General features: G+C 69.0%; 53 protein-coding genes (1 of these 53 cut by a window edge). 13 read left to right on the forward strand and 40 right to left on the reverse strand.

Going from position 1 to position 56,461, the window contains the following annotated elements:
* Positions 1-63: 63 nt before the first annotated feature.
* The 7 genes from H5T77_RS07550 to H5T77_RS07580 all read right to left on the reverse strand — a co-directional run bounded on the left by H5T77_RS07550 (position 64) and on the right by H5T77_RS07580 (position 10,531).
* On the reverse strand, positions 64-861 hold the full coding sequence (locus H5T77_RS07550) for a DUF1684 domain-containing protein (RefSeq protein ID WP_292647145.1): 798 nt from the start codon (positions 859-861) through the stop codon (positions 64-66).
* Between the two features lie 148 nt (positions 862-1,009).
* Entirely contained in the window at positions 1,010-2,509 is a 1,500-nt protein-coding gene (gene guaB / locus H5T77_RS07555) for an IMP dehydrogenase (RefSeq protein ID WP_292647147.1), read from the reverse strand.
* Positions 2,510-2,575: 66 nt separating this feature from the next.
* A complete protein-coding gene (locus tag H5T77_RS07560) occupies positions 2,576-3,487 on the reverse strand; it encodes a GNAT family N-acetyltransferase (RefSeq protein WP_292647150.1) in 912 nt (303 codons plus the stop codon).
* 72 nt (positions 3,488-3,559) lie between these two features.
* A complete protein-coding gene (locus H5T77_RS07565; protein WP_292647152.1) occupies positions 3,560-4,345 on the reverse strand; it encodes a DUF1684 domain-containing protein in 786 nt (261 codons plus the stop codon).
* Positions 4,346-4,411: 66 nt separating this feature from the next.
* Entirely contained in the window at positions 4,412-5,227 is an 816-nt protein-coding gene (locus H5T77_RS07570; protein WP_292647154.1) for an ABC transporter permease subunit, read from the reverse strand.
* A 96-nt stretch (positions 5,228-5,323) separates the two neighbouring features.
* Positions 5,324-8,878, reverse strand: coding sequence for an amino acid adenylation domain-containing protein (locus H5T77_RS07575; RefSeq protein WP_292647156.1), 3,555 nt, complete (start codon positions 8,876-8,878; stop codon positions 5,324-5,326).
* 153 nt (positions 8,879-9,031) lie between these two features.
* A complete protein-coding gene (locus H5T77_RS07580; protein WP_292647159.1) occupies positions 9,032-10,531 on the reverse strand; it encodes an LVIVD repeat-containing protein in 1,500 nt (499 codons plus the stop codon).
* A gap of 130 nt (positions 10,532-10,661) precedes the next feature.
* Between H5T77_RS07580 and H5T77_RS07585 the strand changes: the two genes are divergently transcribed.
* Together H5T77_RS07585 and H5T77_RS07590 are read left to right on the forward strand one after the other, a co-directional pair.
* Positions 10,662-11,315, forward strand: a complete 654-nt coding sequence (locus H5T77_RS07585) for a DUF305 domain-containing protein (RefSeq protein WP_292647161.1) — start codon at positions 10,662-10,664, stop codon at positions 11,313-11,315.
* Positions 11,312-12,058 carry a GH25 family lysozyme gene (locus H5T77_RS07590; protein ID WP_292647163.1) on the forward strand — a complete coding sequence of 249 codons (747 nt, stop codon included), beginning with the start codon at positions 11,312-11,314 and terminating at the stop codon, positions 12,056-12,058. Before H5T77_RS07585 ends, H5T77_RS07590 begins: the two co-directional genes overlap by 4 nt.
* 210 nt (positions 12,059-12,268) lie before the next feature.
* On the opposite strand, the gene groL is transcribed toward H5T77_RS07590, so the two are convergent.
* The 3 genes from groL to H5T77_RS07605 all read right to left on the reverse strand — a co-directional run bounded on the left by groL (position 12,269) and on the right by H5T77_RS07605 (position 15,247).
* A complete protein-coding gene (groL, locus tag H5T77_RS07595) occupies positions 12,269-13,888 on the reverse strand; it encodes a chaperonin GroEL (RefSeq protein ID WP_292647164.1) in 1,620 nt (539 codons plus the stop codon).
* Positions 13,889-13,966: 78 nt separating this feature from the next.
* The gene (groES, locus tag H5T77_RS07600) at positions 13,967-14,260 is read right to left on the reverse strand and encodes a co-chaperone GroES (RefSeq protein WP_008362423.1); all 294 of its coding nucleotides are present in this window, start codon (positions 14,258-14,260) and stop codon (positions 13,967-13,969) included.
* Between the two features lie 186 nt (positions 14,261-14,446).
* The gene (locus tag H5T77_RS07605) at positions 14,447-15,247 is read right to left on the reverse strand and encodes a hypothetical protein (protein ID WP_292647180.1); all 801 of its coding nucleotides are present in this window, start codon (positions 15,245-15,247) and stop codon (positions 14,447-14,449) included.
* 81 nt (positions 15,248-15,328) lie between these two features.
* Between H5T77_RS07605 and H5T77_RS07610 the strand changes: the two genes are divergently transcribed.
* Entirely contained in the window at positions 15,329-16,507 is a 1,179-nt protein-coding gene (locus H5T77_RS07610) for a class I SAM-dependent methyltransferase (protein ID WP_292647183.1), read from the forward strand.
* Between the two features lie 168 nt (positions 16,508-16,675).
* Here the strand turns inward: H5T77_RS07610 and tsaD are convergent, their stop codons facing one another.
* The 10 genes from tsaD to glmS all read right to left on the reverse strand — a co-directional run bounded on the left by tsaD (position 16,676) and on the right by glmS (position 27,031).
* Positions 16,676-17,737, reverse strand: a complete 1,062-nt coding sequence (gene tsaD, locus H5T77_RS07615) for a tRNA (adenosine(37)-N6)-threonylcarbamoyltransferase complex transferase subunit TsaD (RefSeq protein ID WP_292647185.1) — start codon at positions 17,735-17,737, stop codon at positions 16,676-16,678.
* A 382-nt stretch (positions 17,738-18,119) separates the two neighbouring features.
* On the reverse strand, positions 18,120-18,560 hold the full coding sequence (locus H5T77_RS07620) for a hypothetical protein (RefSeq protein WP_292647188.1): 441 nt from the start codon (positions 18,558-18,560) through the stop codon (positions 18,120-18,122).
* A 148-nt stretch (positions 18,561-18,708) separates the two neighbouring features.
* Entirely contained in the window at positions 18,709-19,176 is a 468-nt protein-coding gene (rimI, locus tag H5T77_RS07625) for a ribosomal protein S18-alanine N-acetyltransferase (RefSeq protein WP_292647191.1), read from the reverse strand.
* Positions 19,173-19,928, reverse strand: a complete 756-nt coding sequence (gene tsaB, locus H5T77_RS07630; RefSeq protein ID WP_292647194.1) for a tRNA (adenosine(37)-N6)-threonylcarbamoyltransferase complex dimerization subunit type 1 TsaB — start codon at positions 19,926-19,928, stop codon at positions 19,173-19,175. Before tsaB ends, rimI begins: the two co-directional genes overlap by 4 nt.
* A gap of 9 nt (positions 19,929-19,937) precedes the next feature.
* The gene (gene tsaE / locus H5T77_RS07635; protein ID WP_292647196.1) at positions 19,938-20,897 is read right to left on the reverse strand and encodes a tRNA (adenosine(37)-N6)-threonylcarbamoyltransferase complex ATPase subunit type 1 TsaE; all 960 of its coding nucleotides are present in this window, start codon (positions 20,895-20,897) and stop codon (positions 19,938-19,940) included.
* Positions 20,894-21,982, reverse strand: a complete 1,089-nt coding sequence (locus H5T77_RS07640) for an alpha/beta fold hydrolase (RefSeq protein WP_292647199.1) — start codon at positions 21,980-21,982, stop codon at positions 20,894-20,896. Before H5T77_RS07640 ends, tsaE begins: the two co-directional genes overlap by 4 nt.
* Positions 21,979-23,178, reverse strand: coding sequence for an alanine racemase (gene alr, locus H5T77_RS07645; protein WP_292647202.1), 1,200 nt, complete (start codon positions 23,176-23,178; stop codon positions 21,979-21,981). Before alr ends, H5T77_RS07640 begins: the two co-directional genes overlap by 4 nt.
* A 29-nt stretch (positions 23,179-23,207) precedes the next feature.
* Entirely contained in the window at positions 23,208-24,662 is a 1,455-nt protein-coding gene (locus H5T77_RS07650; protein ID WP_292647204.1) for a bifunctional ADP-dependent NAD(P)H-hydrate dehydratase/NAD(P)H-hydrate epimerase, read from the reverse strand.
* A gap of 157 nt (positions 24,663-24,819) precedes the next feature.
* Positions 24,820-25,173, reverse strand: coding sequence for a holo-ACP synthase (locus H5T77_RS07655; RefSeq protein ID WP_292647207.1), 354 nt, complete (start codon positions 25,171-25,173; stop codon positions 24,820-24,822).
* Positions 25,174-25,186: 13 nt separating this feature from the next.
* Complete coding sequence (gene glmS / locus H5T77_RS07660; protein ID WP_292647209.1) at positions 25,187-27,031, reverse strand: glutamine--fructose-6-phosphate transaminase (isomerizing); 1,845 nt, start codon at positions 27,029-27,031, stop codon at positions 25,187-25,189.
* A 70-nt stretch (positions 27,032-27,101) separates the two neighbouring features.
* On the opposite strand from glmS, the gene coaA reads away from it, so the two are divergent.
* On the forward strand, positions 27,102-28,067 hold the full coding sequence (gene coaA / locus H5T77_RS07665; protein WP_292647211.1) for a type I pantothenate kinase: 966 nt from the start codon (positions 27,102-27,104) through the stop codon (positions 28,065-28,067).
* A 144-nt stretch (positions 28,068-28,211) separates the two neighbouring features.
* On the opposite strand, the gene glmM is transcribed toward coaA, so the two are convergent.
* From glmM to rplM, 3 genes are all read right to left on the reverse strand, one after another.
* On the reverse strand, positions 28,212-29,567 hold the full coding sequence (gene glmM / locus H5T77_RS07670; protein WP_292647214.1) for a phosphoglucosamine mutase: 1,356 nt from the start codon (positions 29,565-29,567) through the stop codon (positions 28,212-28,214).
* 89 nt (positions 29,568-29,656) lie between these two features.
* Positions 29,657-30,157 carry a 30S ribosomal protein S9 gene (gene rpsI, locus H5T77_RS07675; protein ID WP_292647216.1) on the reverse strand — a complete coding sequence of 167 codons (501 nt, stop codon included), beginning with the start codon at positions 30,155-30,157 and terminating at the stop codon, positions 29,657-29,659.
* A 14-nt stretch (positions 30,158-30,171) separates the two neighbouring features.
* Complete coding sequence (gene rplM / locus H5T77_RS07680; RefSeq protein ID WP_292647219.1) at positions 30,172-30,615, reverse strand: 50S ribosomal protein L13; 444 nt, start codon at positions 30,613-30,615, stop codon at positions 30,172-30,174.
* Positions 30,616-31,005: 390 nt separating this feature from the next.
* Between rplM and rocD the strand changes: the two genes are divergently transcribed.
* Entirely contained in the window at positions 31,006-32,244 is a 1,239-nt protein-coding gene (gene rocD / locus H5T77_RS07685; RefSeq protein ID WP_292647222.1) for an ornithine--oxo-acid transaminase, read from the forward strand.
* 92 nt (positions 32,245-32,336) lie between these two features.
* On the opposite strand, the gene H5T77_RS07690 is transcribed toward rocD, so the two are convergent.
* The 5 genes from H5T77_RS07690 to H5T77_RS07710 form a co-directional block, all read right to left on the reverse strand.
* Complete coding sequence (locus tag H5T77_RS07690; RefSeq protein WP_292647225.1) at positions 32,337-33,011, reverse strand: hypothetical protein; 675 nt, start codon at positions 33,009-33,011, stop codon at positions 32,337-32,339.
* 66 nt (positions 33,012-33,077) lie between these two features.
* Entirely contained in the window at positions 33,078-33,884 is an 807-nt protein-coding gene (locus H5T77_RS07695; RefSeq protein WP_292647228.1) for a hypothetical protein, read from the reverse strand.
* A gap of 249 nt (positions 33,885-34,133) precedes the next feature.
* Positions 34,134-35,399 carry a hypothetical protein gene (locus H5T77_RS07700; protein WP_292647230.1) on the reverse strand — a complete coding sequence of 422 codons (1,266 nt, stop codon included), beginning with the start codon at positions 35,397-35,399 and terminating at the stop codon, positions 34,134-34,136.
* On the reverse strand, positions 35,399-35,995 hold the full coding sequence (locus H5T77_RS07705) for an RNA polymerase sigma factor (protein ID WP_292647233.1): 597 nt from the start codon (positions 35,993-35,995) through the stop codon (positions 35,399-35,401). The genes H5T77_RS07700 and H5T77_RS07705 overlap by 1 nt, the downstream gene beginning before the upstream one ends.
* Before the next feature lie 136 nt (positions 35,996-36,131).
* Complete coding sequence (locus H5T77_RS07710) at positions 36,132-36,716, reverse strand: TetR/AcrR family transcriptional regulator (RefSeq protein WP_292647236.1); 585 nt, start codon at positions 36,714-36,716, stop codon at positions 36,132-36,134.
* A gap of 48 nt (positions 36,717-36,764) precedes the next feature.
* Between H5T77_RS07710 and H5T77_RS07715 the strand changes: the two genes are divergently transcribed.
* Genes H5T77_RS07715 through H5T77_RS07725 form a run of 3 tightly spaced genes read left to right on the forward strand, consistent with a single transcriptional unit; the run spans position 36,765 to position 39,705 of the window.
* The gene (locus H5T77_RS07715) at positions 36,765-38,318 is read left to right on the forward strand and encodes a flavin-containing monooxygenase (RefSeq protein WP_292647238.1); all 1,554 of its coding nucleotides are present in this window, start codon (positions 36,765-36,767) and stop codon (positions 38,316-38,318) included.
* Positions 38,315-39,151, forward strand: coding sequence for an SDR family NAD(P)-dependent oxidoreductase (locus H5T77_RS07720; protein ID WP_292647241.1), 837 nt, complete (start codon positions 38,315-38,317; stop codon positions 39,149-39,151). The genes H5T77_RS07715 and H5T77_RS07720 overlap by 4 nt, the downstream gene beginning before the upstream one ends.
* A 29-nt stretch (positions 39,152-39,180) precedes the next feature.
* Positions 39,181-39,705, forward strand: coding sequence for a ribonuclease FAU-1 family protein (locus H5T77_RS07725; protein WP_292647244.1), 525 nt, complete (start codon positions 39,181-39,183; stop codon positions 39,703-39,705).
* 2 nt (positions 39,706-39,707) lie between these two features.
* Here the strand turns inward: H5T77_RS07725 and H5T77_RS07730 are convergent, their stop codons facing one another.
* Positions 39,708-41,030: a threonine/serine exporter family protein gene (locus H5T77_RS07730; protein ID WP_292647289.1), complete on the reverse strand. Its 1,323-nt coding sequence runs from the start codon at positions 41,028-41,030 to the stop codon at positions 39,708-39,710.
* A 102-nt stretch (positions 41,031-41,132) separates the two neighbouring features.
* On the opposite strand from H5T77_RS07730, the gene H5T77_RS07735 reads away from it, so the two are divergent.
* On the forward strand, positions 41,133-42,260 hold the full coding sequence (locus H5T77_RS07735; protein WP_292647245.1) for a glutamate--cysteine ligase: 1,128 nt from the start codon (positions 41,133-41,135) through the stop codon (positions 42,258-42,260).
* A gap of 9 nt (positions 42,261-42,269) precedes the next feature.
* Here H5T77_RS07735 and H5T77_RS07740 read toward each other — a convergent pair whose 3' ends face one another.
* The 4 genes from H5T77_RS07740 to H5T77_RS07755 form a co-directional block, all read right to left on the reverse strand.
* Positions 42,270-43,385: an FUSC family protein gene (locus H5T77_RS07740; protein ID WP_292647248.1), complete on the reverse strand. Its 1,116-nt coding sequence runs from the start codon at positions 43,383-43,385 to the stop codon at positions 42,270-42,272.
* Positions 43,386-43,504: 119 nt separating this feature from the next.
* Complete coding sequence (locus H5T77_RS07745; RefSeq protein ID WP_292647250.1) at positions 43,505-44,155, reverse strand: HNH endonuclease family protein; 651 nt, start codon at positions 44,153-44,155, stop codon at positions 43,505-43,507.
* A gap of 50 nt (positions 44,156-44,205) precedes the next feature.
* A complete protein-coding gene (locus H5T77_RS07750) occupies positions 44,206-45,453 on the reverse strand; it encodes a site-specific DNA-methyltransferase (RefSeq protein WP_292647252.1) in 1,248 nt (415 codons plus the stop codon).
* 10 nt (positions 45,454-45,463) lie between these two features.
* The gene (locus H5T77_RS07755; protein ID WP_292647255.1) at positions 45,464-46,006 is read right to left on the reverse strand and encodes a hypothetical protein; all 543 of its coding nucleotides are present in this window, start codon (positions 46,004-46,006) and stop codon (positions 45,464-45,466) included.
* Positions 46,007-46,110: 104 nt separating this feature from the next.
* Between H5T77_RS07755 and H5T77_RS07760 the strand changes: the two genes are divergently transcribed.
* On the forward strand, positions 46,111-46,686 hold the full coding sequence (locus H5T77_RS07760) for a mismatch-specific DNA-glycosylase (protein WP_292647257.1): 576 nt from the start codon (positions 46,111-46,113) through the stop codon (positions 46,684-46,686).
* A 146-nt stretch (positions 46,687-46,832) separates the two neighbouring features.
* Here the strand turns inward: H5T77_RS07760 and H5T77_RS07765 are convergent, their stop codons facing one another.
* Entirely contained in the window at positions 46,833-48,020 is a 1,188-nt protein-coding gene (locus H5T77_RS07765; protein WP_292647259.1) for a hypothetical protein, read from the reverse strand.
* A gap of 247 nt (positions 48,021-48,267) precedes the next feature.
* Between H5T77_RS07765 and H5T77_RS07770 the strand changes: the two genes are divergently transcribed.
* A complete protein-coding gene (locus H5T77_RS07770; protein WP_292647261.1) occupies positions 48,268-50,085 on the forward strand; it encodes a hypothetical protein in 1,818 nt (605 codons plus the stop codon).
* Between the two features lie 13 nt (positions 50,086-50,098).
* Here the strand turns inward: H5T77_RS07770 and H5T77_RS07775 are convergent, their stop codons facing one another.
* Complete coding sequence (locus H5T77_RS07775; protein WP_292647263.1) at positions 50,099-50,635, reverse strand: TOPRIM nucleotidyl transferase/hydrolase domain-containing protein; 537 nt, start codon at positions 50,633-50,635, stop codon at positions 50,099-50,101.
* 75 nt (positions 50,636-50,710) lie between these two features.
* Here H5T77_RS07775 and H5T77_RS07780 point away from each other — a divergent pair, with 75 nt between their 5' ends.
* Together H5T77_RS07780 and H5T77_RS07785 are read left to right on the forward strand one after the other, a co-directional pair.
* On the forward strand, positions 50,711-51,460 hold the full coding sequence (locus H5T77_RS07780) for a helix-turn-helix domain-containing protein (protein ID WP_292647264.1): 750 nt from the start codon (positions 50,711-50,713) through the stop codon (positions 51,458-51,460).
* Positions 51,454-52,239: a Fic family protein gene (locus H5T77_RS07785; protein ID WP_292647266.1), complete on the forward strand. Its 786-nt coding sequence runs from the start codon at positions 51,454-51,456 to the stop codon at positions 52,237-52,239. Before H5T77_RS07780 ends, H5T77_RS07785 begins: the two co-directional genes overlap by 7 nt.
* Positions 52,240-52,242: 3 nt before the next feature.
* On the opposite strand, the gene H5T77_RS07790 is transcribed toward H5T77_RS07785, so the two are convergent.
* The 5 genes from H5T77_RS07790 to H5T77_RS07810 all read right to left on the reverse strand — a co-directional run.
* The gene (locus H5T77_RS07790; protein WP_292647268.1) at positions 52,243-52,860 is read right to left on the reverse strand and encodes a nucleoside/nucleotide kinase family protein; all 618 of its coding nucleotides are present in this window, start codon (positions 52,858-52,860) and stop codon (positions 52,243-52,245) included.
* 143 nt (positions 52,861-53,003) lie between these two features.
* A complete protein-coding gene (arfA, locus tag H5T77_RS07795; RefSeq protein ID WP_292647270.1) occupies positions 53,004-54,539 on the reverse strand; it encodes an arabinosylfuranosidase ArfA in 1,536 nt (511 codons plus the stop codon).
* 35 nt (positions 54,540-54,574) lie between these two features.
* Positions 54,575-55,432: a carbohydrate ABC transporter permease gene (locus H5T77_RS07800; protein WP_292647272.1), complete on the reverse strand. Its 858-nt coding sequence runs from the start codon at positions 55,430-55,432 to the stop codon at positions 54,575-54,577.
* Entirely contained in the window at positions 55,429-56,370 is a 942-nt protein-coding gene (locus H5T77_RS07805; RefSeq protein ID WP_292647274.1) for a carbohydrate ABC transporter permease, read from the reverse strand. The genes H5T77_RS07800 and H5T77_RS07805 overlap by 4 nt, the downstream gene beginning before the upstream one ends.
* A protein-coding gene (locus H5T77_RS07810; protein WP_292647276.1) for an extracellular solute-binding protein crosses the window boundary here: on the reverse strand, positions 56,367-56,461 show its 3' portion. 1,258 nt of this gene lie beyond the right edge of the window; only the last 95 of its 1,353 coding nucleotides appear in the window; its start codon lies beyond the right edge, outside the window; it ends in the stop codon at positions 56,367-56,369. Before H5T77_RS07810 ends, H5T77_RS07805 begins: the two co-directional genes overlap by 4 nt.

The raw sequence follows: 56,461 nt of genomic DNA on the forward strand, positions 1-56,461 counted from the left end.
CTGAGAGTGGTCTATAGGCCACTCTCAGCTTCACAACCCTTCTTAGCTGCGACAGAGGATCCGTCAGGCGGGCTTCTTCTCCCCGGCCTCGACCGCGACCGAGAGGCGGTTGTGAGGCGGAGGGAGCGGGCAGGTGGCATGGTCGGTGTAGGCGCACGGCAGGTTGGTCGCGCGGTTGAAGTCGACCAGCACGTTGCCCTCCGCATCGGGTGCACCCACGGACAGCGAGCGGGTGGCGGCGTACGTCGTCCTGCCCGAGGTCTCGTCGCGGAACAGCACGTGCAGGGAGCCCGGGGCGGAGCCCGGGAAGGCGATCAGGCTGTGCCCGGTGCCGTCGACCTCGAACTCGATCTCGCCGACGGCCTCGTAGACGTGCTCCAGGCCGTCGACGACCGAACCCACGGTCGTGGGCACGGGCGGGTCGTAGGTGACGAAGCGTCCCTGGATCGCCCACCTCGGGTCGGGTGCGTAGGACTCGGTGCCGCGGTAGCCGGTCAGGACCGGGTTGTCGGGGTGGCGGGGGCGGATGACCGCGTTGCCGCCGCGGTTGGCGATCTCCACCGCCGCGTCGCCGAACAGTGCGGTGACCCCGCCGCGCTCGTCGATGACACCGAACGAGTGCCGACCGGTGATCTCGGCGCCGTCGACGACCAACGACTCACCCGGGGCCAGCGAGACCACGATGCCGTCGGGACCGCTCGACCAGGCGCCCGGCACGTCGTCGTACGTCTCCGGCTCCTCGGCGAGCCAGCGCATCGAGGTGATCGCGAGGAAACCGTGGGCCGATGCCCGCTTCCTCTCGTGCTCCTCGTGCCATGCCGCCCAGTCCTGGGCGAAGGTGTCGGTGTCGGTGATGGTCATGGGTCCTCCCGGAAGGATCGGATGCTGGCACCGGATTGAACTCCGACCGGTCCGGATTGGTGCCCGAATTCCTCACATCGTGATCATCTCGTCGCACGAAATGGGACGAGCCCCGGATCGGTTGATCCGGGGCTCGTGGTGGTGCGGGTCAGCCGTGGTAGTTCGGCGCCTCGGCGGTGACCTGGACGTCGTGGGGGTGCGACTCCTTGAGCGAGGCGGAGGTGATCCGCATGAAGCGGCCCTTCTCCTGCAGCTCGGGGATGGTGCGCGCGCCGACGTAGAACATCGTCTGGTGCAGGCCGCCGGTGAGCTGGTGGGCGACCGTCGCCAGCGCGCCCTTGTAGGCGACCTGGCCCTCGACACCCTCGGGGACGATCATGTCGTCGTCGGTGACCTCGGCCTGGAAGTAGCGGTCCTTGGAGAAGGACTTCTTGCCGCGCGAGGACATCGCGCCCATGGAGCCCATGCCGCGGTAGGCCTTGAACTGCTTGCCGTTCATCAGGACCAGGTCACCGGGGGTCTCCTCGGTGCCGGCGAGCATCGAGCCGAGCATCACGGTGTCGGCGCCGGCGACGATCGCCTTGCCGATCTCGCCGGAGTAGCGCAGACCGCCGTCGGCGATCACCGGGACACCGGCCGGCTTGCAGGCCAGCGAGGCCTCGTAGACCGCGGAGATCTGCGGCACGCCGACGCCGGTGACGACGCGGGTGGTGCAGATCGAGCCCGGGCCGACACCGACCTTGACCGCGTCGGCGCCTGCCTCGACGAAGCTCTGCGCGCCCTCCTTGGTCGCGACGTTGCCGCCGATGACCTGGACGTGCTTGGTGGCCGGGTCGGTCTTGAGGCGGTGGACCATGTCGATCAGCATGCGTACGTTGCCGTGGGCCGTGTCCGCGACGAGCACGTCGACTCCGGCGTCGATGAGCGTGGTGGCCCGCTCCCAGGCGTCGCCGAAGTAGCCGATCGCCGCGCCGACGAGCAGGCGGCCCTGCCCGTCCTTGGAGGCGTCGGGGAACTGCTCGGACTTCACGAAGTCCTTGACGGTGATCAGGCCGGTGATGCGGCCGTCGGCGTCGATCAGCGGGAGCCGCTCCAGCTTGTGCTGGCGCAGCAGCTTGGTGGCCTCCTCGCGGGAGATCTCCGACGGGCCGGTGATCAGGTCCCTGGAGGTCATCACCTCGTTGACCTTGGTGGTCGCCCACTCCGCGACGGGGGTGAACCGGAGGTCGCGGTTGGTGATGATGCCGATCAGCTTCTGGTCGACGTCGACCACGGGGAACCCGGAGATCCGGTATTCACCGGCGAGCTTGTCGAGCTGCTCCAGCGTCGCGTCGGGGCCGATGGTCACCGGGTTGGAGATGATCCCGGTCTGGGTGCGCTTGACCAGGTCGACCTGGTAGGCCTGATCCTCGATGCTCAGGTTGCGGTGGAGGACGCCGATGCCGCCCTGACGGGCCATCGCGATCGCCATCCGCGACTCGGTCACGGTGTCCATCGCCGCGGAGATGAGCGGGACCCGCAGGTTGATCTCGCGGGTCAGCCGGGAGGTCGTGTCAATGTCGGACGGCGCCAGATCCGAATATCCGGGCATCAGGAGTACGTCGTCGTAAGTGAGGCCGAGCGTCGCGAACTTCTCCGGGATCTCCATGGAGAAATGCTACGGCCGAGCCCCAGGGATCACCGAAACGGCGAGACTCCCCAGGTGTTTGCTGCACTACCGATCCAACGGCTTGAGATCCCGCACCGGCACCTTGACGGTCAGCAGATCACCGGCCATCCGGATCCGGCCGCGCATGCCGGCGGCGAGGACCATGGGCAGCACGGCCTGGTTGTCGGACCGGGTGGTGAGCAGGATCTCGTCGGCGCCGAGCATGTGCGCGAGCTTGGCGGTGTCGATCAGCAGCCGGGTGCCGATGCCTCGGCGCTGCCAGGCCGGGTCGACGCGCAGGTTGATCACGCGGACGTTCTCGTCGTCCTCGACCGGCGCCAGGACCTCGCCGATGCCGACCGCGACGCCGTCGACGAGGGCGGTGACGGCCTCGCCGGTGACGACGAGGTCAGGGGTGCTTCCGGTGCCGAGGCGGCGTACGGGCGGGGTGGTGCCGATGGCCGCCGACTCGCGACTGCGTTCGAGGACATCGTTGACCAGGTCGGCCATCGCGGAGCCACGGGCACGCTCGGTCGTGGTGAAGGGAGCGGTGCGGTGCAGCTGGACGTCGACGTCGGCGACCCGCAGCTCCATGGTGTCGTGCACGACCCCGGGCGGAGCCTCGGGCTCGGCGTCGAAGAGGTGGGCGACCACCTCCGGGAACGACATCGGCCGCTCCAGGACGTACCGGCAGGCCTGCACATAGCGGGTCGGCTGGTCGGCCAGGGCCGCCTCGTTGGCGGGCTGGACGACGGTGTCACCGCCACCGGCGGCGGAGAAGAGAGCGCAGATCTCGCTCTCGCCCCAACCCGCGGGCGTACGCAGCACGAACTCGTCGGTGACCTCCGCCAGCCCCGGGAAGATCTGCATCCCCAAGATGTTGACCCCGGCCTTGCCGCAGCGCTGCGCCAGCGCCGCGAGCGCCCCAGGTCGGTCAGGCAGCGTCGTACGCACTCTCCACAACATCGTCCCCGCCATGGGACCTAGTCTGCCTGTTTCGCTGTTTCCGGTCCGTTTCGCACGGTTAAACCTTCGAACCGGAACCAGGCGTCAGTCGGCGGGCGCCCGCGGCGGGGTCTGCTCGCCGGCTTCGACGAGCACGTCGATGTGGTTGCTGGCGGGCGGGAGCGGGCAGGTGGCGTGGATCGTGTAGGCACAGGGCATGTTGGCGGCGCGGTTGAAGTCGATGACGGCCTTACCGTCGGCAGGCGGCGCGACGGCGAGCTGACGGCAGGCGGCGTAGGTCGTGACGCCGCTGGTCTCGTCGGTGAACAGCAGCCACAGCTCGCCGTCACCGCCGTCGAAGGCGATCAGCCGCTGCGGGCGGCCACCCACCTCGAACGCCACCTCCCCCACGGCGTCGATGACGCTCGAACGACCCTCGACCACGGAGCCGACCGAGATCGGCCGGCTCGTCGCGTAGGGCGTGAAGGCCGCTTCCACCCGCCACGCCGGGTCCGGAGCGTACGTCGGGGTGCCGGTGTAGTCGCGCAGGAACGGGCCGTCGGGCTGCCGCGGCCGGAGGACCGGGGTGCCGAAGCGGTCGGCGACCTCGACCGTCCCGGCATCGAAGGTCGCGATCACTCCCACAGGATCGACTTCCCCGAAGACGTACCGACCGGCAAGGGTGGTGCCACCGAGCTCGAGCCACTCGCCCGGACCGAGCTCGACCACGGCACCCTCCGGCCCCTTCGACCAGACACCCGGGACCCCGGGGAACCGCTGCGGCTTGGCGCTCAGCCAGTGCAGCCCGGTGATCGCCAGGAAACCTTCCGGGCTTCTCAGCTCGGCCTCCCGCCCATCGCGCCACCGTTGCCAGGCCTGCTCGAAAGTCACGTGCCGCACTCTACAAAGATCTGCGTTGCCAGGTCTTGCAATAGTCGCCGACTTTTACCCTCGGCTTCACCCGTCGGCCGTGTGCGCCATGCTGCGCACCCTCCTGAGCAGGCGGATCGCGCCGCGCGCCGCGGTGACCAGGAGTAGATACCAGATCGCGGCCACCACCAGCAGCGGGATGATCAGGTGGTTGCGCTCGTCGAGCGCCTGGACCACTCCCAGCAGGTCGGTGATCGCGAGCACGGAGACCAGGCTGGTCGCCTGGATCGTCGTCACCAGGACGTCACCGAGCGCGGTGAGCCGGTCACCGCTCGAAAGAGCCCTCGCTGCGTACGCTCCCAGCGCCAGCGCCAACCCGACGATCGCCGCGTGGACCGGTGTGACCAGCCGGACCGCGTCGATGTGCACCCCCGGGATCCCGAAGGTGATGTCCGGGAAGACCAGCGCGATGTTGCTCCACAGCAACAGCTGGACGAGCACCGGGATGCCGCCGAAGACCCAGACGTACGCCGCCGCGATCTCGCGCAGCACCGGGTTGCCCGATCTCTCCATCCTGCCCACGGCGAGGCCGAGCGCCGACGCCAGTGCGAAGACCAGCACGGTGAGCCGGACGGTGAGCCAGACTCCGCCGAGGACATCGGGATGGAGCAGGTGGCCGGTGACCTCGCCCGGGAGCAGGTTCTCGTTTCTCATCAGGCTCCACAGGAACCTCAGAAGAAGGAGGGTGAGAAGGACAGCGATCGCCCATTCGACCGTGTTGGTCTCGACACGCCTCCGCCTAGCGGCTCCGGCGGCTCGACCAGCGCTCCCGTCGGTCGAGCCGCGAGCGCTAGCGAGCGTGTCGAGACCAACACAGTCGTCGTCGGCAGCGGTCTCGGTCATCGCGGTGAACGATCGCCTCGCTCGGTGACCAACAGGTTGCGACCAGCGAGCCGCAGGCGCAACTCACGCACTCAAAAGACCAACACCCTGGGCCGGTCAGGAAGCTTGGTTCTGACATTCCCTCATCGAGCTCTGCCAGTCGCTGAGCCGCCCGATGATCCAGACGAACGGCTGGGTGCGACCCCCGAGGACACACGTGCCCTTGATGACGCTCTCGAGCAGGCTCTCGACATCCCGCGAGCACAGTGCAGCCACCGCCTCGTCATCGAGCAGCCGAAGGGAACAAGCGGGGGTCTCGGCGGATACGGCGGCTCCTCGAGTGGCCCCCTGCTCGTCGATCCGGATCACGACGTCCTCCACCTCACCGGGCGATCCGACCGTGACCGCGAGGCTCGGCACCGCTGAGGGCAGATCGGCCAGGGCGGTGTTCAGGTAGGCCGTGAACGCGTCGGCCCAGTCCGTCGCGCTGTGTCTCGAGGCCTGCGGATCAGCCGCCGGGAGCCGCGGCTCGCCGTCGTTGGATGCGTCACGACGGGTGACCTCTGCCTCCGCCTCGATCAAGGCCTGCAGAGTCTTGTCGACGTCTTCGCGGGTGTGGGACGCCGAGCAGATGAATCTCAACCGGCCTCGGCTGCGCTCGACGATCGGGTAGGTCACCGCCGCGGTGTGGACGCCCCGCTTGAAGAGGCCCCGGGCGATGGCACGAAGGTCCTCCCCGTCGGAGAAGTGCGGGGTGATGATGAGCCCGTCTCCGGTGCCGAGCTCGTAGCCCGCGTCCGAGAAGCGTTCCCTCATGTAGTCCGCGGTGTCCCAGAGTCGTTCTCGCAGCGCGTCGCTCTCGCCCACCCTGCGTAGTGCAGCGAGCGCTGCCGCGATGTCGGCGGGAGAGATGTTCGCCTGGAAGATGTAGGCCCTCGCCGATGTCCTCAGCAGAGCGATGTGAGGCTCACGAGCGGCGACCACACCGCCGATGCTCCCGAGTGCCTTGCTCAAGGTCGTGAGAAGGAAGTCGACCTGCTCGGTGACTCCCTCCGCGGCGCACAGCCCGGCACCTCGCGCTCCGTACAGGCCGAAGGAGTGAGCCTCGTCGACGAGGACGAGCGCGCCGAACTCCTTCGCGGTGGGCACGATGTCCCGTAGCGGGGCTGCCCCCTCCCCCATGCTGTACACGCTCTCGAGGACGACCAGGGTCGTACGGTAGGGCGAGGACTCCGCCTCGAGCACGGCGCGCAGGTCGGAGGCATCGTTGTGTCTGAACGTCCGCACTCGCGCACCGCTCAGGCGAGCCCCGTCCACGAGCGACGCGTGGCAGAGCTGGTCCATCACCACGACGTCCCCCTCGCCGACCACCCCCGCGATGGCGCCGAGGCTCGCGGTGAAGCCGGTTGGGAAGAGGCAGGCGGACGGCTTGCCCACGATCTCGGCGAACTCCCGCTCGAACTCCAGGTGGAGGTCGGTCTGGCCTGAGCCCGCAGCGGATATCCCCATCCCCGTACCGAAGCGGCTGAGAGCGTTCCGTGCCTCCTCGATGATCTTCTCGTCCCGGTTGAATCCGAGGTAGAGGTTGGTGGTCCACATGATCGCCTCGCGCACCTCGCCGGTGTGCACGTCGACGACGGTGCCCCGCTCGGCGCTCCCGGTGCGCACGACCTTGCCGTAGGGATCCAGACCCGAGCGGGACAGGAGGCCTCTCATGTGCTGCACGAGCGCACCCTTGTCGGTCGCGGACCAGGCCGGAATCTTGGCGGCGAAGGCCGGTGGATGTCCCGACTGGACCTGTGCCTGGAAGGCGGCGAGCCGGGCCGCGGCCCCGACGCCGTTCGGGTGCTCATCCGTGTCTCGGCGACCGGACGTACGGCCGAGGACCGCCTGGAGTGCGTCGGCGGCGTCCTCGGGAGTCATCTGCTCGACCAGCGTGGACGACGGCAGGCTCGTCAGCAGCTCCTGCGACAGACGTACGGTGAGCTCGGCGATGTCCAACGAATCAAGGCCCAGCGATTCCAGCGACTCATCCGGCGGGACCGATTCGGCGTCGAGCGAACCGAGCAGCACGGCCGCCTCTCTCCTGACCGTGTCGAGCAGCGACGACCGCCGATCTTCCTTCGTCTTCACGCCAGGGGCCGCCTCGGCGCTCCCGTGCCGTGCGCGGGGAAGCCGGTGGCGGTCCACCTTGCCGTTGGGCAGTCGCGGCAGCTCGGTCAGCGGCATCACGACGTTCGGAATCATGTACTTCGGCAGGCGGTCCGCCAGGTGGGCACGCACGGCAGCGGCGGTCACGGACTCGCGCCGGGTCTCCACGTACGCCACCAGGAGGCTCTTGTCTTCTGCCGGGTCGACGACCACCGCCGCGTCGTCGACTCCGGGCATCGACTCCAGCACCACCTCGATCTCATCCAGCTCGATCCGGTGGCCGCGGATCTTGACCTGCCGGTCGACTCGGCCGAGGAACTCGAGCTCTCCTGCTTCGGTCCACCGGCACAGGTCTCCGGTCCGATAGAGCCGTCGCTCCGGGATCGGGCCGTCTTCCTTGAGCTCCGGAAACCGCTGTCGAGTCCGCTCGTCGTCGTGGAGATATCCCCTCGCCAGCTGGTCACCGGCCAGGAAGAGCTCACCCGCCACGCCGTCGGGAGCCGGCTGCAGGAGCTCGTCCAGCACGTAGGCCCGAGCGCCGGCGACCGGGCTGCCGATCGTGATCGACTCGGCCCCCGCATCGACGACGCCGGCGGTCGTGAACACGGTGGCCTCCGTCGGGCCGTAGACGTTCAGGACCCGCGGCGGACGTGGCGCAGCATGCAGATCCGCGACGAGGGAGGCAGTGAGCACCTCGCCCCCGAGCACCACGCATCGAACCCCGGCCGGCAGCGGTCCGGCCGCGAGCAATGCCTTCATCGCGGAGGGCACCATGATGGTCGTGCGCACCCGATGCGCTCCGGGCAGCTCACGCAACGCGAGCACGTTCTCCGACAGCACGACCGTCCCGCCGAGCATCAACGTCCCCAAGATCTCCATGACCGAAGGGTCGAAGCAGACCGAGGCACCCGCCAGAACTCCGGCCAGGTCCTCCTCGTCGAGCAACTGGCGCATGGCCTTCGTCATCGCGACGACGCTCCGGTGCTCGACCGACACACCCTTGGGGTTCCCTGTCGACCCCGAGGTGTAGATGACGTACGCAACGTCACCGGCCACAGGATCCGCGCTCGACGTCGGCCGGCGCTCCGGGATCGAGCGAAGGCGCAAGATGTCAGCTGCTGCCGAACACAGCTCGGCCGTTTCGTCGCCGTCGACGATCACCGCGACGACCCGGGAGTGCTCGACCATGTAGCGCACCCGTTCCGACGGATAGGTGGGGTCGAGGGGCACGTAACCGCAGCCGGCTCGCAGGACCCCCAGCAGAGTTGCGACCAGCTCCCACGTGCGGCCCAGACACACCCCCACGAGCGATCCCGGCGCCACACCCCGGGCGACCAGCTCATCGGCGACCACCTGCGCTCGGGCACGCAGCTGCTCATAGGTGATGTCGACCGCCCCGTCGACGACCGCCGTCTGACGCGACAGACGCGATGCCTGGGTGTCGAACAGCCCCCAGATGGTCTCCTCGGATTCGCCACCTACGCCCGGCACATCCATGTCGTCGTGTTCGTCGTGGCGCATTTTCTGCTCCCAAGTGATCGCGGTCACGCTCCGTGGTGGCGAAGATCCTAGTGGCGCGGCCGAGATGTTCCTTGAACGCTTGGAACACCGCTGGGCCCCAAAAGACCAACACCCGCCCGGGTGGGGCCGGGCGGGTGTTGGTGCTCTCTGGGCTCAGTAGGAGGGCTGAGCCTGCACGTTCAGCTCGTCGAACCTGACCTTCTTCGCCGAGGCGACCCTTGGGTCGCGCAGGTCGAAGACGTCGAAGCCACGCTGGATCTCGTTGGAGTAGATGTAGCCGTTGTAGTAGTAGGTCGACCACGGGCCGGCGATGGTCGTGGTGTCCTCGAAGGGACCGCGGTCGAACCAGGCGATCTCCTTCGGGTTGGCCGAGTCGGTGAAGTCGAAGACGGAGATGCCGCCCTGATACCAGGCCTGGACCATGATGTCCTTGCCCTTGACCGGGATCAGCGAGCCGTTGTGGGCGACGCAGTTCTCGGTGTTGGACTGGGTGCGCGGGATCTTGTAGTACGACTTGAAGACCAGGTCGGTGCCCTCGATGTCGTAGATGCCGTTGGCGCCCCTCTTGGGACCGACCTCCGGGTTGCAGGTCGCCGCGCCGCCACCGCCGAGCTCGTCGGTGAACACGACCTTGGTGCCGATGTTGTTGAAGGTGGCCGAGTGCCAGAAGGCGAAGTTCTCGGTGTCCCGGACCCGCTCGGTCACGACCGGGTTCTCGCGGTCGGAGATGTCCATCAGGATGCCGTCGCCCATGCACGCACCGGCCGCGATGTCCTTGCTCGGGTAGGTGGTGATGTCGTGACAGCCGGCGGTGTTGGTGTAGCCACCGTCGGGGAAGAGCACCGGCTCGTTGACCACCGCGGCGGTTGCCGGTGCCTTCGTCGGGATCTTCACGACGCTGATCTTGTCGTGGGGCGGCTGGCAGTCGGGGAACTCCGGGCGCGGCCCGTAGGAGGAGACGTACGCATAGACGGCCTTGCCGTCCTTGCTCGGCGCCAGCGAGTGGGTGTGGGAGCCGCACTTGGTCTCGACCGCCGCGACGTAGGCCGGCTGTGCCGGGTTGCTGATGTCGAAGACCCGGATGCCTTCCCAGGACTCCTTGATCGCCGCCGACTGCGCGACGTTGTCACAGGTGTTGTTGCTGCGGCTGGAGTCGACGGAGAGGACGAGCAGGTCGCCGTGGACCGAGATGTCGTTCTGCGCGCCCGGGCACACGACCTGGGTGACCAGCTTGGGCTTGCTGGGCTTCTTGATGTCGATCACGTTGAAGCCGTTGTAGTTGCCGGCGAATGCGTAGTGGCCCTGGAACGCCAGGTCGCTGTTGAGCGCGCTGGTCGGCGTGAACGCCCCCGACTTGGGGAGGTTCGCGACCAGGTGCAGGTTGGGGGTGCCTTCGGCCTCTCCGGCCTCCACGGCCGGGTTGTTGACGCCGAGCTTCGCGATGTCGTTGCCCGGAGCACAGGCCGAGGCGAAGTTGTCTCCGGCCGCGGCCAGGATCTTCTTCTCCGCCTCGGTGCAGCTGGGCTGGGGAGCGGCGCTCTGGGAGCCGTGCGAGTGGGACTCGTCGGCCGAGGACGGGGCGGCGACGGCCAGCCCTCCGGCGACGATCATGGCCGACGCGACTGCGGCCAGGATGTGGATAGGACGTCTCATGGGGGGTCGCCTTCCGAGTCGACTGCCGTGCGGATGAGCCACGGGCCTGTCGATTCTAGGGAAATCCCCTTCCTCCGACGGCGAGAATGAATAAGTTGACTACCCTGCGTACGCCTCGGAAGGCAGGTCCATGCGGAAACTCGGCGTCCCCACCGCTGTGCTAGCACTGCTGTTGCTCACCGGCTGTGCCGAGGAGCAGCACGCCCACTCCGGCCACGAGCCGAGTCCATCGGGATCGCCTCAGTCGGCGCCCGTCCTCCAGCCGGGCGCTCCCGGCGAGACTGCGGGCACGATCGCCCCTTCGGACGTGCCGGTCGACGCCGAGTGGAACCAGACCGACGCCACCTTCGTCACGATGATGATCCCGCACCACGCCCAGGCGCTGGAGATGACCGAGCTGGCCGTCACCCGCGCCGCCAGTGACGAGGTGAAGTCGCTGGCCAGGAGCATCACCGCGGCTCAGGGACCGGAGATCGTCGCGATGAGCGGATGGCTCCAGGCCCGCGGCCTCGAGGTGCCTGCTGCCGGTGATCTGCCGGACCACGCCGGCATGCCGGGCATGCTCACTCCCGAGCAGCTGAAGGAGCTCGGTGCGGCTCGGGGCGAGGAGTTCGACCGGCTCTTCCTGACCCGGATGATCGCTCACCACGAAGGCGCCCTTACGATGGCCGCCCCGGTGCTCAGCAAGGGCAGCGACATCCTCGCCATGGAGATGGCCCAAGACGTCGAGGCCTCTCAGAAGACCGAGATCGGAATCATGCAGAAGCTGCTGGAATCCCAGTGAGTCGAATCCCAGCGAGGCGCCGCCTCGCCGTCGCAGCCGGCGTCTTCGTCGCCGCCGCTCTCACCCTCGCGCTGCTGGTCTACACCGGCGTCATCATGCCCACCCGCCTGTTCGCCGCCAGATACGACGTACGCGGCATCGACGTCTCCCACCACAACGGGGTCGTCGACTGGTCGCGGGTCGCCGAGCAGGACATCGACTTCGCCTGGCTCAAGGCGACCGAGGGGTCCGCACACGTCGACTCGCGTTTCGCCGCCAACTGGTCCGGGTCACGTGCCGCCGGGATCGCCACCGGCGCCTACCACTTCATGAGCTTCGAGAGCCCGGGCGCAGGCCAGGCCCACAACATGATCGCCACGGTTCCGCGCGTAGCCGGCACGCTCGCCCCGGTCGTCGACCTGGAGCCGTACGGTTCGTTCAAGGGCAACCTGCCGCCGGCCACCGAGGTGCGAGCCGTCCTCGATCCCCTGCTGAGCACGCTCGAGGACTATTACGGGATCGCGCCGGTCATCTACACCACACCGTCGGCCTATCGGGCCTATCTGGTCGACCGCTACCCGGACAACCCGATCTGGTTCCGCTCCGTCGCCTGGCCCCCGCGGGTGCCGGACGGACGCGACTGGTCGATCCGGCAGTACTCCAGCCGCGACCGGCTCGACGGTGTGGGCAGCGATGACGAGGCGTACGTCGACATGAACGTGCTCTCCGACGACGTGGACCTCGACGACCTCACCACCCGCTGATCGAGCCAGCCGCCGACCGGACCATCCGCTGGTCGAGCCGCGAGGCCGCCTGCGGCCGAGCGTGTCGAGACCAACACGGACCCTTCGGCGCTCGAATCGGCTGTGTTGGTCTCGACACGCTCGCTGGCGCTCGCGGCTCGACCAGCGGCTGCGAAAACGAGAGTCGGCGCCCCGCGTGATGCGGGACGCCGACTCTCGTGATTCAGTCGATCAGTGACCGTGACCGTGGCCGTGACCGGCCGCGGGCGCGTCGTCCTCTTCCGGCTTGTCGACAACCAGCGTCTCGGTCGTGAGCAGCATGCTCGCGATCGAGGTGGCGTTGGTCAGCGCGGAGCGGGTGACCTTGACCGGGTCGATGACGCCCTGAGCGATCAGGTCGCCGTACTCACCCGTGGCGGCGTTGAAGCCCTGGCCGACGCCGAGCTCACGAACCTTGGTGGTGATGACGTAGCCGTTGTCGCCACCGTTCTCGGCGATCCAGCGCAGCGGCTCGTCGGCGGCCTTGCGGACGACACGAACGCCGACCGCCTCGTCGCCCTCGAGACCGAGGTCCTTCTCCAGCACCGAGACGGCGTGGATCAGGGCGGAGCCACCGCCGGGGACGATGCCCTCCTCGATGGCGGCGCGGGTCGCGGAGACAGCGTCCTCGATGCGGTGCTTCTTCTCCTTGAGCTCCACCTCGGTGTGAGCGCCGACCTTGATCACGCAGACGCCACCGGCGAGCTTGGCGAGGCGCTCCTGGAGCTTCTCGCGGTCCCAGTCGGAGTCGGTGCGCTCGATCTCGGCCTTGATCTCGTTGACACGAGCCTCGACGGTGGCAGCGTCGCCGCCACCCTCGACGATGGTCGTGTTGTCCTTGGAGACGGTCACGCGGCGAGCGGTGCCGAGCACCTCGAGGCCGACCTGGTCGAGCTTGAGGCCGACCTCCTCGGCGACGACCTGCGCGCCGGTCAGGATCGCGATGTCCTGCAGCATGGCCTTGCGGCGGTCACCGAACGCGGGCGCCTTGACGGCGGTCGCGTTGAAGGTGCCCTTGATCTTGTTCACGACCAGGGTCGAGAGGGCTTCGCCCTCGACGTCCTCGGCGATGATGAACAGCGGCTTGCCGGCGGCGATGACCTTCTCCAGCAGCGGCAGGAACTCCTGGACGGAGCTGATCTTGCCCTGGACGAGCAGGATCAGCGGCTCGTCGATGACGGCCTCCATCCGCTCCTGGTCGGTCACGAAGTACTGAGAGATGTAGCCCTTGTCGAACTGCATACCCTCGGTGAACTCGAGCGCGGTGCCAGTGGTGTTGGACTCCTCGACGGTGATCACACCGTCCTTGCCCACCTTGGCGAAGGCCTCGGCGAGGATCTCGCCGATCTTCGCGTCGCGGGAGGAGATGGTGGCGACCGACGCCATGTCGGACTCGTCGACGACCTCACGAGCGGCGGCGCGCAGCGCGTCGCCGACGGCGGTCGCAGCAGCGTCCATACCGCGCTTGAGGCTCATCGGGTTCGCGCCGGCGGCAACCGCGCGCAGACCCTCGTGGACCATCGCCTGGGCGAGGACGGTCGCGGTGGTCGTACCGTCACCAGCGATGTCGTTGGTCTTGGTCGCAACCTCCTTGGTGAGCTGAGCACCAAGGTTCTCGAACGGGTCGTCCAGCTCGATCTCACGGGCGACGGTGACACCGTCGTTGGTGATCGTCGGGGCGCCCCACTTCTTGTCGAGGACGACGTAGCGGCCCTTGGGCCCCAGCGTCACCTTGACGGCGTTGGCGAGGGCGTCGACGCCACGCTCGAGGGCGCGGCGGGCGTTCTCGTCGAACTCCAGGATCTTCGGCATTTCACATACTCCCTAGTACGCACGGACGCGGCCGGGCCGGCTGGCCCGGCCGCGTCAGATGTGCGAGACGGATGATCGTCAGGCGATGACCGCGAGGATGTCGCGGGCGGAGAGAATGAGGTACTCCTCGCCGGCGTACTTGACCTCGGTGCCGCCGTACTTGCTGTAGATGACCTTGTCGCCCACGGCGACGTCGAGCGGAACGCGGTTGCCCTTGTCGTCGATACGACCCGGGCCGAGCGCCAGGACCTCGCCCTCCTGGGGCTTCTCCTTGGCGGTGTCCGGGATGACCAGACCGGAGGCGGTGGTCTGCTCGGCCTCGACGGCCTTGACGACGATCCGGTCCTCAAGAGGCTTGATGTTGACCGACACTGTGTCGACCTCCCCATTTCTTTTCTACGGAATCAGACTGGGTGGGTGTTGCTACGTCTGTGCTTGCGATGTGCCACGTACGCCGTCGCGGGGGTCGCACCCGGCTCGCAAGCGTTGGCACACTCCAGGGGAGAGTGCCAATGCAGACGTTAGCACTCGACCGCAATGAGTGCCAGCGTGACCGCCCTATCGCTGCCCGGGGAGCCTCACCAGCAGCGCGACCATGCCGGCCAGGAGACCGATGATGATGATGCCGCCGGCGACCACGAGCGACCGCAGGCCCTCGTCGTCGTCCTCGTCGAGCGAGGTGATCCGAAGCTCTTCACCGTCGCTCAGCCGCGACATCTGCGACGAGCCCTCGTACTGCTCGGAGGCCTCGGCGGAGGCTTGGCGACTGGGCTCCGCCGCCGACGGGGTGGCGCTGGCCGAGGGCGTACGTTCGCGCCGTTCGTCTTTCTTCGTGGCAGGTGTCTTCTCGACCGCCGCCGGTGCGCTCTGCTGAGCCTCGGCTTCAGCCGTCTCGGCGGCCTTTTCTGGCTTCTCTGGCTTCTCTGGCTTCTCCGACTCGCGGGCCTCGTCCCGCTCGTCCCGCTCGTCTCCCGCGTCCTTGGGCTGCTCGTCGGTGTCCGTCTCCGGCCCGCCGGAGGCGCCACCCCGGGCGTACTCCACCGAGTAGCCCGCAAGCGACCGCCCGTCGCTGTGCCAGACGACCGTCGTACGTTGCGGCGTGGACAGCGTGCGCACCTCCGAGCTGCCCTTCCGGCCGCGGCTGTCCACGCAGTAGGACACGATCAGGTAGCCCTCGGGAGCACTGACCATCACTGAGGATCCACCGTCCAGCTCGCGGTATCCGTCTCCGTGCGCGCAGTAGCGCACCGGTGTGACGGTGTCGGCCGATGCGGGCGCGGCGAACAGCAGCGACAGCAGGGCGGTGATCGCCGCGAGCGCCCAGCGGCTCACCGGGACTCGACGCGGGGGTCTGCACACCCGGCGGATCCTAGAGCAGAAACACCCGGTGGGGTAATGGCCTTTTGTCCGGACCAGAAATAGGCCTGAGAGGATCGGCGCATGGATCTCGACGCCTTCTCCTGGTTGCTGACCGATGAAGGCCAGCAGCTGCTGGCGCGGGCCACCGAGATGACGGCGGCCTCAATCGAGGGAAAGGGTTCGGCCTTGGCTGTGCAGGCCGCACTGCGCAAGGACGAGACTGCCGAGCACGTGACCGCGGCCATGAATCAGGTGGACCTGCGCCGGAAGGCGGCCGCCAAGTTCGGTGACCTGGCGCCGAAGATGTACTTCACTCCCGACGGCCTCGAACAGGCCACCCGTCTCGCCGTCGCCCACCACCGGGCCGCGCGCCTGCGCGCTTTCGACGCAGCGAGCGTCATCGACCTGGGCTGTGGGATCGGCGGTGACCTGATCGCCTCCTCCCGCGCCGGCCTCACTGCTGCCGGGGTCGATCACGATCCGGAACGGGTCGCCATCGCCCAGGCCAACCTGGACGCCCTGGGGCTGCCCGGAGCCGTCACCGTCGCAGACGCGACGACCGTCGACCATTCACCGTTCGAAGTGGCGTACGCCGATCCGGCACGTCGCGGCGCCAAGGGCCGAGTCTTCTCCGCTGAGGGGTGGACGCCGCCGTGGTCGTGGGTCGAGACGCTCTTCGCGCGCGATGCGTGCGTGAAGGTCGCGCCTGGGATCCCGCACGATCTCGTGCCCGAGAAGGTCGAGGCCGAATGGGTCAGCGACCGCGGCGAGGTCAAGGAGGCCGCGCTGTGGTCGGGCTCGCTGGCCAGCACGCAGCGCCGGGCCACCGTGATCGGCGAGCGTGGTCTGGCGACGCTCACGTCCGAGGACGACCCGGGCGGTGAGGTCGGTCCCGTCGCCGAGTTCCTCTACGAGCCCGACGGAGCGGTCATCCGCGCCGGGCTGGTCACCGCAGTCGCTGCTGGGGTGCAGGGTCACCTGGTCGACGAGCACATCGCGTACGTCACTTCCTCGGCGTCCTTCGAGACGCCGTTCGCCCGCGGATATCAGGTTCTCGAGGAGCTCCCTTATCGGGAGAAGCAGCTCAAGGCGGCGCTGCGCGAGCGCGGGATCGGGAGGCTGACGATCAAGAAGCGCGGCGTGCAGGTCGTACCCGAGCAGCTCCGCAAGCGACTCGCGCTCTCCGGGTCCGGGGAGGCCACGATCGTGCTGACCCGGGTTGCGGGTGAAGGGACTTGTCTGTTGGTAAGGCCGTTCTGAGGGGGTCTCGACAAGCTCGACCACCGGAATGCGGCTCGACCACCGGAATGCGGCTCGACCACCGGAATGCGGCTCGACCACCGGAATGCGGCTCGACCACCGGAATGCGGCTCGACCAGCGGAGGGCGGCTCGACCAGCGGAGGGCGGCTCGACCAGCGGAGGGCGGGTCAGGCCAGGACGCTGGTGATGGGCTGGGAGGAGTCGGCGGGGAGGTCCAGGGCCGAGGGGGTGCGGCCCCTTGCGACCATCTCGGAGCCCAGGGCCGCGACCATCGCGCCGTTGTCCGTGCACAGGCCGGGGCGCGGGACCCGGACCCGGATGCCGAGCTTGGTGGCGCGTTCCTCGGCGAGGACCCGGAGTCGGCTGTTCGCCGCGACCCCGCCACCGATGATGATGTCCTCGATGCCTTCGGAGGAGGCTGCGTCGAGGGCCTTCCTGACCAGGACGTCGACCACGGCCTCCTGGAAGCTGGCGGCCACGTCGGCGACCGGCACCGGCTCGCCGCTGCGCTCCTTGGCCTCGATCCAGCGGGCGACCGCGGTCTTGAGGCCGGAGAAGGAGAAGTCGAAGCGGTGTCGCTCCAGGTCGCGGCGGGCGGTGAGCCCGCGCGGGAAGTCGATCGCGATCGAGCTGCCCGAGGTGGCGGTCCTGTCGATCATCGGGCCACCAGGGAAGCCGAGGCCGAGCAGACGGGCGACCTTGTCGAAAGCCTCGCCCGCGGCGTCGTCGATGGTCGCCCCCATCGGGTCGACGCCCACGGTGATGTCGGTGACCTTGAGCAGGCTGGAGTGGCCGCCAGAGACGAGCATGGCGACGCAGGGCTCGGGAAGCGGTCCGTGCTGCAGCTGGTCGACCGCGACGTGTGACGCCAGGTGGTTGACCCCGTAGATCGGCTTGTCGAGGCCGAGCGCGAGCGCTTTGGCCGCCGCCACCCCGACCAGCAGGGCACCGGCGAGCCCGGGCCCCGAGGTGACGGCGATCGCGTCCACGTCATGGAGCTTGATGCCCGACTCCTGACAGGCACGCTCGATCGTCGGCACCATCGCCTCCAGGTGCGCCCGGCTCGCCACCTCGGGCACGACCCCACCGAACCGGGCATGCTCCTCGACGCTGCTCGCCACCGCGTCGGCCAGCAGCGTGTGACCACGCACCACCCCGATCCCGGTCTCGTCGCACGACGTCTCGATCCCGAGGACCAAGGGCTCATCAACGAGGGCGCCAGAAGTCATGGGTCCATTCTGCCTCCCCGTCGATCTGGAGTTCGGTAGCAGTCTCGGTTCCATGCCGTTGGCCACGCCGGAACGGCACGTCGACAGGCGAACGAATTTTCGTTCGCCGAGGCTCGGGCGGGTCGAGCAACTTGCTACCGCGTGGGCCGAGCGAGCACGTCGGTTGCACGAACGAAAATTCGTTCGGCCGGTTTCGAGCCGCTGGCGCCGGCGCCAACGTCGACAAGCCCGTCGACAACAAGCCTTGAGATCCCGACCCCTCCCCTGGGCGAACGAATTTTCGTTCGCCCAGTCGAGACCGCCCGACGTTTCCACCTCCGCCGCGGCGGCGCGGCCAACCGGCGTCCCGGTCAAGCTGCATCCCGGTCAAGCTGCATCCCGGTCAAGCTGCAGCCTGGTTGCTGTCCGGGACGTCATGCAGGGCTGCGTAGGCGGCAGCCCAGAGGCTCTGCGCGAGCTCAGGCTGGATCGGATCTGCAGAGCAGAGGCTGTCCCACAACCCCCGGAGCAGGATCACCAGTCCGCCCGACTCGTAGTCGGTGAGTTCGCGGCCGATCGAGGAACGGAGCCAGAACCTGACGTCGTGCCACAGGTCCCGGACGGTCTCGCCGACCTCGTCGTTCGACCGAGCGAGCTCCTCGAGTCCCAACCAGGCCCGCAGGAAGAACACCTCGTCGTCGGTCGTGGGAAGGTAGCCGCCCCATCCCCGTGCCTTCACACGCTGGGCGACCTGCTCCCAGAAAATTCCCGCGAATCCCGCCGCCGCGTGGGGCAGCATGTTCTGCTGCCCGGCGAACCACTGGTGCAGCGTCGACACCCCCATGTTCGCTTCCTCGGCCACCATCTTGAGGGTGGGCGCGCGCAAGCCCTCACGACCGATCGTCCTCGCCAGAGCGAGGCCGGCCGTCTGAGATTCGAACCTGTTGCGATTGAAGGCCATGGCACTGATCGCACCACAGACCACCGACATTTCAGCCAGAGGTCGCTGTCGACCTCGGCAGCTCCATCGCCAGCACGAGCCCCGTCGCCCCGTCGCGGTAGTAGCGCTCGCGGCGGTCGATCTCGACGAACCCGGCCCGGCGGTAGAACTCGATGGCCGCGGCGTTGTTCTCGCGCACCTCGAGGAGAAGACGATCCGCACCCTCGCTCCGAGCGAGGTCGACCGAAGCGGCGAGGAGCGCCCCGCCGATCCCGCGGCGGCGCTGCTGCTCTGCGGTCGCGATCCGCTGGAGCTCGGCGATCTCGTAGACCACGCTCACCAGCGCATGACCAACGACCTTCCCCGTGCCGTCCTCGGCGACGAGGATCCGGACCGTCGGCATCTTCCCGTCGATCGCCACCTGCAGGTACTCCGGGGTCCAGGCGTCGTCAGGAAACGCCTCGAGCTCGAGGGCGGCGATCGCGTCGACGTCGTCCGGGCCGGCCGAGCGTACGGTCACCTGGAGATCACCGGCTTCTGGGTCTCCGGTGGTCGAGCCTGTCGAGACCCCTTCTTCTCGGACTCCGGTGGTCGAGCCTGTCGAGACCCCTTCTTCTGGCCCTTCTTCTGGGCAGCCTGATCCACCGCATCGGGCCGCCGCAGGTAGAGCGGCTCGGGATCCATCAGCTCGACCCGCTCCTCGGCCACCGCCCGTGCCAGCCAACCCGCGGACGGACGCACCGGACCGATCGGCGAGGGGAACACGTCCGGATAGAGAAGCGCTCCCTCTCCGACCACCGGCATCGAGGTGACGACCTCGGCCGGCCTGACTACGACAGGACCTTCGAGCCGGGCGCCGTCAGGGTCGTAGGAGGCCAGGTAGACCTCCTTGCGCCGCGCATCCGTCGCCACCAAGAACCCGCCCCCGCCGGTGGTCGAGCTTGTCGAGACCACCCCAGACGACACCGCCTCCACCGCCAGCACGTCCAAGCTGCAGGCCGCATAGACCGGAATCTCCAGCACGAACCCGAGGGTCCGTGCCGTGACCAGCCCGACCCGCAACCCGGTGAACGGCCCAGGTCCGGCGCCGACGGCGATGGCGGTCAGATCCTGGCGTACGACCCCCGCCGCCGTCATGACCTCGGAGATCAGCGGCGCGAGCTGCTCACCATGCTTCATGGCACGGTCAGAGACCATCTCGGCGACGACGTCGTCGCCGTCGTGGAGCGCCACGGTCACCTGAGGCGTGGCGGTGTCAAAAGCGAGAAGCACACCCACAGCCTAGAGCGCGCCGAGGTCCACACCACGCCAGCGGGCCCCCACCGGCACGATCTCCACCCGCCGCGGATCCGCCCCGTCGGGCGCCTCGACCAGATCGAGCGGAGCCTCGTCGGCCTCGGCGCGCACGATCCGGAGCTCGAGTCGGGACTCGGAGAGCCCTTCGGCGAGACCCTCGCCCCACTCCACGACCGTGACCGCATCGTCGAGATCGGTGTCCAGGTCGAGGTCGTCGAGCTCTTCGATCCCACCGAGCCGATAGGCGTCGACGTGGACGAGCTCCGGCCCGTCGACGGTCGAGGGATGCACGCGGGCGATCACGAAGGTCGGCGAGGTGACCTCGCCACGTACGCCGAGCCCGGCCCCTAGGCCCTTGGTGAAGGTGGTCTTCCCCGCACCGAGGCCTCCGGAGAGGACGAGCACGTCCCCCGCCGCGACCAGCGCGGCCACTCGCCGGCCCAGCTCGAACATCGCCTCGGCATCGAGCGCCTCGACGACATGCTCGTTCAGCGGGCGACGGAGCCGCACCTCCGGCAATATTCGGGAATCCTCACGACCTCGCTCGCGCCTGAAACCCTGCCGCTCCCAGAACCGCAGCGTCTCCGGGAGCTCCTCACGAGCGATCACCGCAAGGTCGTCGAAACCTTCCGCCCGCGCGAGCCCGGCGGCGTACGTGACCATCTTGTGTGCCACTCCATGACCCTGCTGATCAGGAAGAACAGCAAAACGACGCAGCCACAGCGTCGAGTCCGCGGGGTCCATGAGCACGGCCCCGACAGCGACGCCGTCCAGCCGCGCCAGCACGCCGCCGAACCCGGCGAGGCGCTCCTTCATCGAACTCTCGGTCTCCCCGAGCGCTGCAGCCGGCGGATCCAACGGTGGACGGGCGGAGAAGGCGACGCGGACGATACCGAGCACCTCGGCCGCGGCCTCAGACCCGACCCGCTCGAAGCCGAGCGTCATGCCGAAGCCGCATCCCGGGTCGCCGAGGCGAGCAGCTGGTCGAGCTCGGCGTTGACCTGACCGTGCCGCTCGAGGATGACCATGTGTCCGGCCTTCTCACACTCGACCAGTCGCGATCCGGGAATGTAGGAGTGCAGCTTGCGGCTGTGGCCGATCCCGGTGAGCCGGTCCGCGGTGCCGCAGATGATCGTGGTCGGCACCCGCCCCATCGAGGCGACGCTCGAGAACTTGTCCAGCGCTCGGAAGCTCGGGAAGAACTCCGCGACGACCTCGAACGGAGTCTGCGAGAGCAGCCCGTCGACGAACTGGACGTACGCCTCGGGCACCTCGTCCCCGAAGGCGAACACGTCGGTGAACACGGTCGCCACCGAGGCTCCCATCGCACGGAACCGGTCGACGATCCCGTGCCCCTTCGCGAGCGTCCTGATGGTGCGGTTGGCGATCCCGCCGGACAGCTTGGCCGGGAGCACCGGGATCAGCAGTCGGCTCGGGTCGAGGCCACCCGCGGTCGTCGAGATCAGGGCGACGCCGATGATCCGGCCACCCTCGTCGTAGGGCGCGAACAGCTCAGGGTGGTCCTCGGCGAGCGAGGCGATGGTCATCCCACCCATCGAGTGGCCGACCAGGATCACCGGACCCTCCGGCACCACCGCGTCCAGGACCCGGAGCAGATCGTCACCGAGCTGGTCGATGGTGGCGTTGCCGAGCGAGGACCGGCCGCTGCGACCGTGGCTGCGCTGGTCGTAGAAGACCGACCGCACCAGGCCTCGGTACGCGGCCCGCTGGAAGTGCCAGCAGTCGAGATTGAGGCAGTAGCCGTGCACGAAGACGAGCGTCACCTCGCTCGATCCGCCGTTGTGAGCCGGGTCGACCTCGTCGATCTCGACATGAAGGGGTACGCCGTCCTCGGTCACCACGGTGACCGGACACGACCGCAGCGTGCCGAGCGGAGTCCGGTCGATGGGGCGATCCTCGATCGCGCGACGGCGCTTCTTGACCACCACCGCGCCGCGCGCGGCGGCAGCGACCGCCGCCGCTCCCAACGTCCCTGCCGCGATCTGGCCGACTCGTGTTGCGATGCTCATCGGGCAACTCCCTGCTCGGTGGGGCTGTCAGTGTCCTGGTCGCTGTCGACATAACGCCGTTTCATCCGACCTCCGATCCTGGTGACGACCTCGTAGGCGATGGTCTCGCTCGCCTCGGCCCAGTCCTGGGCGGTCGGCTCGCCGTCGGCGCCGGTCCCCCACAGAACCACCTCGGCACCCGGCTCGACCGAGGTGTCGCCGAGGTCGACCACGATCTGATCCATGCAGACGGTGCCGCGCACCGGCCGCCGCGCCCCACCGACCCACACCGACGCGCGGTTTCCGGCCCGGCGCTGGATCCCTTCGGCGTAGCCGACCGGGATCAGCCCCACTGTCGTCGGCTGCTCGGCCACCCACGTGTGGTTGTAGGAGACGCCCGCGCCGGCTTCGATCTGCTTGACCAGCGCGAGCTCGGCCCGCACGGTCATCGCGGGGATCAGCCCGAGCTCCGCCCAGGGCGATCCGTCGACACCCGGCGCCGGATCGATGCCGTACGTCGCGACCCCGACCCGGACCAGGTCGAGCCGCGCGCTGGGGCGAAGCAGAGCTCCCGCGGAGTTGGCGAGGTGGCGTACCTCAGGCCGCAGGCCCGCCTGCTCCGCGATCGCGACCGCCTCACCGAAGACCTTCTCCTGGAGCGCGCTGGCCGGGTCCGCGGGATTCTCTCCTGCGCTGAAGTGCGACCAGATCCCGGTGATGCGGATAGCTCCCTCGGCCTCGAGGATGCGTGCCAGCGCGACCAGGTTCGACCAGTCGGCGAACGCCGCGCCGCCCCGGGCGAGCCCGGTGTCGACCTTGAGCTGCACCCGCGGCGTACGCCCCAGGGCGTCGCCGGCCGCGGCGAACTTCTCCAGGTCGGCGACGGTGTAGGCGGTGACGTCGACGTCCGCCGCCAACAGGTCCTCGGCGGGCTCGCTCGGCATGATCAGCCACGCCAGCAGTCGGCCCTGGTCGCCGGCCGCGCGCAGCGCGAGCGCCTCGTCGACAGAGGCCACGCCGAGCCAGTCCGCGCCGCCCTCACGGGCGGCCCGCCCGGCCTCGACCAGGCCGTGCCCGTAGCCGTCAGCCTTGACCACCGTCATGATCGGCGTACGCAGATACTCCCTCAGCCGCGAGACGTTGTGTCGGATCGCAGCGAGGTCGATGACGATCTCGGCTCGCCGAAGCGGAGCCCGAGTCGCTGGGCTCGGTGACATGGTGTCAAGGGTAGTTCCTGCGCAGTGCTCTACCGGGAAGGGGGCGAGAGGGACCGGATGACGGCGGGTATCGCAGCGGCGACCCCGCTCGCCGTGACCGGTCCACCGTCGCTCGCCAGCGTCGCTGCCGCGCCGTGCAGCCAGGCGCCCGCCGACGCCGCGTCGATGGGGGCGAGACCGGCAGCGAGCAGCGAACCGATCAGCCCGCCGAGCACGTCCCCGGATCCGGCGGTGGCCAGCCAGGAGGTCCCGGTCGTGTTGACCCGTACCGGCGTGTCAGGGTCCGGCGACGCGATCGTGGTGCGCCGCCCCTTGAGCAGCACCACGGCGTCGAACCGCTGGGCCGCGAGCCGCGCATAGTGCAGCGGACGAGCCTCGATGTCACCGCGGTCCTCGCGGATCAACGTCGCCAGCTCGCCCGCGTGCGGCGTCAGGATCGCGGGCACCCCGAGCGGCCCGTTCAACGGACGCAGGCTGTCGGCGTCAATGACCAGAGGTACGCCGCTGGCCCGTGCGAACGCGAGCGCGCTGTTGGCGCCGTCAGCGCTGCCGGAGCCGACCACCCAGGCCTGCGCCTGGCCGTCGCCGACGACCTCCGGGTGACGGCGCTTGACCCACTCCGAGGCGGTGCCGACGTAGCGCACCATCCCGGCGAGCCCGGTGTTGGCGCCGGCGACAGCCAGCAGTGCGGCACCGGGATAGGTGGCGCTGCCGACCCGCAGCCCGACGACCCCGCGGGAGTACTTGTGTCCGTCCGGCGCCGGTCGCGGCACCAGCGCGGCCACGTCGGCCGCCTCGAGGCTCTCGACCACCGGTGTCGGCAGGTCGAGTCCGATGTCGACCAGCTGCACCGTCCCGCACGCGGAGGCCGTCGGGTCGAGCAGATGACACGGCTTGTACGTGCCGAAGGTGACCGTCAGGTCCGCGCTCACGTGGGCCCCGTCGATCTCCCCGGTGTCGACGCAGACCCCGCTCGGCGTGTCGACGGCGACCACCGGAACCCCGGCGAGCGCCTCCAGCGCCTCCTCGGCGTCCGGCCTCAGCCCGGGCTTCCCCCCGATCCCGACGATCCCGTCGACCACGACGTCGACTGTGTTGGTCTCACTGCGCCTGATCTGGCCGGGTCTCCGCCTAGCGGCTCCGACGGCTCGACCAGCGGTGTGACCGTCGGTCGAGCCGGGTTCGTGAGGTACGAACGAACCCGTGTCGAGACCAACACAGTGCCCTCCCGCCGCCTTCAGCGCGGCCACCCCACCCGCGTGCGCCCGATCCGACAGCAACCACGCCTCGACCCGCGCCCCGCGACGCGCGAGCAGCGCCCCGGCGTACAAAGCGTCGCCACCGTTGTTGCCGCTCCCGACGAGCAGGACGACGCGCTTCCCGTAGGCGCCGCCGAGGCCTCGCCCGCGAAGGTGGCTGATGACCGCGTATGCCAGCCCGGCAGCCGCACGCTGCATCAGGGCGCCTTCCGGCAGACTCGCCATCAAGGCTTTCTCTGCTGCTCTGACCTGCTCAACCGAGTGCGCACGCCGCATGGGCCCAACCCTACGCGCCCCGTCCTCGCAGCGTACGGGCCGAAGGGCTCGAACACCCATCCGAAGGGCTCGAACGAACCCATCCGAAGGGCTCGAACGAACCCAGTCAGTTCTCCAGGACGACCATGGCCGAGGCGATCCCGGCATCGTGGGAGAGCGAGAGGTGGACGGTGACCACGCCGAGCTTCGTGGCCTGCGCCAGCACGGTGCCGCGGAGCTCGAACCGCGGCTGGCCGGACGACTCCGAGATCACCTCGGCGTCGTGCCACTCCATCCCCACCGGCGCGCCGAGCGCCTTGGCCAGCGCCTCCTTCGCGGCGAACCGGGCGGCCAGCGAGGCCATCGGCTTCGTCGCCTCGGCCGGGGTGAACAGGCGCTCACGCAGCCGCGGCGTACGCTCCAGCGACTCCTCGAAGCGTCCGAGGTCGCAGACGTCGATCCCGACTCCGAGGACAGCCATCAGCGCGCCGCCGTCACTCGACCGTGACGGACTTGGCGAGGTTGCGGGGCTGGTCGACGTCGTAGCCGAGCTCGGTGGCGAGCTGGCAGGCGAAGAGCTGCAGCGGCACGACCGCGACCAGAGGCTGCAGCAGCACCGGCACCTTGGGCAGCCGGATGATCGTGTCGGAGACCGCGTCGACCGAGTCGTCGCCCTCCTCGACCAGCGCGATGGTCCGCGCTCCGCGGGCGCGCACCTCCATGATCCCCGAGCGCATCTTGTCGTGGAGGAAGTCGCGGCCGCGCGGGGGCACGATGCACCAGATCGGCAGGCCCTCCTCCACCAGCGCGATCGGACCGTGCTTGAGCTCGCCGGCGGCGAAGCCCTCGGCGTGCAGGTAGGCGAGCTCCTTGAGCTTGAGGGCACCCTCCAGGGCGACCGGGTAGCCGGCGTGGCGGCCCAGGAACAGGAACGCCCGACGGTCGGCGTACTCACGCGCCAGGTCATAGACCTGCGGCGCGGTCTCGAGGACCTTCGAGACCGCGTCGGGCATCGCCTCGAGCTGGGTCATCACCCCGTCGATCTCGTCGCCGTACATCGTGCCCTTGGCCTGCGCCAGGTAGAGCGCGAGCAGGTAGCAGGCGACCAGCTGGGTGACGTACCCCTTGGTCGACGCGACCCCGATCTCCGGACCGGCGTGGGTGTAGATGACCGCGTCGGACTCGCGCGGGATCGTGGATCCGTTGGTGTTGCAGATCGCCAGCACCTTGGAGCGCTGCGAGCGCGCGTGCCGGATCGCCTGCAGGGTGTCGGCGGTCTCGCCGGACTGCGAGATCGCGACCACGAGCGTCGAGTTGTCGAGGATCGGGTCGCGGTAGCGGAACTCGGAGGCCAGCTCGACCTCGACGGAGATCCGGCACCAGTGCTCGATGGCGTACTTCGCCACCATGCCCGCGTAGAACGACGTCCCCGCGGCGATGATGATGATCTTGGTGACCTCGCGCAGCTCGTCGTCGTCGAGCCGCATCTCGTCGAGGTGGAGAGCCCCCGAAGGCGTACGCCGCCCCAGCAGCGAGTCGGCGACGGCACGAGGCTGCTCGAGGATCTCCTTGCGCATGAACCAGTCGTGGCCGTCCTTCTCGGCGGCGGCCAGGTCCCAGTCGACGTGGAAGCGGCGGCCCTCGGCGACGGTGCCGTCGAAGTTGGTGACCGTCGCCCCCTCGCGGGTGATGGTGACGACCTGGTCCTGGTCGAGCTCCAGCGCCTCGCGGGTGTGCTCGATGAACGCGGCGACGTCGGAGCCGAGGAACGACTCCCCCTCGCCCAGACCGACCACGAGCGGGCTGTTGCGCCGGGCGGCGACGACCCGGGACGGGTCCTCGGCGTCGATGGCGACGAAGGTGAACGCACCTTCGAGGATCGAGCACACCTTCTGCATCGCGACCGTCAGGTCGGCTCCGCCGACGACCTCGCGCTCGAGCAGGTGGGCGGCGACCTCGGTGTCGGTCTGCGAGCTGAAGTCGTGACCGTCGCCCTCCAGCGAGGCACGCAGCTCGGCGAAGTTCTCGATGATCCCGTTGTGCACGACCGCGACGCGTCCGGTGCGGCCGACGTGCGGGTGCGCGTTGTCGTCGGTCGGGCCGCCGTGGGTCGCCCAGCGGGTGTGACCGATCCCGGTCGTCGACGCCGGCAGCGGCGCGTCCGCGATCGCCTTCTCCAGGTTGGCGAGCTTGCCGGCCTTCTTGTCCGTGGCCAGCTTCCCGTCGGCGATCAGCGCGATCCCCGCGGAGTCATAGCCGCGGTACTCCAACCGCCGCAGGCCATCGATCACGACGCCCTGCGCCGACCGGTCTCCGACGTACCCAACGATGCCGCACATGGCCGATGATCCTACGGCTCTCATGGGCCCCATAAGGAAGCGGCGGCGCAGGTACGTAACAATCGATGCCATGTCACACCCCGGGCCACACGGCGATGACCGCGGCTCTTCGCCCTACGTCGAGCTCGACCGTAGCGCGTGGGCCGAGCTCGCGACCGAGACCGAGAGTCCGCTGACCGAGGCCGAGATCGAGTCTCTGCGTGGCCTGGGGGACCAGATCGATCTCAACGAGGTCGAGGAGGTCTACCTGCCGCTGAGCCGCCTGCTCAGCCTCTACGTCAGCGCCTCGGACAAGCTCCACGACCAGCAGGAGCTGTTCCTCGGCAAGACGATGCCGGAGCGTACGCCCTTCGTCATCGGCGTCGCCGGGTCCGTCGCCGTCGGCAAGTCGACCACCGCCCGCGTACTCCAGCAGATGCTCGCGCACTGGCCCGAGCACCCCAATGTCGCCCTGGTCACCACCGACGGGTTCCTCTACCCCAACGCCGAGCTCGAGCGTCGCGGTCTGATGGAGCGCAAGGGCTTCCCGGAGTCCTACGACCGCAAGGCCCTGCTCCGGTTCCTCGTCGACCTCAAGTCCGGCGAGGACGAGGTGCGCGCGCCGATCTACTCACACCTCACCTACGACGTCACCGACCGGACCGTGACCGTCAAGAAGCCCGACATCGTCATCCTCGAGGGGCTCAACGTCCTGCAGCCCTCCCGGGTGCGCGCCGACGGCACCATCTCGCTGGCCCTCTCCGACTTCTTCGACTTCTCCGTCTTCGTCGACGCCGACTCGCGCGACATCAAGCAGTGGTACGTCGATCGCTTCCTGCGTCTGCGCGAGACGGCCTTCCGTGACCCGTCGTCGTACTTCACCAAGTACGCCGCCCTGTCTCACGACGAGGCCGTCACCCGCGCGACCGAGATCTGGAACGAGATCAACGGCCCCAACCTCCGCCAGAACGTCCTCCCCACCCGCTCCCGCGCCACGTTGGTGCTGAGGAAGGACCGCGACCACTCCGTCCGCTACGTGCGCCTGCGGAAGATCTGATCCCCCCGCTGGTCGAGCCGGATTCGTGAGGAACGAACGAATCCGTGTCGAGACCAACACGTTCCCATCAGCGCTCGTTCGAGACCGTGTTGGTCTCGACACGCCTTCGCCTAGCGGCTCCGGCGGCTCGACCAGCGAGGGAAGCTACAGGGCGAGCCGCGTGCGTACGACGTCCGCGAGCCGCTCAGCACACGCCTCGGCCTCGTGGTGAGTCGGAGCCTCGACCATGACGCGGACGAGGTTCTCGGTGCCGGAAGGGCGCAGCAGGACGCGGCCGGAGCCGGCAAGAGCCTTCTCCTCGGCGGCGATGGCCTCGAGAAGGCCGTCGTCGGTCTTGCAGCGGGTCTTGTCGACGCCCTTGACGTTGAGCAGGACCTGCGGGAGCCGGGTGACTGCGGAGGCGAGGTCGGCGAGGGTGCGGCCGGTGAGGCTCATCCGCTGCAGGACGTGCAGCGCGGTGAGGATGCCGTCGCCGGTGGTGGCGTGCTCGCTCATGATGATGTGGCCGGACTGCTCGCCGCCGATGGTGTAGCCGCCGCGACGCATCTCCTCGAGCACGTAGCGGTCGCCCACGGCGGTCTGCTTCACCTGGACGCCTGCGGCGTCCATCGCCTTGACGAAGCCGAGGTTGCTCATCACGGTGACGACCACGGTGCCGCCCGGGAGCCGGCCGGTGTCGTGCAGGCCGAGGGCGAGGATCGCGATGAGCTGGTCGCCGTCGACCAGGTTGCCGTCACCGTCGACGGCCAGGCAGCGGTCCGCGTCGCCATCCCAGGCGAAGCCGACGTCGGCGCCGTGCTCGACGACCGCCTTCTGCAGCATCTCCGGGTGGGTCGAGCCGACGCCGTCGTTGATCGAGAGGCCGTCGTTGATGTCGTTGATCGCGATCACCTTCGCACCGGCCTGGCGCAGGGTCAGCGGACCCGCGACGGCCGCGGCGCCGTTGGCGCAGTCGACGACGACGGTCAGTCCGTCGAGACGTCGCTCGAGCGTGGAGACCAGGTGGGCTGCGTACGCCTCCACCGGGTTCTCGTGGTACGAGATCCGGCCCACGGATGCGCCGGTCGGACGGTCCCACGGCTCTTCGAGGTGTGCCTCGATCCGGTCCTCGAGCACGTCGTCGAGCTTGTGCCCGCCGCGCTGGAGGAACTTGATGCCGTTGTCGGGCATCGGGTTGTGGGAGGCCGAGATGACCACGCCGAGGTCGGCCTGGAGAGCCGCCGTGAGGTAGGCGACCCCCGGCGTCGGCAGCACGCCCACCTCGATCACGTCGCAGCCGGCCGAGGCCAGACCGCCGGCGACCGTCGCCTGCAGGAACTGTCCCGAGACGCGCGAGTCGTTGCCGATGACGGCCAGCGGCTTGCGCCCGCTGCCAGAGACCCGCAGCTCCTCGGTCAGGACCAGTGCTGCAGACGTCGCCAGGTTCTGGGCGAGCGAGGCGGTGAGGACCTCGCCGTTCGCGAGACCGCGAACTCCATCAGTGCCGAAAAGGCGTGCCACGTCCGTGTGACCTTCTTTCGTACGTCGGCCCCCGCCCGAAAAGACTTGGGGTGCCTCGGCAAGCCGAGGCACCCCAACAATCTAGGCGATCAGCGCTTGCTGAACTGCGAAGCCTTGCGGGCCTTCTTGAGACCGGCCTTCTTCCGCTCCACGACGCGAGCGTCGCGGGTCAGCAGACCGGCCTTCTTCAGGGTCGGGCGGTTGGCCTCTTCGTCAACGATGTTGAGCGAGCGGGCCACGCCGAGACGCAGCGCGCCGGCCTGGCCGGCGATGCCGCCGCCGTCGATGCGGGCGATCACGTCGAAGCGACCCTCGAGCTGCAGCGCAGCGAACGGCTCGTTCGCGATCTGCTGGTGCAGCTTGTTGGGGAAGTAGTCCTCGATCGTGCGGCCGTTGATGGTCCACGAACCGGTGCCCGGGACGATCCGGACGCGGGCCACGGACTCCTTGCGGCGGCCGGTGGCGGCAGCCGGGGCGATGGTCGCCGGGCGCTCGGGGGCGTCGGCGGAGGGGGCGCTCTCGGAGGTGAAAGCAACGCCCTGCTCGTCGGTCTCGAAGGTCTCCTCGACCTCTGCGGTGTTCTCAGTCATGTCCTGGTCCTGGCTCACTGGGAGATCTGCTTGATCTCGAACGGAACGGCCTGCTGCGCGACGTGCGGGTGCGTCGGACCGGAGTAGACCTTGAGCTTCTTGAGCATCTGACGGCCGAGCTTGTTCTTCGGCAGCATGCCCCACACAGCGGTCTCGATCGCCTTGCGAGCGTCCTTCTCGAGGATCTCGCCGATCGGGGTCGCGGTCAGACCGCCCGGGTAGCCCGAGTGGCGGTAGGCCAGCTTGGTCTTGGCCTTGTTGCCGGAGAGGGAGACCTTCTCGGCGTTGATGATGATGACGAAGTCGCCGGTGTCCGCGTTGGGCGCGAAGATCGGCTTGTGCTTGCCCCGGAGGAGCTCAGCGGTCTGGACGGCGAGGCGGCCGAGACGGACATCGGCCGCGTCGATCACGAGCCAGGCGCGCTCGATGTCGCCCGGCTTGGGAGCGTAAGTACGCACGTGTGCCTTCTTAGTTCGTAGTGCCCGCTCAGCGGGTGCAGAGCGGGATGTTGCTGCGTGGCTTCTGACGAACACGGCCCGGCTTGCCCTGTCCCCGGGAGTTCCCAGCGACAGTCATCCGGATCTGCGCCCCTGACCGTGCGAATGATCAGGACGCGGCAGGAGTCACGACCGAACAAGGTTACGAGCCGCCATACACCAGAGACAAATCAAGACGTACGCCGCCGGGCCGCCGCCACCCGGATCCAGGCACGGCGACAAGCACCGCTGGCCGGCCGACGACATGGCGACAGCGATAGGACATCTGGCGTACCCTGATCGTAGGATTGTCTGACAATCAGATGATCTCGCCTCAGATCACCAGAACACCCCATGAGATGGAGGAGTGCGATGACCCTGCTCAACGAAGCTCAGGACACCGTTGCGACCAGCCTGACCCCCGCCGCCTTCGCCGCCGCCGAGGCGCACTCCGCGCACAACTACCACCCTCTCGAGGTGGTGATCAGCCACGCCGAGGGCGCGTGGGTGACCGACGTCGACGGTCGCCGTTGCGTCGACATGCTGGCCGGCTACAGCGCGCTGAACTTCGGTCACGGCCACCCCGCTCTGCTGTCCGCGGCCCGTGAGCAGCTCGACAAGGTCACCTTGACCTCCCGCGCCTTCGTGCACGACCAGTTCGCCGAGTTCACCGAGCGTCTGGCCGCGATGTGCGGCAAGGACATGGTGCTGCCGATGAACACCGGCGCCGAGGCCGTCGAGACCGCCATCAAGGTCGCCCGCAAGTGGGGTTACGACGTCAAGGGCGTCCCCGCCGACCAGGCCGAGATCATCGTGATGGCCGGCAACTTCCACGGCCGCACCACCACCATCGTCGGCTTCTCCGACGACGCCGAAGCGCGCGACGGCTTCGGCCCGTTCGCCCCCGGCTTCGTGATGGTCCCCTACGCCGACCTCACCGCGATCGAGGCCGCCATCACCCCCAACACGGTGGCCGTCCTGGTCGAGCCGATCCAGGGCGAGTCCGGCGTGGTCATCCCTGCCGACGACTTCCTGATCGGGCTGCGCGAGCTCTGCACCCGCGAGAACGTGCTCTTCGCCGCCGACGAGATCCAGGCCGGCCTCGGCCGCACCGGCTACACCTTCGCCTGCGACCACGCCGGCGTGAAGCCGGACATGTACATCCTCGGCAAGGCGCTCGGCGGCGGCATCGTCCCCGTCTCGGCGGTCGTCGCCGACAAGGACGTCCTCGGCGTGATCGGCCCCGGCCAGCACGGCTCCACCTTCGGCGGCAACCCGCTCGCCTGCGCCGTCGGCACCGCCGTCGTCGAGCTGCTCGAGACCGGTGAGTTCCAGGCCCGCGCCGAGTCGCTGGGCAAGGTCCTGCACGACCGGCTGATGGCGATGGTCGGCAATGGCATCGTCGGCTTCCGCTCCCGCGGCCTGTGGGCCGGCGTCGACATCGACCCGGCCGTCGGCTCCGGTCGCGAGATCTGCGAGCGCCTCCTGGCCCGCGGTGTACTCGCCAAGGACACCCACGGCTCCACCATCCGCCTCGCGCCGCCCCTGGTGATCACCGAGGAGGACCTCCACTGGGCCCTCGACCAGCTCGAGGCCGCCGTCAAGGCCTGACACCCCGACAGATACGACGGGACGTTCTTGTCGGCTGCCACGCGGCAGACCGACGAGAACGTCCCGTCGTATCTGGAGATCAGCGAACCAAGTTAACCGCGGGTCGGCGCCGGGTCGAGCTGCTTGGTGACGTCCGGGATGACGTACACCTTGCCGATGAAGACGTCCTTGGCCGTGATCGGGACGAAGCGGATCCGCTCGTGCACCTCACGGCTGCCGGTGAGCGTGGTCCATCGGTTGCCGACCGTGCTGGCGTACGCGTTGATCGTGCCGAAGTAGGTGGACCCGACGTAGACCTTGGCTCGCCCCCGGGTAGGTCCGACGCGGTACTGGATCCGCAGCTTCTTGGCCGAGTAGCGCTCGGTGGTACGTGCCGGCTTGCCGTACTCGTCGAGCCCTCGCACGGAGGTCCAGATCTTGCCTCCCGCAGGAGACCCGGCGCCGATGGTCCAGTTCCCGTCCATCGGCGTGATCGGCGCATGGGAGCACTTCCAGCTCGTCCACGCCGAGTAGTTCCCGGCCGCGTCGTACGCCCGGATCCGGTGGCAGCTCGCTGAACCCGACCAGTCGACACCCACCGGCATCGAAGTGCTGGTCGTCGTGGACGTACCGCCCTGGACATAGGAGGTCTGGCCGCCCCACTTCGCGGCCACCTCATAGCCGGCGACCTTGACGTTGTCGCTGCCTCGCCACGACGCCTTGACGGTGTAGGTGCCGTAACGGTTCCGCGTCGCCGGGAAGACAGGCGACACCGAGAACGCGGTCATCCGCGGGGGCGTGGTGTCAGGGCTCGCGACCGGATTCGGGGCCAGCTCGGACCAGTTTCGCGGTTGCTAGGGAACCACCTTGCTCGAGCCCAGCGGCGTGGTCGAGCGCAGCGCCCACAACCCGACGAACCGGAACGGGCGGGTGCCAGCGGAGATAGCCCGGACCTTGATCCCGCCGGTCAGGTTGGCGGACTTCTGCAGCGTCACGGTCTTGTAACCGTACTTGGTCGCGTAGCCGTTGACCGTGCCGAGCAACGTCGACCCGACGAGGATCCTCGCCTTGCCGTACTTGGGGCCGGTGCGCACCTTGACCCGGACGCCCTTGGCGCGATAACTCGCCGACCGGAGGGGATTGTTCGAGGCCCCGTTGTTGTGCACGTAGTAGTGGAAGACACGATCGTCGAAGCCGCCCTGCACGAACTCCTCCGTGCCGAGCGGAGCGTGGCTGCACTTCCACCCCGACCATCTGCCCGTCGTCCCGGCGCTGTTGACGGCGCGTACGCGACGACAGATCTGGTCACCGGAGTAGATGTGCCCCGCGACCGAGGTGCGCGAGGCTGCGTAGTTGGCGATGGTCGACCGGTAACCAGAGCCCATGGAATCGGTGCCGACCATCGACCCCGTCCGCTTGCCGTGCCAGGTCTGCACCTGGTACTTCGCGACGCCTGCGGTGGTCGTCGGTTTCCACCGGAAGGGCGGGGTGGCACTCCAGTGCGTGCCGCGCCAGCGCATCGAGGCGGGCGCGACGAACTTCGGGTAAGAGGTCGAGGCGATCGACGGAGGCGCGGTCGCGGCCGACGCGCTCGGGGCGCCGCTCGCAGCCGGGGTGAGCACAGCCGCGACCAGTGCTACTGCACCGACGAGGCGCGTCATACGCGCGCCTCGAGCGGCGGAAATCCATGACATGGGGGACTCCTTGAGAAGAGCCGGCTCACGGACACTCCCGGAGCCTGGCCCGCGGAGCATAGCGAACACCCTCAGGGGTGTGCGCGCGTTCGTGTAACACGTCGTTCGTAGGTCTACTCGCCTTTTATAACGACCGGATAGTCCTACGAACGACGTGTTACAGCTCCTTACCGCTCCGCCGATCCCAACGCCGCGGAGTCGGCCCTCAGCCCTCGCTCAGCCCTCCGGCTGCCACCTCTGGTCGAGTACGAAGTCGACGGCGCGGTCCACCGGGATCGCGCTGTCGCCGTACACGCTGACGGTGTAGACGGGGCCCTGGAAGACGACGAGGTTCACCGGGTCGGCGGGCTTGCCCATCCAGCGGCGCTTCTTGCCGAGCCCGATGAAGACCTCGTTGCCGTCGACGGTGCGGATGATGCAGCTCTTGTAGTCGGCGCGGCGGCACGCCTTGTCCATCTGGATCGGGTTGAGCGTCTCCTCCAGCCGTACTTCGACAAGGCCCGGTTCCCCGCCGGAGAAGCCGTCAGTGTCCTTCTTGACTTCGGTCAGAGCGACGTACGCCTCATGGTCGAAGCGCGTCGGCATGCCGTCGAACCACTTCGCCGGGGTTCCAGGCGGGACCAGCGTCTTCCGTGCGATCCTGCCCAGCTCCTTGGCGTCGACCGCAGGCGGAACATCCAGCTCCGGGACGACCAGCCGGGGGTCGGCTGCGGCCGCCATGACCTCCTTCTCGCCGAGGTCGACTCCGGAGACGGGGATCGTCGAGTTGTTGCCGAACAGCGAGTCGAGAGTGATCGCGACGACCGTCCCGTCGGAGCGCTCGACGGCATAGGTGCGTACGCCGTCACGCGTCGCGATTCTCGCCGACTTTGCCCCTGGATGATCGACGTCATCACAGGTCCAACCGGGGTCCTCGCACAGGAAGCCGACCCCATCCCAGCCGGACCCGACGGCCAGCTGAACCATCCCCAGACCGTCCTCGCTTTCGACGGTCCACCCCAGCTTCGTGCCGATGGTGCGCCCGCTGCCGGCCTCGCCGCCCTGCATGTTGGAGACAGTCTTGTCGAGATGCTGCCCGGTGGGATCGAGGTGCTCGGCGAGGATGTCTCGATACTCCTGAAGCACCGGGAGGTCGCGAGACCACGAGGCGCCAGGGCCGTTGAAGGCCGCTGGCCACAGAGCCGTCGCGTCGCCCCCAGGGGTCTTCACCGGCGTGACCACCCGGTCGGGCACCGGCGACGGCTCCGCCGACGTCTCGCCCGACTTCTCCAGCGGACCCGCCGCCTGCTCGTCGCCCCTCAGCAACGTCGTCTGCTGGGCGACCACGACACCCCCGGCCGCCATGACCGCCACCGCGGCGGCAGCCGCGACGGGCACCGTCCACCTCTTCGTACGACTCTCCTGCGAGATCGCCTGCATCAGCTCCGCCTCTCGCCGCGCCTTCACGTGGGGGCGCAGACTGCGTTCAGGAATTCCGGTCATCACTTCTCCCCTTCACCCATGAGCGCGGCGACCCGCTTGCGTGCGCGGGAGAGCCGGCTGCGTACGGTCCCGACAGGAATGTCGAGTGCCTGGGCAACTTGCAGATACGAGAGGCCGTCCCAGGCGATGAGCATCAGGATCTGACGGTCCTTGCGGCTGAGCCGGTCGACCGCCGCGAGGAGCTCGGCCATCCGGCGCTCTTCGTCGAGGCGGCGTACGACTCCGTCCGCATGGTCCTCGGCGTCCTCGAGGCGCACCAGCTGCAGCCTGCCCGCCAGCGCGTTCTGCCGGCGGGCACCACGGGTGGCGTTGCGGCAGACGTTCTCGGCGACCGTGTAGAGCCACGGCATCAGCGAGCCGTCGTAGGCGACCGCCCGCTCCCGCACCCGCCAGACCTCCAGGAACGCCTGGGACATCACGTCCTCGGCGAGGTTCCAGGAAGCCACGCGACGGAAGCAGAAGTTGTAGACCGGGTCCGCATAGCGCCCGAACAGCTCCGCCATCGCCTCGTGGTCGCCCCGGCGCAGACGCTCCGCCAGACCGCTGTCGTCTTCGGTCACCACGAGCCCGAAGCTCTGGGACTCACTACCTCTCACGCACCCTCTATGTCCGGTGCGCCCGGAAAGGTTCCACCTCCGGCCGCACGCACTCGTGTAACACGTCGTTCGTAGTACTACTCGCCTTTTATAACGACCGGATAGTCCTACGAACGACGTGTTACACGCCCCGCAGTCACCCCGACCCCAGCAGCTCCAGCAACACCGGCAGCGACCCCGCCAGCACCCCCAACAGCTCCTCGCGCGACAACCCGGCCGCATCTGCCTTCCACGACAAGACCATCTCCTCCGACATCGCCTGCCAGCCCCTGACGATCAGCCGGGCAGCAGGACTGTCGACGACGAAGTCGACGTCGGCCTCGAAGATCCGGGTCCCGAGGGCTCCGAAGGCCTCGTCGTAGATCGCGCGGAGGACCGGATCGCTCGCGGCGCCGCGGACCATCGAGACGTACCCCTCGTAGTTGGCGTCGACGAAGTCCACATACGCGGTCATCGATGCCAGCAGGCGCTCGACCGGCTCCCCGGTCTCGGGCGGCGCGGTCTGAGCGACGAGGGCCTCGGCGGCACGCCGAACGACCGCCTCACGGAAGGCCATCTTGTCGCCGAAGTAGTGGTAGAGGAGCCCGCGCGAGATGCCGGCCTCGCGCGCCACCACGTCGATGGAGATCTCGTCGAGGGAGTGGTTCGCGAAGAGGCGCACACCCAGGTCGAGCAGCTGCTCACGACGTTGCTCGGGCGTCAGTCTCGTCCGTTGGCTCATGCGAACCATTCTATTGACATCTGTTCAATAGGCAAGAATACTCTCGGTATGACCACTGCTGACCTCACCCCCGTCGACCACCTGATCGTCGGTGCCGGCTTCGGAGGCCTGTGCGCGGCGATCAAGCTCGAGGAGGACGGCGAGCGCGACTTCGTCGTCATCGAAAAGGGCTCCGGCGTCGGCGGCACCTGGCGCGACAACACCTATCCCGGTGCCGCCTGCGACGTGCCCAGCCAGCTCTACAGCTACTCCTTCGCGCTCAACCCCGACTGGTCGATGAGCTTCTCGCCCCAGCCGGAGATCGAGGCGTACATCAAGAAGGTCGCCGAGAACTCGGGCACCTTGGACCGCTTCGTCTTCGACACCGCGATGACCGCCGCGACCTGGGACGAGACCCAGCAGCGCTGGCTCGTCGAGACCGAAGGCAGGACCGGCAAGAAGACGTACGCAGCGACCACCCTCATCGCCGGCCCCGGCGCCCTCAGCGAGCCGAAACTGCCCGACATCGAGGGCATCGAGGGCTTCCAGGGCGAGATCTTCCACTCCGCGCAGTGGAACCACGACACCGACCTCACCGGCAAGCGGGTCGCGGTGATCGGCACCGGCGCCAGCGCGATCCAGATCGTCCCGGAGATCCAGAAGAAGGCGGCGCGCCTCGACGTCTACCAGCGCACCGCGCCGTGGGTCCTCCCCCGCAACGAGCATCGCTACTCCAAGCTCGAGAAGGCCGCCTTCCGCCACGTCCCCGGCGTCCAGCGGCTCGCCCGGGCGGCGGTCTACTGGGGCCTCGAGGTCCGTGTCCTCGGCCTCGCCGTCCAGCCCAAGCTCACCTTGGCCCACCAGCTGATGGCGCAGAACAACATCCGCCGCGGCATCAAGGACCCCGAGCTGCGCCGCAAGGTCACCCCCGACTACACCCTCGGCTGCAAGCGCACGCTGATCTCCAACGCCTACTACCCGGCGCTGGCCGCCGACAACGTCGACCTGATCACCGACGGCATCGCCCGGGTGAGCGAGAACGCGATCGTCGCCAAGGACGGCACGACCCGCGAGATCGACGTCCTCGTCGTGGCGACCGGCTTCTACACCACCGACCTCCCGATCGCCCACACTCTCACCGGCAGCAAGGGCCGCACGATGGCGGAGCGGTTCGCGGAGACCGGGATGAGCGCCTACAAGGGCACCACGGTCCCCGAGTTCCCCAACCTCTTCTTCATCGTCGGCCCGAACACCGGCCTGGGCCACTCCTCGATGGTCTACATGATCGAGTCGCAGGTGGCCTACGTCCGTGACGCGATCCGCACCATGCGCACCAACGCCTACGCTGCGGTCGAACCCACCGAGGACGCCACCTCCGCCTGGAACGACGACCTGCAGCGCAAGATGGCGAACACGGTCTGGTCCGAGGGCGGCTGCGCGTCGTGGTATCTCGACGAGCACGGCCGCAACACCACCCTGTGGCCCACCTTCACGTTCCTGTTCCGCCACCTGACCAGCAAGTTCGACGTCGACAAGTACGTCGTCACCGCGGCCTCGACAAGCCCGACGGTCTCGACCGTCTCGACAAGCTCGACCACCAATGAGGAGAGTGTTCCCGCATGAAGTCCTTCGACGACAAGGTAGTCGTACTCACCGGAGCCGGATCCGGGATCGGCCGCGCCCTCGCGGTCGACCTCGCCGGCCGCGGCGCCCGCCTGGCGCTCTCCGACGTCAACGAGGCCGGGCTGGCCGAGACCGTCGAGCTCGCCAAGCAGACCGGAGCCCGCGGGATCAAGTCCGACAAGCTCGACGTGGCCGACCGAGAGGCGTTCAAGACGTACGCCGAGGGCGTCATCGCCCACTTCGGCACGGTCAACGTGGTGATCAACAACGCCGGTGTCGCGCTCTCCGGTCGGGTCAACGACCTCGACTGGGAGGACATCGACTGGATCATGGGCATCGACTGGTGGGGCGTCGTGCACGGCACGAAGTTCTTCCTGCCGGCCCTGATCGAGTCCGGCGACGCGCACATCGTGAACATCTCCTCGCTGTTCGGGCTGGTCTCGATGCCCGACCAGGCCTTCTACAACGCAGCCAAGTACGCCGTGCGCGGCTTCACCGAGGCACTGCGCGAGGAGATGCTCATCGACGGTCACAACGTCGGCGTCACCTCCGTCCACCCCGGCGGCATCAAGACCGCGGTCGCCCGCAGCGCCCGCGTCTCGGCCAAGGACGACCAGGCCGCGACCGCGAAGTTCTTCGACGAGAAGCTCGCCAAGATGGAGCCTGCCCGCGCCGCCGAGATCATCATCAAGGGCATCGAGAAGAAGCAGGCCCGCGTGCTCGTCGGCCTCGACGCCCACGTGATCCACAACTTCGGCAAGTTCACCGGCTCGCGCTACCAGGACCTCATCGCGCTGGGGGCCAAGTACGTCATGCCCAAGAAGAGCGGCTGAGGCCCGCACACGCTCCTAGACTGAGCGCCATGCGCTTCGAGGCCGGTCATCCTGTTCGTGTCGAGTTCACGAAGTGGGGTGGCCGGCCTCACTGGTCCTTCACGGGCCTCTACCTCGGCGAGGACGAGCACGGCGAGTGGATCGGCCACCCGGTCGGCACCGAGTTCGCCCGCCCTGGGCGAGACTGGGTCGCCGACTGGGACTCGGTCACCCTGGTCCCCCACCATGATGCCGCCCACTTCCCCGCCTTCAACCGGCCGAACGGGCGAGTGACCTCGCAGATCTACGTCGACATGTGCACCCCGCCGGTGTGGCAGGACTCGACGGTGACCTGCATCGACCTGGACCTCGACGTCGTCAAGAAGTTCGACGGCTCGGTCTACATCGACGACCAGGACGAGTTCGAGCACCACCAGATCGAGTACGGCTATCCGCCCGAGATCATCTCGATGACCGAGGACTCCGCCGAGCGCGTCTATCTCGCGGTCAAGGAGAGCCAGGCGCCGTACGACGCGACCCCTGAGCGCTGGTTCGAGGTGCTCGCCGGACTATGAGCCTATGAGTCGGGCTCTGCCGCCGACACCGGAGCGGTTCGTTCCTTCCGCAGCGGACCGACCAGGCGCGGCCCGGACAGACGCGTCTCGATGCGCCACGACCGGCGGCTGAGGGGCTGGGCGATGAACTCGCCCAGGTAGACGCCGGAGGCGAGCGCCAGCGCGACGGAGGCGGCGGTGAAGAGGGCGACCAGACCGACCGAGGTGGTCGCCGGCGTCTCCTGGGCGAGCATGGTGAGCCCGCGGTAGATCGAGTAGCCGGGCAGGAACGGCACGACCGAGGAGACCACGATGACCAGCGGCGGCACCTTCAGCCGGGTGGCGACCGAGTAGGCGATCAGACCGATGAAGAGGGCGGCCACCGTCACCCGCCACGTCCGGCCGATGTCGCCGGGTACGACCATCGACAGGATCACGGCGACAGCGGCGATGACCGCGATCGGCGCCAGCGTCCGCTTGGGCGCGTACGCCGCGTACGCGAAGGCCGCGGCGCCGACCGCACCGCCCACGGCCGCCAGGGTGATCGACTGCAGCGAGGTGACGCTGCTCGCCATCGCTCCGTGGATCGGCACGCCGACCGCGCCCGCGAACACGAGTCCACCGGTGACCCCGGCGATGATCCCCGCCGTGGAGACCAGCGCCTCCAGGATCCGGGCGCTGGCGGTGACGTGGAATCCCGTGAGCGCGTCCTGCAGCGCACCCATGAAGCTGATCCCGGCCAGCATCACGGTGATGTTGGCGGTGATCGAGGTGGAGACGTTCAGCTCCAGCGGCAGCGCAGCGGCGACGACCGCCAGCAGCGTGGCCACGCCGGCGCCGGCGACCTGCAGGTAGAAGAGCGGCAGCCGCCAGCGGCGGTGGAGGTAGTGCTGCAGCTGGTCGATCGTGGCACCTGAGATGAAGGCGAGGACGACGACACCGACCTGACCCCCGACGTAGACCGTGAACGCCGCGGCCATCGTCGCCATGCCGAGCGTCACGGCCCAGCGCGGCCGGCGGTGACCACCGGAGATGATCCGACCGAGCGCGATCCGGGCACCCTGGAGGTCCACCTCGTCGCGTACGACCTGGCGGACCAGGTGGTCGACGGCGGTCAGGTGGTCGTAGTCGATGGTGCGGTGCTTGACCTGGCGGGTGGTGTGCACCGGGATCGCCTCTGGATCGCCTTGGTAGCTCATCGAGAGGCTGGTGTAGGTGACGTCGACCTCGGCCTCGCGAAGGCCCAGGTGCTGGGCGAGCGACCTCATCGTCGCGGTCACGTCGGCTGCCCCGGCGCCGGTCGAGATCAGCAGCTCACCGACGCGGAGGCAGAAGTCCAGAGTCATGCTCACGTCGCGCGCATCCACCGTCACAGAGTGCCACCGGGCCGGTGAACGACAGCATCCAGGGTGCTCGACAAACGCGCCCGCTCAAGGAACGCTCGTTACATGCGGATCGACTTCCATCCCTCCCCCCGGCCGACGCTCGGCGTCGAGTGGGAGCTCGCGCTCGTCGACCGCGAGACCAGGGACCTGGTCAACGTCGCCGACCACCTCTTCGCCCGGGCCAAGGCACGGGTTCCCAACCCCGAGCGGATCCACAAGGAGCTGCTGCGCAACACCGTGGAGATCGTCACCGGGGTCTGCGAGAGCGTCGAGGAGGCGATCGACCAGATCCGGGAGACGACCACCGGAGTCGTGAGCGCCGGCGACGACCTCGGCGTGGACCTCTTCGGCGCCGGGACCCACCCGTTCGCCTCCTGGACCACGCAGGAGCTCTCCGCCGGGCATCGCTACCAGGAGCTGATCGACCGCACCCAGTGGTGGGGCCGGCAGATGCTGATCTGGGGCGTGCACGTGCACGTCGGGATGCCGTCGCGCGAGCGCGTGCTGCCGGTGCTCAACGGCCTGCTGACCTACTACCCCCACTTCCAGGCGCTGTCGGCGTCGTCGCCGATCTGGGCTGGCGTGGACACCGGCTACGCCTCCAACCGGGCCTTGATGTTCCAGCAGCTGCCGACGGCCGGGCTGCCGTTCCAGTTCGCGGCGTGGGAGGAGTTCGAGGCGTACGTCTCGGACCAGACGATCACCGGCGTGATCGACGACATCAGCGAGATCCGTTGGGACATCCGGCCCTCGCCCCGGCTCGGCACCATCGAGAACCGGATCTGCGACGGGGTCGCCACCATCCAGGAGCTGGCCGCGATCGCCGCGCTGGCGCACTGCCTCTGTGTCGACCTGGATGCCCGGGTCGCGGCCGGGGAGCCCGTGGCCACGATGCCGCCGTGGCACGTCCAGGAGAACAAGTGGCGCGCCGCCCGCTACGGCCTGGACGCGATCGTGATCCTCAACGGCGCCTCCGAGGAGCGGCCGGTCACCGAGGACCTCGCCGACCTGCTGGTGCGGCTGGAGCCGGTGGCCGCGCGTCTCGGCTGCGAGAAGGAGCTCGCCGGGGTGCACGACATCATCCACAAAGGCGCCTCCTACCAGCGACAACGCGCCATCGCCGCGTCCACCGAGGGTGACCTGGTCGCGGTGGTCGACTCGGTCGTACGCGACCTGCGCGGGTCGATCTGACGGACCCGGTCAGCGCGGCGGCAGCGGCGGCAGCGCGTCGGTCGCCTCGAACTGCCCCATCCCGGTGACCCCGAGCAGGTCGACGATGATCGAGCGGATCTGGACGAGGATGACCTCGGCGTTGAGCGATTCCGTACGCTCCACCTCGGCCGACTGCTCACCGATCGCCATCAGCACCGACCTGGCCTCATGGCTCAGTCCGTCCGGAGTTCGGCCCGCGGCGAGCTCGGCCTCGACGACGTCGACGGCGTCGGCGAGCCCGAAGGCCAGCTGGTAGTAGCTCTCGGGCACCACGTCGCCGCGGTAGGCCGAGACCGCCGCCCGCCGCACCAGCACTCGAGTGCTCCGCAGCGCGCGGTCGAGCGGTTCGACGAGCTCGGCCATTCGATGCACGTGGCTTCGATGTCGGAACCGGAACGGCGAGACGGCCAGCACCGACATGCCCTCGTCGGAGGCGTCCTGCAGCTCGCGGATGAGCGGGTCGGTGGCACGCGCGTCGGCGAGCACCTTGAGTCCGTGGACCGCGTCCGCGTCGAGCATCACCTGGCCGGCGGCACGCAGCAGCGAGGCGATCTTCTTGGCCACGACGGCCGCCTGCTCGCCGGGGCGCCGCAGCGGCGCGGCGGGCACGATCGAGGCGGCCACCAGCGCGACCGCGCCACCGATCAACGCATCGGTCCAGCGCGTGAACGCCGCACCGGGAGTCGGCAGCAGACCCATCACGAAGATCGACTGCACCGCGGCCTGGTTGCGGAAGACCTGACCGGAGGAGATGAAGATGCCCACCGCCATCGCCATCGCGACCACCAGGGTCATCTGCCAGGCACCCTCGCCGATGACCTGGACCACGACGTCGCCCAGGAAGACCCCGAGCGCGACCCCGATGGTCACCTCGGTCACCCGCCGCAGGCGCTGGCCGTAGGAGGTGCCGAGGCTGACCACCGCCGCGATCGGCGCGAAGACGGGTTGGACGTGGCCCAGCAGACCGGCGGCGATGAACCACGCCACCCCGGCCGCCCCGGCGGCCTGGACCACGTGCCACCGCTTCGACTTCAGCCGCGCCAGCCGGCGGCGTACGTCGGAACGCATCTGCTCACGGGTGACTCGTGGAGCAGCAAGGCGCATGACGTGATCCTATCGAGGAGCGACTGTGTTGGTTTCGACACGACGCTCAACCGGCGGTCGCCCGCTGGTTGAGCCGCGAGGCCGTCCACGGCCGAGCGTGTCGAAACCAACACGGTCACCTATCGGGCGAGGGTCACCGAGACGGCCTGGCCGCCGCAGCCGTTGGCGGAGGTGAGATCGGTGAGGGCCGACTTCTCGGTGCTGTCGATGGAGAGACCCCACCTGATCTTCACCGAGACGTACTCCTTCAGGTAGCGGCACTTCTGGAGGTCGGGCATCCACCCGGCGGGGTCGGCGTCGGACTTCTCCTGGTTCTCGTTGTCGGTGACGCCGACCAGCGAGCCGTAGTAGCCGAGGTCGTTGGCGTAGGCGCGCCGCTCGGTCGAGGTCCAGGTGCGGGCCCCGGAGTCCCAGGCCTCGGCGAGCGGGACCATGTGGTCGATGTCGACGTCGCTGGTCGCGGTCCAGGAGAGACCGTCGTAATAGGAGTACCGGCGTCCGCCCGACAGCGAGCAGCCGGAGCCGACCGTGGGGGCCTCGTCGGCCTCCGCGATCAGCACCTCGTAACGGGTGTTGCAGCCGTCGCCGTCGGCGTCGATCCAGTGCTGGAAGAGGTCACGGTTGTAGCCGGTGCGGTTCTCGGCCGCGACGGGAAGGTCGCCGATCGCGGTCGTGAGCGACTGGGAGTAGGACTCGGCGTGCGCAGCCGCCGGAGTCGTGAGCGGCACGAGGGCGCCGCAGGCGAGGATGAAGAGGCCACGGAGTTTCATGGGGGGCTCCCGAGGTGAGGTGTTCGGTCGCCCCCTGACGATGCCGCGTTTTACGCACCCTGCGTAACGGAGTTACCAGATGTCTCGAGGAGTTCACCCAGACCACGCTCGACCAACCCCTGCGCGCCGCCGTTCCCGTGGGCCGCGACCACGGCCCGCAGTCGCGCGCGGGTGATGTCGGAGACGTACGCCATCTCCGCCTTGGCCGCGTTCGAGCCGGGCCGGGTCGGCTCGGCGATCTGGACGGACCAGCACGTACGCCGCGCCCCGTCCTCCACGTTGGCCAGCGCGACCGCGTGGCCGGTGGTCCCGGAACCGGCGAAGAAGTCGAGGACTCTCGCGTCGAGCGGCATCGTGGCCAGGATCCGCCTGATCAGACCGGTCGGCTTCGGCGACTCGAACAGTGGCCCCACCAGCGACTTCAGCTCCGCGACGGCGGAGTCTGTCGAGCCGATCTCCTCGGCCAGCCAGATCGTGGTGAGCTTCTTGCGTCTCGCGTCGCCGGAGGCATCGCGGGAGAGCCAGTCGCGCTGATAGACGTCGACCCGCTCCCCCAGCTTCCCGCGTACGCGACGGCACATCAGGTCGTCGGGACGGGCCGCGATCAGTGGGGCGCTCCACCGCCAGACCGCCGGACGGCCGTCACCGAAGACCGGCCAGATCTCCTGAGCACCGGTGAACGGCTCGACGGCGACGCGACCGGAGTCGGGATCGCCCCACACCGGGAAGTGGAGCGACTTGGCCGTCGCCGGGTTGAACTTCTTGTTGGTGTTGCGCAGCGGCAGCCGCCGGTAGTGGCGCCCGTCGTCGGTGACCAGCGGGAAGTCCCGCTCGTTGACGGCCTCGGGGATGCTCGACTCCAGTGCGCAGGACCGGGCGTCCTTGGCATAGACCAGCAGATACTCGTGGGAGGTCGCGAACCCGTTGCCGAGCTGGCGGCCCTTGGGGTTGAGGTTGACCACGATCTGCGCGAACCGGTTGCGCTCGTCGAAGACCTCATCCATCAGGACCTTCAGATGAGCGGCCTCGTTGTCGTCGATGGAGACGTAGATCGCCGCGCGGTCCGACATGACGGCGCTGGCCGCCTCCAGCCGAGGCCTCATCATCGCGACCCAGGCGTCGTGGCGTCCGGCCCGGCGGCCGTCCTCACCGCGCCGATCGTCCTGGTAGGCGAAGAGGCTGCCGGTGTTGTAGGGCGGGTCGATGTAGATCAGGTCGAACTTCTCCCCCGCCTTCGCGAGCGCCCGGAGCACATCGAGGTTGTCGCCCTCGACGAACGTGTTCCACGGCTCCCTCACGCGAGGAACGTTAGCCGACCGGCCCCTCCTGAGTGGATAGCAAGGCGACCGACCGCTCGGCGACCAGGCACTGGATGTTGGTGCCCTTCGGCGCGGCGACGTCGAGGACCACGTCGCTCCCGGTCGTACGAGCCGTGATCGTCGCCGGGTCCGGGGACTCGCAGCCGTCGTAGACGGTCTGGGCATAGAGCCGCTGGCCTGCCGGGACGTGCGCGAGCAGCGTGGTCGCCTTCGTGGTGAACGGAGTCTGGAGCGAGGTCCCGAGGGTGGCGGCGTACGCCTCGATCGCGGCCTTGTCGGGAAGCGGCGTCGCGGTCGTCTCCAGGCTGCCTTCGGCCGCGCCGCCGGCGGAGACGATGCCGCGGACGGGTTTCTCCGAGCTCGGCGGCCGGGACGGCTCCGGCTGTGGCTTCGGCTTGGGCGGCGGAGACGAGGCCGGCGCGGAGGCCGAGGGCGAGGCCCCTGGGTCCGTCGCTTCCTCGGGAGTGCCGCAGGCCGCGACCATGAGCGCCGTCGCAGCGAGTGCGAGTGGGAGGAGACGCTTGGGGTGCATATCTCAAATACTCCCCGCGGCACCAAGCCGTTGCACTCCCACGGGCAGGCCCCGGCATCTGGGCAGCTGCGCGGACGGGAAGATGCGGATGGGATGATCACGGCGTGGCCCGCTTCACCCAGGCCGAGCTCCAGACCTACTACGGCGCCTCGGTCCCCGACCTTCTCCCCGCAGACGACCAGCCCCTGCGCCTCCTCTTCGTCGGCATCAACCCCGGCCTGTGGACCGCGGCGACGCAGACCCACTTCGCGCACCCGCTCAACCGGTTCTACCCCGCGATCTTCCGCGCCGGGATCACCACGCGTCCCATCGACGCCTCTGCGGGCATGACGGCCGAGGACCGCGACTACTTCCGGGCGCGAGGCATCGGCTTCACCAACATCGTCCGCCGCGCCACCGCCAAGGCCTCCGAGCTCACCAACGCCGAGCTCAAGGAGGGCGGCGCCGAGCTGTTCTCCCTGGTCGCACGGCGGAAACCGAACGTCGTCGCGATCGCCGGGATCACCGCCTACCGCACCGCCTTCAACCGCCCCAAGGCCAAGCAGGGCCGCCAGCCGGAGCCGCTGGCCGGCGCCGACCTCTGGGTCGTGCCGAACCCGTCAGGCCTCAACGCCCACGAGACCGTCCCGACCCTGGCCGCCGCGTACGCCGAGGCGGCCCGCGCCGCCGGCCTGCTCTGAAAACTGCCGAGAAGTCGCCCCCGCAGGCCGAGACGTCACTCCCGTCGACCGAGGCGTCACTCTCGTCGGCCGAGAGGGCATCTGTGTGCCGTCTCGACCGACCTACCTGACGTCTCGGCCGACCTACCTGACGTCTCGGCAGGAGGTCAGAAGCCTGAGGGCGGCTCGGGCAGGTCGGGGACGCCTAGTTTGGCCAACAGGGCGATGGCGTCGTCGGCCGAGACCCGCGACGCCTGGGAGTGGAGCAGGTCGTCCACGGCGAGATCGACCTCGGCGGTGAGGCACACGAGCACGTCCTCACCCTCGGCATCAGCGGGCCCCTGGAAGGCGACGACGGGCAGGTAGACGAGGTCGAGCGACACGGCCTTCTGCAGGACACGTACGGCACCGAGCACCTCGCCACGCGGGTCGCTGACCTCGAGCGCGCGGCCGTCGATCTCCGCGGCCCCCGCGGCCGGCACCGAGACCACGCCGGCGGTCGAGGGGATGTCGTACTGCTCCACCACGGCGATCCCGCCGGGGTGCACCACGACGGCCTCGATCTCGCGGCCGGCGACCGGGACGTTGAGCACCACCAGCGCCGACTCGAGCTGGCCGAGCGCCTGACGGAGCTTCTCCTCGCCGAAGGTCTCGGGCGCGCCCAGGTCGAGCAGCCAGCCGCCGGCGGCCGTGGCCACCCATGCGGCGGTCTCCTGCTCCTTCAACGCCACCAGCTTCTCGGCCTCCTGCCGCAGCCGGTCGCGCTCGAGGGCCGCGTCGTGCGCCCGCCGCCGCTCGTCGTCGAGCTCGGCACGCAGCATCGCGACCTCGCTCTCGGCCATCTGCTGGAGCTCACGGCGCCGCTCCGCCTCTCGGGCTCGCTCTTCGGCCCGCTGCTTCTCCGCGCGCAGCCGGGCGACCTCGAAGCGGCGCACACCCTCCTCCAGTAGCCCGAGCGTGCGCTCGGAGACCGCGACATCGGCCCCCAACTCCAGCCGGTCCCGCAGCGCGCCCCAGTTGACCTCGGGATGGTCGGTCACGAGCGTCTCGAGCACCTTCACGAGTACGTCGCTCCCCACCCCCGCACGCGAGGCCAGCGAGGCCAGGTTGAACCGAGCCGGCGCAGGCGCCGGGGCCGAGGCAGAGGCAGAGGCGGCAGCCGGGGACGGAGTGGGAGCCAGGCTCCACTGACCCGGCGGTCCCTCGACGAAGCCGCCCGAGCCCAGGATGGAGAGCAGCTCCTCCTCGGTCAGCAGCACCCGCTTGCCCTTCAACGCGGCGCGCAGGACCTGCAGGCTCAACGGAGCCCTCAGGCGCAGGATCTCGGCGACGGCCGGCATGGATGAGTGGGGCATATGGCTGGCAAAGGGTTGTTCGAAACGAAGCTCTCGCAGGCGCGGCGATCGTACACCGGACCACCGACAGTTCCCGGCAGGCCACAGTTCGGCAAACACACCGCTACCCCAGGGGGCAATGACCGAGGTCGTCACGTGTCCCCGCGCCAGAGGTCACCGATGATGCCCCGTTCTCTCTTGCCCTAGGGGCCGGGTCGTTGCCGTAGATCTGCTTTCCATTCGCTGTAGGTTTGATGAAAGGAGGGGCATGTCTGCGATCAAGCGCGTGACGAACACGTCCGAGGCCGAGGCGCTCGCGGCGTTGCTCAACGGCGACGCCCGCACGAAGCCGACCGTCGTGGTGACGGTCGCGTCCGGACACACCGACCCCTACGCCGACGTGGAGAGGATCGCCGCCGAGATCGGCGACCTGGCCGACCTCTACCTGGTGACGACCGGCGGCCACACCTGGGCCTTCTCGAACAAGATGACGCCGGGCACCCAGGTCTACGGCGGCGCCGGACGGGTCTACCCGGTCGGCCTCGGCTGGAACATCGACCTGAAGCAGGCGCCGCTGCGGTTCGCGTGGAGCAAGTCCGAGGGCCGCAAGCTCACCGGGCAGCTCATCGACGACGCTCTCGACATGGCCGCGGCGGCCGGCCTCTTCGACAGTGCCCGCACCGCCTCGACCCGCGAGCGCCGCGCCGGCACGATCCTCTCGATCATGAGCGAGCGCGCGCTGGTCGACCTAGGCTCCGGCGATCTCGCCTCGATCCCACCCCAGCTCGCCCAGGCCGGGGTGCCGATCGAGCGCGTTCTCGCGCCCGGGATGCACGTCGACGGCGTCCTGGAGAAGAAGTCGCGCTGGCTCGACATCCGGGAGATCCGCCCCACCGCCGAAGAGGCGTTGAAGACGTACGCCGCCGGAGAGGTCGTCCCCGCCGAGGTCCGCTCGGTCCTGGCCGGCTCCGCGGACCTTCGCCTGCACCCCGACGTCACCGTCGAGCTCTTCCGCTCCGACGTGACCGGCGACCCCGACGACGACCTCCAAGCCCTCCTCACCCCGGGTGAGATCGTGCTCGCCCGGGTCGTCGCGACCGGGCCCAAGTGGCGGCTCTCGCTGCGCGAGGTCGGCGAGCACGACACGGCCCGCGAGGCGCTGGCCCTGTACGCGGGCGGCCCGCCCTGGCTCGACCCGAATGCGCCGCCGCCTGCGCCCGCCGAGCACGTCGAGACCGAGCCCGCACCAGCGGCGACGGTCCCGGAGGCCGAGCCTGTCGAGACGGTTCCTGAGACCGCCCCGGCGTCCCCTCCCAAGCCGGCGACCCCGAGCCCCGCGATGATGCCGCGGCGCAGAGGAGAGCCGGTCCGCGCTGTCCGGCCCTCATCTGCATCCGACCCGGCGCCCGCGCAGGAGCCCGCTCCGGCGAAGAAGGCAGCGGTGCAGTCGATGTCGCTGCAAGTCACCGCGATCAAGGCCGAGAAGGCCCGCCTCGAGGCCGAGCTGACCGAGCTCCGCGACCAGGTCTCCGGGCTGCGCAACGAGCGGGTGCAGTTCGCCAAGGACCTGGCGCGCGCCGCGCGTCAGGTCGAGACCCGGGACGCGGAGCTGGCCCGGATGCGCTCCCAGCTGCGCCGCGCCAAGCAGCGGAGCGCCCCGCCCGAGGTCACACCGCCCGTCTTCGCCGACCGCGAGCGCGGCTTCCGTCATCTGGTCGAGGCCTCCTGGGCACGCCGGATCCCGGTCGGCGAGCAGCCCACCCGCCCGCTGCCCGGCTTCGCGATCGGGGAGAGGTTCCTCGACAGCGTCGACACGCTCGAGGGCATCGCCGTCGACAAGATCGCCGACGTGGTCATGGAGGTGCTCACCGGCCTCGCGGAGCAGTCGACGGGCCGCGAGCTGCACCAGCTGCGCACCTCTGTCGGGGGCAACTCCGCGCCGCAGTCCCGTGACGACGGCGCGATCTGCTACCGCGTCTCGATGCAGATCCACACCCCCAGCGCCCGCCGCCTGCACTTCTGGAAGTGCCCCGACGGCACCATCGAGCTCTCCCGGGTCGTCGTCCACGACGACATGGAGCCCTAGCTCCGGCCGAGCGTCAGCCCCAGCACCAGGTCAGCAGCCCGACCAGCGGGTCCGGGATCGACTCGATCTCGACGGCCTCGCCGAGGATCGTGCCGTAACGGATCTTGCGTCCTGACGCGGTACCGAAGAAGCGGTGCAGCTGGTCGGCGACCTCCTCGCCGCGGTGCTCGGGCTGGTTCTGCAGCGTACGGAACTTGCCGCCCTCACCGTTGGCCTCGAGGATCTCGACGATCCGCGCTGCGCCGATCGCTCTGATCATCTCGTCCTCGAGGTCGCGTCGGCACGCGAAGAAGCCCTGACCGGAGAGGTCCTCCCCGATCTGCCGCCCCAGGGCGTTGGTGACGAAGTGCTCCTCGGCCTCGTCGTAGAGTCCGCCGACCCGGTGCCCGGCCGCCGTCGTCTCCCGGATGAACCGCCCGGCGTTCCCGGCGCCGCCCATCGAGACGAGCTCGATCCCGAGCTCGTCCAGGTACACCCCGTAGCGCGGCGCCAGCGCCGCCACCAGAGCCTTGTCCGAGTCTCCCTCGACAAGCAGCGTGATCGGTTTCATGGCGGACACCCTAGAAGAAAGGTACGCCGCCGCGCCTGTTCCATAAATGCAACAGATCGTCCTAGGGTTGCATATATGGAACACGACGTCGGTCGGCTGATCGCCGAGTGCATCGAGCACTCGGGGCTCAACGCGCGCCAGGTGGCTTCGCGCGCCGGTGTGTCCGCGTCGACCGTCCATCGGATCCTCAACGGGCAGGTGAGTCCGTCGGTCGCGACGCTCCAGAACATCACCGCCGCAGCCGGCCTCGACCTGACGATGAGCGCCGCGCCGCTGGCCGCCCCAGCAGCCGCCGCCGCGGCGCGAGCGATCCTCGACGAGGACTATCCGGCCGAGGTGGCTGCCGACATCGACCTGTGGGCCGACCGGCTCGACGGCTGGACCGACGGCGACCCGGTCCAGATCGTCGAGGAGGCAGCGGGCGCCTCCGGCGTTCTCCACCGTCCGGGTGCGATCCGGCTCAGCGGGGAGGCGACCATCGGCCGGCTCGCCTCGGCCGCCGACACCTCAAGCCAGCGATGGGCGCTCTCCGGTGCGGCCGGCCTGGAGCTCCCGTCCTTCGACGAGGCCGTTCCTCGGATCTCGGTGCTGTGGTGCGAGGACCCGAGCGCGGTCCGTCCCCTTCTCTCCGGCGGAAGTCTCCGGACGGCGTCCGCCCCGCACCGCGCCACCGTGGTCATCGCCGCCGCCGAACCCGACCTGTTCCTCGGTGCGTTCGAACGTGACCGCGTCACCTACGCAGCTCCGATCCAGATCGCCATCGACGCCATCTCGGTCGGCGGCGACGCAGCGGACCGCGCCCGCGAGGAGATCCGGACATGGTGACGAAGCAGCCCCGTTGGGCCCCGGACCCCGAGACGTACGCCGCCCGCAAGTCGGCCTCGAGCGACACCTACCGGGAGGTCCCTGACCGCGAGGCCCAGCTGCGCGAGACCGGCATCTGGTGGACCGAGGTCGACAGCGCCCGGATCCGCCAGAGCGACACCGACCACGCCTGGCGTCGGTTCCGCGCGAGCCTGCCCGAGCTGATCTGGAACGCCGCGAAGCTCGAGGGCAGCAGCTTCACCCTGCCTGAGGTGCGCTCCCTCCTCGACGGGGTCTCCGTCGGTGGCCGCCGGACTGCGGAGGAGCTGCAGGTGCTGGCGCTCCGCGAGGCGTACGGTGCTCTCCGCGACCTGGTCGGCTACGGCACCTTCGGAGTCGACAAATCGACGTCCGACCGGCTCAACCGCCTGGTCGCCCGCCACGAGACGCCCGACGCCGGGAGGTTCCGCGGCGAGGGCACCCTGCGTCGGAATGGCAGCGAGCTTCTCCGAACCCGATTCGCGATGCTGCGGCAGCACCTTGCCGAGACCGACGACCCGTGGCTCCAGGCACTGATCTACTTCTGCTCCGCCGCCCGGACCCCGTTCTACGCCGGCGGCAACAAGCGCACCGCCCTTCTGATGATGAACGGCATCCTGATCTCGAACGGCTTCGACGCAGTCACGGTCCCCCACACCCGTCGCCTCGAGCTCGACCACGCCCTTGACACCCTCTTCACCACCGACGACGCCACCGAGTTGATGGCCCTCCTCGTCGACTGCGCCACCTCCGGGGGCTGACACTCACAGCACGAGATCAGCCCGATCCCGCGTCGCCCGCACCAGCGCGGCGTTGCGCAGATCGCTGTCGGCGATCTTGGCCTCCGCCTCCTCACGCGACCTCCCGCCTGCCAGGAACCGCTCGAGCAACCTGGGCACGAGGACGTCGTCCGGGACATCGACGAACCACACCTCGTCCAGCAGGCTGCGTACGTCCTTCCACGGCCCCTCGTCCAGGAGCAGATAGTTGCCCTCGGTGATCACGATCGGCTCGTCCTCGATCACGACGCCACCAGGCACTGGCTCGTCCGTGACCCGGCTGAACGTGGGCCACTCGACCCGCCCCTGCCCCTCCCGCACCTGGCGCAGCGCCGCCACATAGCCCTCGGCGTCGAAGGTGTCCGGCTCCCCCTTGCGGGCGCGTGCCCCCATCGCGTCCAGCTCTGCGTTGCTCCGGTGGAAGCCGTCCATCGGCGCGACCACCGCGACCGGCCCGGCTTCGTTGAGTACGTCCGCAAGGCGCGCCGCGGCCGTCGACTTCCCCGCCCCCGGCGGACCGACGATGCCGAGCAGGAACCTGTCGCCCGCCTTCGCACTGATCCGCTCCGCGAGCTGGACGACCTTGCTTTCACTGAGGGTCAAGGCAACCTCCACGACGCAGCTTTTACTAGACGATGACACATTGTGAACGGTTCACAAGGTGTCATCCTCTAGTAAAAGCACGGCAGGGACCCGCCACCGCGGCAGGCCCCTGCCCAATGCCTTGCCGAGCTACACCCGACCCATTACGACACCTCGACCACGAGCTCGACGACCGCCCACGACAACGGCGGTAGGTTCATCCGCACCGAGCCGTCCACGACACCGACGTCGCGAAGGGGCACGAGCCCCACCTGGTCAGGCGCGGACTCCACGTTGGACGTGTGCCGGTCGCCACCCTCGGGAACGGTGAGCACCTCGGCGCGAGCGACGCGCGCCACCCCGAGACCGCGCAGGTCGACGCTCACCTCGGAGGCCTCGTCGAGACCACGGTTGGCGACGAAGAGCGCCACCCGACCATCCGCCTCCGACCAGGTCGCGGCAGCGTCGATGACGTCGACGTCGCCGAACTTCTCGGTGGCGATCTGGTCAGCCGAGACCGCCAGCCGGAGAATCCGCCCGCGCGCCAACGAAGCCATCCGGGCGAACGGCCAGAAGATGGTCTGCCGCCAGGCGGGCCCGCCCTCCTCCGAGCGGATCGGCGCGATCACGTTGACCAGCTGCGCCTGGTTGGCGATCCGGACCCGGTCGCCGTGGCGCAGCAGGCTGTTGAGCAGCGAGCCGACGACGACGGCGTCGGTGACCGAGTACTCGTCCTCGATCAGCCGCGGGTGCTCGCGCCACTCCTTCTTCACCTGATCCGGCTGGTCCTCGGAGTCGAGGCCCTCCATGTACCAGACGTTCCACTCGTCGAAGGAGATGTCGACCTGCTTGGTGTGCTTGCCGGCCGCCTTGACGGCATCGATCGTCGCCACGACACCGTCGATGAACGCGTCCATCCCGACGGCCTCGGCGAGGAAGGAGGCGGCGTCGCCGGAGCGCTCCTGGTAGTACTCGTGCATCGAGATGTAGTCGATCTCGTCGTACGCGTGGGTCAGGACGGTGTGCTCCCAGGACCCGAAGGTCTCCATGTAGCGGTTCGAGGAGCCGACCGCGACCAGCTCGATCGAGTCGTCCACGAGCTTCATCGCCTTGGCCGTCTCCTGGGCGAGCCGGCCGTACTCGTGGGCCGTCTTGTGGCCGATCTGCCACGGCCCGTCGAGCTCGTTGCCCAGGCACCACAGCTTGATGTCGAAGGGGTCCTCGGCTCCGTTCTTCCGTCGAAGATCCGACCAGTACGTCCCGCCGGGATGGTTCGCGTACTCGACCAGCGCTCGCGCCTCCTCGACCCCACGCGTACCGAGGTTGATCGCCTCCATCACCTCGACGTCGGCCTCACGGGCCCAGCCCATGAACTCGTGGAGCCCGAACGCGTTGGTCTCGATGGTGTGCCAGGCGCCGTCGATGCGGCGGGGCCGGTCCCCCACCGGGCCGATGCCGTCCTCCCAGCGGTAGCCGGAGACGAAGTTGCCGCCGGGGTAGCGGACGACCGTCGGGCCCAGCTCGCGGACGAGCTCGAGCACGTCGCGCCGGTAGCCTCGCTCGTCGGCCGTCGGGTGACCGGGTTCGTAGATGCCGGTGTAGACGCATCTGCCCATGTGCTCGACGAACGACCCGAAGAGCCGTCTGGGGACGTCGGCGATGGTGAAGTCGCGGTCGATGGTGATACGTGCGCGGGTCATGGAGCTCCTTGTTGTGTGACTCGTGCGGTTGTCGGCTACCGGCCACCGAAACCGGTGGTGGCGACGCCCTTGACGATCTGGCGCTGGAAGAAGAGGAACACGACGATCAACGGTGTCGCGGCGAGCACCGCCTGGGCCATCGTCTGGGCGTACTGGATCCCGTGGGCGTCGATGACGGTCTGCAGCCCGATCGGCAGGGTCATCAGGTTGGTGTCGTTGATGACGAGGAACGGCCACAGGAAGTTGTTCCAGGCACCGATGAACACGAAGATCGCGACCGCCGCCATGACCGGGCGTGAGAGCGGCAGCACGATCGACCAGAACACTCGCAGCCGGCCGGCGCCGTCGACGCGGGCGGCGTCCTCGAGCTCGACCGGCACGCCGTCGAAGAACTGCTTGAGGATGAACACCATCGCCGGCGCGACGATCTGCGGAAGCATCAGCCCCCACGGGGTGTCGACCATGTTGAAGGCGAGCATCTCGTAGAACAACGGGATGATCAGGACCTGCGGCGGGATGATGATCGCGGCCACGATGACGGCGAACAGCCAACGCCTGCCGGTGAAGCGCATCCGCGAGAAGGCATACGCCGCCAGTGCCGAGATCGCCACGGTCAGCAGGGTGATCACCAATGAGGTCCACAGGCTGTTGAACGCCCAGATCCAGACGTTGCCGTTCGACAGCATGGCGCCGAACGCGTCGGTGGTCGGTCCTTCGCTGCCGATCCAGGACCTGTCGGAGGCCGCGTCTTCCTCGGTCTTGAACGCGGTCGCGATCGCCCACAGGAACGGCATCAACCAGCCGATCGCCATCAGTGCGAGGACCGCGAACGCGACGACGCGTCCGATCCCGAAGCGCTTCTGCCCAGGTGATCGAGCTTGTCGAGATCTCATGACATGCTCCTTCTACGGTTCATGGCGGTCACCTGGAAGACGCCGACGATGACGATCAGCGCGAAGAAGACGTACGAGATGGCCGCCGAGTAGCCGAACCGGTACCCGACGAACCCGGACTCGAAGATGTACTGCACGATCGGCCGGGTCGTGTCCGTCGAGAGGCCGATGAGCATCTGGTACGCCTGGTCGAACAGCTTCAGCGACGCCAGGATCTGCAGCATCACGATGAGCACCGTCGCCGGTACGAGCTGAGGCAGCGTGATCGACCAGAGCTGGCGCCACGGTCCGGCGCCGTCGAGCGCGGCGGCCTCGTAGTGCTGGTCGGGGATGTTCTGCAGCGCGGCCAGGTAGAGCAGGAAGTTGAACCCGACCGTCCACCACACGGTGGCGATGACGATCGCGTAGAGGTTCACGTCCGGGTCCTGGAGCCACGCGATCGGCCCGATGCCGATCTTGCCGAGCACCGCATTGGCCGCGCCGATGTCGGGGTTGAAGATCCACACCCAGATCTGCGAGACCACCGTGGAGGCGAGCAGGAACGGCATGAAGAACGACAGCCGCCACAGCCACTGTCCTGGCAGGCCGCGATGGACGAGGAGCGCCATCACCAGCGCGATGAGCACCAGCGGGATGGTCGAGACGACGGTGAACAGCACGGTCGTACCCAGCGCCCGCCACATCGTCGAGTCGGTCAGCGCCTCCCGGTAGTTGTCGAGCCCGACCCAAGAACCCCCTGCGCCCGTGAGCGACTGGTTCGTGAAGCTGAGGTAGAGGCCGTGCGCGAGCGGCCACACCAGGAAGAGGGCGAACGCGATCAGGAACGGCGCCAGGAACGCCCAGCTCACCAGCTGCTCGCGGTTGCGTCCCGCGGGCGCCGTCGCCGGCTGCGGTCGGGGGGTCGCTCTGGTGAGCGGCGTGTCAGCGGTGGCGGTCATGGCTTCCACGTCCCATCGGGATCGACCGGGTTCGTCGTCTTCAGCAGTCGGTTCACCCTGGCCCGGAAGGCGTCGACGGCAGCGGCCGCGT

This window comes from Nocardioides sp. (genome assembly GCF_014360585.1).
Taxonomy (GTDB): Bacteria; Actinomycetota; Actinomycetes; order Propionibacteriales; family Nocardioidaceae; genus Nocardioides.

What these genes read in the sequence shown, in the direction of transcription:
- H5T77_RS07640 (WP_292647199.1), bottom strand. Translation starts at nt 21,982, where the DNA reads ATGAGCATCGCAACACGAGTCGGCCAGATCGCGGCAGGGACGTTGGGA.
- H5T77_RS07610 (WP_292647183.1), top strand. Translation starts at nt 15,329, where the DNA reads ATGGATCTCGACGCCTTCTCCTGGTTGCTGACCGATGAAGGCCAGCAG.
- H5T77_RS07620 (WP_292647188.1), bottom strand. Translation starts at nt 18,560, where the DNA reads ATGGGGGTGTCGACGCTGCACCAGTGGTTCGCCGGGCAGCAGAACATG.
- tsaE (WP_292647196.1), bottom strand. Translation starts at nt 20,897, where the DNA reads ATGACGCTCGGCTTCGAGCGGGTCGGGTCTGAGGCCGCGGCCGAGGTG.
- H5T77_RS07740 (WP_292647248.1), bottom strand. Translation starts at nt 43,385, where the DNA reads ATGCGCCTTGCTGCTCCACGAGTCACCCGTGAGCAGATGCGTTCCGAC.
- H5T77_RS07800 (WP_292647272.1), bottom strand. Translation starts at nt 55,432, where the DNA reads ATGAGATCTCGACAAGCTCGATCACCTGGGCAGAAGCGCTTCGGGATC.
- H5T77_RS07730 (WP_292647289.1), bottom strand. Translation starts at nt 41,030, where the DNA reads ATGACTCTGGACTTCTGCCTCCGCGTCGGTGAGCTGCTGATCTCGACC.
- H5T77_RS07735 (WP_292647245.1), top strand. Translation starts at nt 41,133, where the DNA reads ATGCGGATCGACTTCCATCCCTCCCCCCGGCCGACGCTCGGCGTCGAG.
- arfA (WP_292647270.1), bottom strand. Translation starts at nt 54,539, where the DNA reads ATGACCCGCGCACGTATCACCATCGACCGCGACTTCACCATCGCCGAC.
- groL (WP_292647164.1), bottom strand. Translation starts at nt 13,888, where the DNA reads ATGCCGAAGATCCTGGAGTTCGACGAGAACGCCCGCCGCGCCCTCGAG.
- coaA (WP_292647211.1), top strand. Translation starts at nt 27,102, where the DNA reads ATGTCACACCCCGGGCCACACGGCGATGACCGCGGCTCTTCGCCCTAC.
- guaB (WP_292647147.1), bottom strand. Translation starts at nt 2,509, where the DNA reads ATGGAGATCCCGGAGAAGTTCGCGACGCTCGGCCTCACTTACGACGAC.
- H5T77_RS07765 (WP_292647259.1), bottom strand. Translation starts at nt 48,020, where the DNA reads ATGCCCCACTCATCCATGCCGGCCGTCGCCGAGATCCTGCGCCTGAGG.
- H5T77_RS07710 (WP_292647236.1), bottom strand. Translation starts at nt 36,716, where the DNA reads ATGAGCCAACGGACGAGACTGACGCCCGAGCAACGTCGTGAGCAGCTG.
- tsaD (WP_292647185.1), bottom strand. Translation starts at nt 17,737, where the DNA reads ATGACTTCTGGCGCCCTCGTTGATGAGCCCTTGGTCCTCGGGATCGAG.
- H5T77_RS07805 (WP_292647274.1), bottom strand. Translation starts at nt 56,370, where the DNA reads ATGACCGCCACCGCTGACACGCCGCTCACCAGAGCGACCCCCCGACCG.
- H5T77_RS07780 (WP_292647264.1), top strand. Translation starts at nt 50,711, where the DNA reads ATGGAACACGACGTCGGTCGGCTGATCGCCGAGTGCATCGAGCACTCG.
- glmS (WP_292647209.1), bottom strand. Translation starts at nt 27,031, where the DNA reads ATGTGCGGCATCGTTGGGTACGTCGGAGACCGGTCGGCGCAGGGCGTC.
- H5T77_RS07650 (WP_292647204.1), bottom strand. Translation starts at nt 24,662, where the DNA reads ATGGCGAGTCTGCCGGAAGGCGCCCTGATGCAGCGTGCGGCTGCCGGG.
- alr (WP_292647202.1), bottom strand. Translation starts at nt 23,178, where the DNA reads ATGTCACCGAGCCCAGCGACTCGGGCTCCGCTTCGGCGAGCCGAGATC.
- H5T77_RS07715 (WP_292647238.1), top strand. Translation starts at nt 36,765, where the DNA reads ATGACCACTGCTGACCTCACCCCCGTCGACCACCTGATCGTCGGTGCC.
- H5T77_RS07720 (WP_292647241.1), top strand. Translation starts at nt 38,315, where the DNA reads ATGAAGTCCTTCGACGACAAGGTAGTCGTACTCACCGGAGCCGGATCC.
- H5T77_RS07745 (WP_292647250.1), bottom strand. Translation starts at nt 44,155, where the DNA reads ATGAAACTCCGTGGCCTCTTCATCCTCGCCTGCGGCGCCCTCGTGCCG.
- H5T77_RS07785 (WP_292647266.1), top strand. Translation starts at nt 51,454, where the DNA reads ATGGTGACGAAGCAGCCCCGTTGGGCCCCGGACCCCGAGACGTACGCC.
- H5T77_RS07570 (WP_292647154.1), bottom strand. Translation starts at nt 5,227, where the DNA reads ATGACCGAGACCGCTGCCGACGACGACTGTGTTGGTCTCGACACGCTC.
- H5T77_RS07560 (WP_292647150.1), bottom strand. Translation starts at nt 3,487, where the DNA reads ATGGCGGGGACGATGTTGTGGAGAGTGCGTACGACGCTGCCTGACCGA.
- H5T77_RS07700 (WP_292647230.1), bottom strand. Translation starts at nt 35,399, where the DNA reads ATGACCGGAATTCCTGAACGCAGTCTGCGCCCCCACGTGAAGGCGCGG.
- rocD (WP_292647222.1), top strand. Translation starts at nt 31,006, where the DNA reads ATGACCCTGCTCAACGAAGCTCAGGACACCGTTGCGACCAGCCTGACC.
- H5T77_RS07775 (WP_292647263.1), bottom strand. Translation starts at nt 50,635, where the DNA reads ATGAAACCGATCACGCTGCTTGTCGAGGGAGACTCGGACAAGGCTCTG.
- H5T77_RS07690 (WP_292647225.1), bottom strand. Translation starts at nt 33,011, where the DNA reads ATGACCGCGTTCTCGGTGTCGCCTGTCTTCCCGGCGACGCGGAACCGT.
- H5T77_RS07770 (WP_292647261.1), top strand. Translation starts at nt 48,268, where the DNA reads ATGTCTGCGATCAAGCGCGTGACGAACACGTCCGAGGCCGAGGCGCTC.
- H5T77_RS07575 (WP_292647156.1), bottom strand. Translation starts at nt 8,878, where the DNA reads ATGCGCCACGACGAACACGACGACATGGATGTGCCGGGCGTAGGTGGC.
- H5T77_RS07585 (WP_292647161.1), top strand. Translation starts at nt 10,662, where the DNA reads ATGCGGAAACTCGGCGTCCCCACCGCTGTGCTAGCACTGCTGTTGCTC.
- rpsI (WP_292647216.1), bottom strand. Translation starts at nt 30,157, where the DNA reads ATGACTGAGAACACCGCAGAGGTCGAGGAGACCTTCGAGACCGACGAG.
- H5T77_RS07655 (WP_292647207.1), bottom strand. Translation starts at nt 25,173, where the DNA reads ATGGCTGTCCTCGGAGTCGGGATCGACGTCTGCGACCTCGGACGCTTC.
- H5T77_RS07550 (WP_292647145.1), bottom strand. Translation starts at nt 861, where the DNA reads ATGACCATCACCGACACCGACACCTTCGCCCAGGACTGGGCGGCATGG.
- H5T77_RS07725 (WP_292647244.1), top strand. Translation starts at nt 39,181, where the DNA reads ATGCGCTTCGAGGCCGGTCATCCTGTTCGTGTCGAGTTCACGAAGTGG.
- H5T77_RS07755 (WP_292647255.1), bottom strand. Translation starts at nt 46,006, where the DNA reads ATGCACCCCAAGCGTCTCCTCCCACTCGCACTCGCTGCGACGGCGCTC.
- H5T77_RS07695 (WP_292647228.1), bottom strand. Translation starts at nt 33,884, where the DNA reads ATGACGCGCCTCGTCGGTGCAGTAGCACTGGTCGCGGCTGTGCTCACC.
- H5T77_RS07580 (WP_292647159.1), bottom strand. Translation starts at nt 10,531, where the DNA reads ATGAGACGTCCTATCCACATCCTGGCCGCAGTCGCGTCGGCCATGATC.